Origin of the sequence: Microbulbifer guangxiensis, assembly GCF_021729075.1 — a bacterium.
In the GTDB taxonomy this organism is placed as follows: Bacteria; Pseudomonadota; Gammaproteobacteria; order Pseudomonadales; family Cellvibrionaceae; genus Microbulbifer; species Microbulbifer guangxiensis.
The window spans coordinates 401,710-458,478 of record NZ_JAJSAQ010000004.1 but is presented as its reverse complement, the minus strand read 5'-3'; the positions used below and the strand labels follow the sequence as shown (position 1 = coordinate 458,478).

Sequence of the window (56,769 nt, the reverse complement as noted above, 5' to 3'; positions counted from 1 at the left end):
AGGGTCTGTCGACACAACTTTATTGCGGCTAACTTTCTGAAGTGCAGCATCATCTTGTTGAGATACTCCTTGGAAATTGGATCTTACTGAATGCAGCCCTTCAACAATGGACTTTATACCACCCATGAAATTACCGCTGGCATCAGAGAATGGGTTGCACTCTGCGAAATCCCAAGTCATTGAGTAAGCTTGACGCCCAAAGGTATTTCTCGCGTGTTCTCTGGTGTTAGCCCAAGAAGTTAACGAGGAGTTTCTGTCCGCTAGCTTGTCAACTGCTAGCGCCATATATGCGCAAACTGCATCCGCATAAGAGCATGCGTCTGACCCGCCAGATTCTAGAGTTTCTTCATTATTTTGAATTCCAGCTTTTAAGCAATCATCAACAACTATTTTCCAAATGTTTTTTATTTCATTGCTGAAGGTGTCTAATACCAGTAGCTGACGATTCGAAAATAGTTGGTCAAAGCGGGTGATTCCGTAACCGAGAGTTCCTACATATTGAGGATGTCTAGGGAGGTCGAATGTCGGCTTCCAAGTTGGCTCTGCAGACTTCAAGTGATCTTCCAAGGATTCTGTCGGTGTAACATAGATTCTGCCTCTTTTTCCTTGGCAGACTATGGCTAGCAGCTTTACGCCCATCCTCCCTTCTGAGGCCTCAGTTTTTACGTATTCAGCACTTATTGGAGAGCCGGAGACCAAGCACTCAAAATTCGCTCCTCGGCCTCTTTTGGTCCCTTTTTTCAAGTTTTCGTAGTCACCACTTTTTCCGAAAGTAACTTTAAAAGTATAAGAATGTCCTGATACTACAGGCCTAATGGACACTTCTTTTCCGGATTTGGTGGCTAGAACAAAGCTGGAGCAAAGAGGCACTTCGGAATTATTAAATGCTGGGTTTGGGCTCTTCACTGTTCTTGCCCAAATCCATGAAATGACCGTTAATTTTTCGCCAATATGCTCTTTTAAATGTGGGTTGATTTCCGTCAGAGAGTCAGTAATCTCTAAATCTTGAAATAAATGTCCGATCTTATCTTGCGCCATCTTTTTTAAGATGTAACCGTATCTTCTAACGTCTTCTGCAAGCCCTTTCGCCTCAGTCCAATCCTCGTAAATTTTCTGCTGTGATTCTTCGGGTGGGGTAGGGCCGACTGGGGCTGACCCAGAAAATTTTGAAGGAATTTCTATAAGGCATTTATTCAAAAATACGGGAACTGGGTTGAGGTCTGTCGCAAAGGAAGTCATGCCGAGCCGTTGTGCTTCAACTGGAATCGCACCACCTCCCGCGAATGGGTCATGGGCAGCCGGAAGAACGTCTGGGTTAAACAGCTCATTTGCCTGAGGATGATTGCGATTCAAGTGGCAAGTTTCTCGCCAGCTCTCCCAAATTGCCTCGCGGGCACGATTTAGCACTTCTTCGTTGTTGGTATTTTCCCACTTTACTAATTCACGGATGATCTGAAATAGCTTCTCCCGTTTAATTTCCGCCTCTTTTTTGTTAACCCCAAATCCGAGCTCCCGCTGGTAGCTAGGGTCGTTAACCATTTGGGCGAACAACACTGCTCTTGCCGCAGCCAACGGACGTCGCGCCCACCACAAGTGTAGGGTGGAGGGGTGCCCATGGCGGATGGATTTTTCTCGTGCGGCCGCTGTGTTGATATCGTCCAAAGGCAGAGCGACTTCAATCAGTTTTTTTGGTGTTTTAATGCTGGCCATAGATAATCCTTAAATTGTGTGTTCTGGCGGTACTGCCTTAGAAAACAGATCGCTCAGGTCGTAATTGATGCTGGCCACGCCAAAATCTGGCTCAGTGCTAAAGGGGTTGCGGATGTAATAAGGCCCTTCATGACTGTCACCATCGACAATCACGATGGCCAATAAAAACTTCTCCGCTTGGTTCAGCGCATAGATGATCTCGTTGCGACTGACGGTAATGGTGCTCTGACCCTTGGCGCGGCCCTTGACTTCGATATGGCGGTCAGGAGCTATGGAGCCATCAGGATTCGATGGCGGCCTCGCCGTAACGTCCCAGCCGCATTTTTCTGCGGAGACGTCCTTCACCTCATGACCAAACCCGCGTTCTGTTGCTATTACCGCGTTCATTGCCACCATTTCGATACGTGATCGTGCTTCGGCATCCGCGCAGAAGGTGGTTTCGCCCTTGCGTTGGGCAAGTAGGCCTTGGGGGATCACCAAGGCACCGCCGATCACTATGGGCGTACTTGAGACAACATTCTTCAAGGCCTCTAGTTCCCGCTTACGCTGGGCCAAACGTTCGGTGAGTTCATCCACCCTGCGTCTGGCCATTTCCGGCTGCATGCGTGGCTGTTTGCCGGCTGCGACATCGTCACTGAGCTTTATGTAGCGATCGGACCAGTAGTTGATTTCCTTTACCAGGCGCTCGTTGACTGCCGCCAGTACCTTGTCGGCCTGACGTTCGCGTCGGGCTTTGACCTCTTGGTAGTGCTCCGGCACAAGATGCCGCGAAGCATGATTCAGTGCCTGACCTTCCAGGTTGGCGTTGATCCAGGGGGCGTCGAGGATGTCCTGAATGAGCTTCCGGTCAAGGTCGTCGATGGGTTGCAGGTCCAGGTGGGGCGCCCAACCTGCGTGGTAGGTGTGCCCTTGGCTATCGATCTCTACAAACTGCAGCCGGCGCGAGGCGATGTGAGGCTTGCGCCCCTCTTTTTCTGAAAGCCCCTCACGGACGGAGTGGTCGACCATAAATAGGATCTTTGGCTGCTGCCCGTCATCATTCGGGTCAACCAGCACGGCACCTTGCTTCAGTTTGCTCCGGTGGTCGGATAGGACCAGATCCGTGGTGGCATGCATTAGCGGGTGGCCGGGGTGGATCAGGTCAGCCATGGGTTTACCATGCACCCGCACCAACTGCTTTTCAAAGCAGATGCGTTCGTACTTTTTCAGCACCGGGGTGCGGGATTCACCTATTACGCGGTCGCGTTCACGGATGGCGGCTGGCACGTGGCGCACTTCGTAACGACCGACTTCACGAGGCCGTAATTCGCCATTGAGTCTCTGGAATGCCTCTGTGAAGAAGGCGCGGATGAAGTAGGGTTGCAACTTGCGCGCCTCTGCCTTTTCCATCTCCTCCTTGACGGCATAGAGGTCCTCTAGGCTCATGTGCTGCTCAACCAGGGCGTTGCGGCGCAGAATTTCTTTCAGGTGGTTGGTATCCAGTGCCCCGTCGATCACCTGGTTGAGTTTGGCTTTGACCTCTGGTGATTCACCGTAGCGAATGGCTTCGACCAGCAGTTCTTTTAATGAGCGGTTTTCGAAGGCTTCACCGAGGATGTCGAATACCTTGCCACCCAGAGCCTGCTTCTCAACCTCGAGCTTCTCGAACAGCTTCTGAAAGACTTCGCCCTCCCGGGTCTCCATGGCAATTAGATTCCACAGGTGGCAGACCTCGGTCTGGCCGATACGGTGGATGCGGCCAAAGCGCTGTTCCAGGCGGTTGGGGTTCCAGGGCAGGTCGTAATTGACCATCAGATTAGCGTTTTGCAGGTTCACACCTTCACCCGCGGCGTCGGTGGCCACCAGCACCTGTACATCCCGGTTGTTGCGAAATTCTTCCTGCACCTTGCGTCGATCGTCGCGATTGGTACCACCGTGGATAGTAATTACTGCCTCCGGCCTGCCCAACAGGCCACCGATGCGGCCCACTAGGTAATTCAGAGTGTCCTTGTGCTCGGTGAAGATGATCAGCTTGCGGCGACCGCCGGATTCGTTATACATCTCAGGCCGGTCTTGAAGCAGGTGGGAGAGCTCTTCCCACTTTTTGTCATTACCGGATTGCACCACGCTCAACGCTTGGTACTCCAAGTCTTTGAGGATCAGGATTTCCGCTTCCAGTTCGGGGATGGTTTCTGCCGCAGTGGCCTGATCAACAACCTGATCGGCGTAGAGTTCGTACTCCTCGGCGCTAAGTTCTTCGTCCAATTCATCGAAGTTGTCTGGTAGATCGAGTTGGCGCTTGACCGTGTATTCGCCAAGTGTTGCAGCCACACCGTTCTGGACACTGTGGCCGCGCGCAACCAGTTTCATCTCTTCCAGTCGTGATTCGAGGCGCTTGCGGCGGCGCTGGAGGGACTGAAAAATTGCCTCAGGGCTGGAAGCAAGGCGGCGTTGGAGCATGGTTAATGCAAATCCGACATTCCCTTTCCTCTTGCCGTCGAGGTTGTCGGCCCGATTCATTTCGTTACGAACGTAATCCGTTACGGCCGCATAAAGCGCGGCTTCTGCATCGGACAGCTCATAGTTGGCGCTGTAAGCGCAACGTTCGGGGAACAAGGGCGTGCCATCAAACTTGAGCAGCTCCTCCTTGACCATCCGGCGCATCATGTCGGAGACATCTACCTTGTGAGCGCCTTCGCGGAATTTGCCGTAGAAGCGGTCTGCATCTAGCAGGGAGAGCCAAATCTGGAAGTCTTCTTCCTTGCCGTTGTGGGGGGTAGCGGTCATCAACAGGAAGTGACGAGTGATAGAACCTAGGAGTTCACCCAAAAGAAAGCGTTTGGTTTTGTTGACCTTGTTGCCAAAGTAGTTTGCGGAAAGCTTGTGGGCCTCGTCGACGATGATCAGATCCCACTCAGTGTTCTTGAGCTTGTCTTGATACTCCTCGTTGCGTGACAGCTGATCGAGGCGACAGATCAGTTGGTCCTGCTCGTCGAAGTAGTTTCCGGAGGCGCATTGCTCCTGTTTTTCACGACTAAAGATCTCAAACACAACGCCGAATTTTTCCAGTAATTCATCCTGCCACTGCTCGGTAAGGCCACCGGGCGAGACGATCAAGATACGTTTGGCGTCCGCGCGCATCAGAAGTTCGCGAATCAGAAGACCGGCCATGATGGTCTTGCCGGCGCCGGGATCATCGGCTAGCACGTAACGCAAAGGCTGGCGAGGGAGCATGGACTCGTAGACGGCAGAAATCTGGTGCGGTAGCGGCTCCACATTGGAGGTGTGGACAGCCATCATAGGATCGAAAAGGGCAGCCTGAGAAATCCGGTAGGCCTCCAATCCCAGTTTGAAGTCTGCACCCGGCGCATCGAAGGCCCAGGATCGGCCTGCCTCAGCTAGCTCGAGCCTGGATTCGTCCACTCGAAAGAGCATTTGCTCCGCCACCCGGCCTTGGCTGTCCTTGTAGTACACGGTGAGAGCATCGTCGTCAGCGGGTTCCACCTGGACAATGCGCACAACCTCGTCGCCTTGTATGCCCCGGACCTGAGCACCTATTTTGATGTCTTCGAGCTTTAACATTTTGCTCCCTCTTAATCTTCGCCCTGACCTTGAGGTTTCTGTGAATCCAAGGCGTCCTCGCTATAGCCTGGCGCCAACACCAAATTCTCAACGCCGTAGAGCGTTTGCCGGTTTTTCAGCCACAGGTGGTACTCGGCACCTTTCAGCGCATGATTCTCAGAACAGTCGACGTTCCATCGCCGCAATACGTAACCCGCTACTGCGGCGCGTATGTTTACCTTCAACATGCCATTCTGCATGCCATATTCGTATTCAATGGTCTCTGGGTATTGCAGGCGCGGGTGCGGTACTAGGTGCATCTCGACGATGCGATTCCATTGAATATCCGCCTCTTTGGTCTCGTTGGCCGCTATTGCGTAACTTTTGCAAAGTTCGGGTTTGCTGATGCGACTGATAACAAAGTCAGAGAAGCGCTCGCGCTTGCGGTCATAGGCGCGGACATGCCACCGCAAGCCATTATCCACCAAGGCAAAGGGAACGATCTCGCGGGTGCTTAGCCCGCTGGACAAGGAGCGGTACCGAATTCGCAGGGCTCGCTTTTGGTAGATGGATTGGCTGACCTTGGCAAGAATGTCCATCTGGGGGGCATTAAGCTGTGTCGGTGTTTCGGCGCTAATCAACGCTTGATGGGAGCCTACGTAGTCATCGCCCAGCCCGTAGCAAAGTGCGGTTAGTGCCTGATTTTGCGAATAGTCGAATATTGGTTTGAAGAAATCGGACTGGATATAAGTTTTGGCCTTGGTGTCGTACACGAGATTCTTGGAGGCCAGTTCCTTGTAGAGAGACAGGTCGCGGGTGGCTGCTGCCGCTTTGATGCCGAAGCGGGTGACCAGATCGGCACGGTTTACCGCGCCGAAAAACCGTAGTTTGAAATCAATGTGGAAGAGGCGCTCTTGCTGCGCTTGGTTGACGTCATCTAGAGGCGCTGACCCCATCTTTCCACCTGTCAAACCTGCGGCCTTGAATTGTGCTGAAATTAATCGTGATCATAGTGTTCGTGCCATGTTAGTGTCAATAATATGTGGTGACATCATCAAAATGATGATGATTAAGGTGCCAGGCTATCGGTAGCTCGTGAATCTCCATCCGTACGAATGGAGGGGTTATCGGCTGGCACCAGCAATGGATGGCTCGCCGGCTGTGAGTTTTGCCTAGTATTCATGGGGTTCGTATTCGGCTGCTGCTGTTTCTCGCTGAATGTGCTCGCCCTGCTGTGGATCTGGGGCCTGCGCAAACGCCCCTATGAAATTTGAAGCTTAAGCTCGCGATATGCTGCTCACCCGCCTGATGAGCAGAGATATGGCCGTATGATGCGGCGCTTTTACACACCCGGCCCGGCAAAGGCGACGGCGGAGCCGGCGCACGAGCTATCGTTGATAGCTCTTTAACAGCTTTTGTATTGACAGGGAAAGTTAGATGGCAAGTGACGATTTTGCCGACGTGGCGGAGCCTTGGCTTAGGGAGCTCAAAGAGAATCCGGATTTTCCCCCTTTGCCGGATGACTTAGAGCCTACGACCTTTCCGCTTGAAGGGGCGGAAATTGACGGTCAGCCAACTGAGATCGATCCGGAGGCAGACTATTCCCCCTTACCCGATGAAGCATTGGCTGAGGAAGATATCGAGGCTGGCCGTGAAGCACATCGGAATAGTGGTATTGATGTGTTGGCGTTCTATAAGTCATTTCGGTTTCGGAACAGGCCGCCGTGTCGAGGAAAATGGGGAATCTTCCTATTTGATGTCGGTATTAGTGCGATTAGAGCGGAATATGCGGCAGTTACAGTAGGTCTTTCACCAAATGAACTGCATAAATTAGCGATCGATACCCTGGTTGCACACGAGCGCTATCACTTCTGGGTAGATGTATGGGCGCTTGGGCAGGAAGTATTACCTGCCCGCAACCGCATAAAGCGCTACGAGCATTATCTGGCAAGTTGCCGCAACCTTATTTTCTGCGAGTACGATTACGAAGAGAGCCTCGCGAATCACTATGCTTATTCCAGATTACGATCTCGAAAGTTAAGTGATGGCAGCAGGGCTGGCCGCCTGATTAAAAATTTATTTAAAAAGAGCCCTGAACCTTACAGTGATTTTCTTTTCGAAGCACCAGAACGGGCTAATCGGGAGGCCCTGCTAGCAGGAGCTATCGTAAACGGCGTGGATCCTTACATAGCGGTGCTGCTCACGGCAAGAGGAAGCAGAGCGGTGATTGGACCAAGTATCCGGCCAGCGGATGCGCGCCATCCAGCAGTTGGGCACCAGAAATGTCCCGTCTACGTATTGAAGGTGACGGGTTATGCGAAGCGAGTGAGGCCTTTTCTTGGGGTTAAACTCAAAGAATTCCGGTTATTCATCGAGCAGTACCTAGCAGGAAAGAAGCTATCGCATACGGATCATGACTACTACCGGATCGACAACGGAGAGAAAGTGAAATTTCCGAATGAGCATGACAAGAACGTGCAAGGCAACGAGTTGATAAATATCTTGCGCAAGGCTGGCATGACTCCGTCAGACTACCGGAAAGCCCGGACTGCTACGCAAAAGTGGAAAGTCGATTGTCCGCGCAGCGAGCCGAAGGAAGCATTCGGGAGTTAATGATGTGGGCTTTCCCGACATCAATAATGAAGAGCGGATAATGCGGCAGGACTTCGCTAATCTCTACTAGCGAAACATGCTGGCCGCGTGGGAGAGCAATTATTCGACAAGCTTGATCCAGATAATTTCTAGACCAATAAAAACCAACACTTCATGGGGTTCGCTTTGGCGACCAACCATTTTGCGCACTTTTACGCTTGCCCTCTGCTGATTTCGGACCTGTACTTAGCCCTCCATGTAATTTACACCGGCCGTTTGCAAAGAGAGTACCGTCGTTACGGCAGGGGCGCCCGGAGCGTGTCTTTGCGCCGCAAAGCATCCCTTTGCACTCCTCTGGGAAGGCAGGTAGCAGGGGCCCGCCAGAGAGTGGCTGAATGCTTCCCACATATAGCCCGGCACTTTCACCGTAATTCAGTAGTGCAGCATGGATCTTCCAGATCTGGCGGAGTTGGCGATAGTAGGCTTTTAGCTTCTTCCTGAGCTCAGGCGTCCCAAAAAAAGCATTCCTCGGCATATGAACTCCTTGGCTCTTTTGGCTCTCTGGCTCTTTTTAGCTGTCATGCGGGCTCGCGGAATTCTGGAGTGGCTCCCGCTTGGCTATTTTGGAGCGGCTTGGGCAATACAAGCTTGTCTCGAGCCAGATATGAGCCATATCCGGAGCCGCGAGGGGCTCCGAAAACTCTGACTTTGAGCCATTGAGCCACAGGAGCCACTCTTCAATCAGCGAATGTTCATGGCGAAAACACTCTTTGCCCTGATCGACGGGAGGCAGTTCAAGCATTAACCACCTCCCAGCTATTTGGATTGCCGCGGCTGTCTGTAGATACCTGGCGCAGAAGGCCGAGCTCACAATACAGTTCCATCTTCGCACGCAGGTGTTTCCTGTTCTTACGAAGCCGGAGCCCGCGTGGCGATAATTTGTCTATCTGCTCTATTGTGACGGTGCCGTTATACGCATCGGTGGCCCACTCAAGGAATTTTTGAGCTTCCACCTCAGTTGATTGCGCCTCCCGCTCCTGAGCTAATCGTAACGTCGAGTTAAGATAAAAATTGGTCAATAGTATCGCGCGCGACATGGCCTCGACGGTTATTTGCTCTTGCCCGTCGAAGATCGCAAAAATCGCGGAGATCCGTAGCGCGTGCTCAGCGGCTTTGGCTGTGAACGGCTTTATAAGTTCTAGCTCGCCTCCAGGTGCTAGGCGGATTTCAGTATCGTTGTAGAACTTCACCCAGGCCTGATCAGCTTCGCGAGAAAGCTCAATATTGGGGAGAATAACCCCTCCAGTAAAATCTCTCTCCCAGCTCCGGCGCAGCAGCTCTCTCACCTTGTGGTGAAAAGCCTTTCGCGAGTTATCTGTCACCCGCGGCTGATTGCGATCGATAAGCCGGCTGCCGGCGATAGAATCGACAGTACACACAAGAAATCTCGCCAAGATCCCCTGTTGCTGCAATAGAGGATCCCGCAGAATGGCCTCAGCTATTGCAGTCTGAATAAGCAGATGCACGGTCAAGCGGCGATTCGTCAGCATAATGCGCTCGCTGACTCGCGTTCGCTTGATATCATCTCCGTCCCAGAATTTTGACAGGCCCGTTATGGTTTTGGCGGCATTCTCTGGCTTCATTGCATGACCACCAAAAAAGCCCCCGGCTTCGTCGTTGAGTAGAGCCTGCGAGGGTTGGCCATTCACGAATGCCTTTTGAAGCCCCTCTAGTGTCGGTTCCTGAATGATAAGGCTGGCTTCAACTGGCGGTGCCAGTGATGTTTCTCCATCCTTTATCCGTTCAAGATGTTGGGAGTATTCCTGTTGATAGACCTTGTAAAGTTCATGTTCGTATTCCTTTATGCCGACTGATGCCATGCGGTCACAGGCCGTTTTTCGATCACCACTGTCAGCCAATGAAAGGAGAAACAGTGACAATGGGATTGTGGCCCTGGTTTCAGGGTGGATAACATTCCCGATACGCTGTGATGCCAGTGAGGCAACACCTAGTATTGACTGAGCAGCAAGTTCTACCGGTGCCTGAACAGCCTCAGCGATTTCAATAGCAGCGGCACCGAGTACCCCTCCTAAAGCTTCTGCAGGAAATTTCTCCTTTGGTTTAAAGCTCAGCCCAGCGCGTGATTCAGGTGAATCAGTGGGCTGGGCGACCGATAGCGGAAGGTTTTGCACTTCCGTCTCGATCATTAGCTGAAAAGGTCTCGCTCCGGAGCTGTCTCCGTCAGGGCACTGGAAATATTCGATACCGGTTTCTGCAAGTAGTGCCGCGTATTGCCCGCAGCGGCTGAAAGCATAGGCAGGGCCCGAGCGTGTTAGCTGTGCTCCGTTAGGGCTGCGCAATCGATCGTCACAAACTGGGTGTATAGCGATATCCGCAAACTTCGACTGTAGCCATTCCTGGGTCTGTCTACATGCGCGTTTATCGGCGCTCCATGCGGTTGTCAGGTTGCGCGCGGTGCTGGATTCGCACTCAACCTGTTGTCTGTTAGGGGTGCAGCGGAAGGTGGTTTCGGGAGCGTCCTGTACTGCGGCGCTTTCGAGGTTCCTCATTTTCAGGTCTCCCCCCGTGACTCTTCGATCAATCGCGCCTTGAAATCTAGGATATCGCCGAGTAACCAGCGACTGGTTCTTGGCCCCAGTTTTATTGGTTTTGGGAGGCGTCCATTTTGGACGTGAGCAAGGAATGTGCTGTGCCCTATGGTTAGCTCTTCAGCTCCCGCTCTTGAAGTAATCAATCTGTTCCGATCGACATTTGTCTGATCAGCCTGATCCGTGACAGGTTCTATAAAAGGGGTCTGTTCTGTAGTCATGTAAGCACTCCTAGAAAGAGACTATTGGTGTCAAGGAGTGTTTATGGTTATTTATTGGAGGATGAAGAGGCAGTTGTGGATTCGGATCATACGGCTCAAAAAGTGTAACTAGCTTTCTGAGGTTCTATGATCTAGGTGCTTAATACTTGAGCAGTATTCGCGAAACCTCCGCATTTTGTAGGTTCACTTTCAAAAAAACTTTAACGATCAGCGAGATTACCTCCAGGAGTTGCTCTTGGTATCGTCTTTCGAAGAACTCCCCTAAATGTCTGATTAGGCGTACCCGGTCAGTGTGTGTTGGGTTTTTTTTGATCAGTGTTCTCGCATGTAGAGGCCTAGAGTCGAGCTCTAGTATGATTCGAGTTAATAGGTCTACTAATGTCGGAGAGGATATGTCCTGTACGGACCAGTGACGCTCTAGGGGGTCCAGTTCGGGGAACAGGGAATCCAGTTCATCGTCCGTAAACATCGACAATACGGCGCGGTCGATGCCATATTTTTTTAGCCCGTCAGCCAGATCAGCGGCTAACTTATGAATGCGCTTATTCTCAGAGAGTTGCTTTTTGGGAGCAAGTTCTTCGAGTTCTTCATTGTAGCCATACAGTCCCTGATATACCGCCGTAGGTAGGCCGCGCGATGACGGACATCCCATTTCTTTATCCCTTTTATGTAGGCGCCGCCACACTGTTTCCATGTCCGGATTGGTGCATAGCTCATGAAGTGTGAGCATGAACATGTCGTCTGAAGGAATTCCTCGGCTGAGCTTCCTTAGTGCAAACATTGGTACCCATGCAGGATACTTTTTCAGTGCCTCCCGCTGGCTGCTTGGAAAAACGGCTTTTCTCGCAGATTCGGTGGAAGGCCATTCTTTGCTAAGATCTACGGGCATACTTCGCCAACCCTGTTAGCTGAACATTGGTGTCAAACATTGTATTTACTGCCCTGTTCCAGGGCGGTAAGTAGGCTAGCCCAGCGATTTAGTGCGTCTTTCCGCTCCTCGAAATAGGTGTATTGGTTGTAGACGCCTTCAACGCCTTTAATCGCGTGGTTTAAGCACATTTCGGCAACATCACGCTTGACTCCGAGTTCTGCGAGATGAGTGCGTGCGGTGCGACGCAAGTCGTGAATGGTGAAGTGCTCTACCCCATCGATGTTCTCGCGCAGCCTGTCGAGTGCACGATTCAAGGTGTCTGGTGAGATGTGAGGAGTAGCTTTATCCTGCATCTTTCTGGCAGGGAAAACCCAGTTACTGCGACCGGCATAGTGTTTGAGTTCATGTAGCCATTCGATCGCGACTGTAGGAAGCGGGATGGCCAGCTCCCTGCCAGATTTATTGTCTTGCCGCATCAACCAGATTCCCTCTTCAAGGTCGATATCCTCCCAGCGAGCTTTTTGGAGCTCCATTTTTCGTCCGCCGAGCAACAGCAGCAACTTGAGTGCCAGCTCATTTTGGCGACCTAGGCTTTTCGTGGATCGCATAGCTCTGAACAGCTCAGCCAGCTCCGGTCGCGTCAACCAGCGATTCCTGGCCTTGCGCGTGCCGCCGGCATCCTCAATACCAAAGGCTGCGGCTGGGTTGTACTCCAGCACGTGGCGCTTAACTGCAAAGTTAAATATGGCCTTCAGCATACCTGAGAGCCTGTTTGCCACAGTGGGTGCGCCAGAGGCAGCCTTTGTCAGGATGGTGTCGATATGGTGGGGTTTGACATCTTCCGCCCGTAGAGTGCCGATGAGCGGCAGAACATACTTGTCTAGATTGCGCCGGGGGATGTGGGGATGTTTGTAGTTGCCTTGCAGGTGGCGCTGCCAAACAGTTTTTTCAAACCATTCATCAGCCAATTCTGAAAATGTTAGCGCAAGCCGGTCAGCTTCGTCCTTTGCCTTGCTGTCGCGGATGCGTTCCTGTTTTTCTTGGGCGACATCATGACCGAGTGTGATGCGGGCATGAAGCCGCTTCGCTTCCCGGCGGGCCTCGGCCAGCGTCATGGCAGGGTAGGTACCCAGCCACATGACGCGTGGCTTACCGCGAAACTTGTACCTTAACCGCCATTTAGGGTCTTTGAATGATTTCCGGAATACCCAATATAGGCCGTTCAGCTTATCGGATTTCCCTTCGGAAAATTCCCGGCTGGCAAGCCAGCGTCGTAAATCCAGGTCGTTGAGAGCGCCCACCATTTCTCCCCATATGGGTGTACCAAGCGTAAGTATGGAAAGCTTGGTACACCCTTTGGTACACCTTTTCCTCGAGAATGTACCAGATTATGAGGGGGCTTATTGGACGAGTCTAGAGCTAAATACCGTGGTATCCCTTGTCAGGCTTCGCTTTGTGGGGTGCTCTGAGATTGGCCAAAATGACCATAGAGGTTATTCAATGTTTTGCACCTGTTCGCGCATCTGCTCGATCAACACCTTCAGTTCTACCGCCGCCTGGGTGGTGTCGGTGACCACGGATTTGGATGAGAGGGTGTTGGCCTCGCGGTTGAATTCCTGCATCAGGAAATCCAGGCGTCGGCCGATGGGGCCGCCACCGGCGAGGACGCGTCGGGCCTCGGTGACATGGGCATCGAGCCGGTCCAGTTCCTCGTCCACGTCCGCTTTCTGTGCCAGCAATACAATTTCCTGCTCGATGCGCTCCGGATCCAGTTCCGCCAGCAGTTCCTCGAGGCGCGTGCGCAGTTTTTCGCGCTGGGCCTCCAGGATCTGTGGCAGCATTTCCCGCACACCCGCTACCTGCGCGCTGATGGCGTCGAGGCGCTGTTCGATAAAGCGCCGCAGTTCGGCACCCTCGCGGGCTCGGTTGTCGCTGAGCTGTGACAGCGCCGCATCGAACGCCTCGAGGATGGCGCGGGACTGGGCCTCGGCATCGGTTTCGGGCTCGGCGATAACGCCGGGCCACTGCAGGACCTGCAAGGGGTTGAGGGGCAGGCTCTCACTGCCGGGGGTTACACGCATGGCGGCATCGACGACGGCGCGGGCGAGATCTTCGTCCACCTGCAGTGTCGTTTCCTGGCCCGGGTTGGCCTTGAGGGAGAGCGTCAGTTCCAGTTTGCCGCGAGCAAGCTGTTTGCGCAGGCGCTCGCGCAGCTGGCTTTCCAGCGGGCGTGCCGCTTCCGGCAGGCGGAAATGCGGCTCCAGGTAGCGGTGGTTGACCGAGCGCAGTTCCCAGGTGGCGATACCGGAATCGTAGGAGGATTCGGCGCGACCGAAAGCGGTCATGCTGCGCACGGTTTTACTGGCCATAATATTCTTCCCTGCGGGCTTGTTGGAGCTGGCCGGGCATCATAGCACAGGGCCCGGCGGGCTCGGGCGCCCCCGGCCCAGGGGGTATACTGTCGGTTTTCAAGACAATTTTTCGAGGTGAATTCATGCAGCGACCCAGTGGCCGCAAGCCAGAGCAACTGCGCCCGGTGCGCCTCTCGCGCAATTACACCCGCCATGCGGAGGGATCTGTGCTGGTGGAATTCGGGGACACCAAGGTGCTGTGCACCGCGTCTGTGGCGGACGAGGTGCCGCGTTTCCTGCGTGGCCAGGGCAGTGGCTGGATTACGGCGGAATACGGCATGCTGCCCCGCTCCACCGGATCGCGCATGGCGCGGGAGGCGGCCCGTGGCAAGCAGGGCGGGCGCACGGTGGAGATCCAGCGCCTCATTGGCCGCTCTCTGCGCGCGGCGGTGGACCTGAAGCTCTTGGGGGAAAACCAGATCACACTCGACTGCGATGTGATCCAGGCGGATGGCGGCACCCGTACGGCGGCGATTACCGGAGCCTGCGTGGCGCTGGTAGACGCGCTGCGCTTCATGCAGCGGGAGAAGATGATTGCCACCGATCCGTTGCTGAACCTGGTGGCTGCGGTTTCCGTGGGCATCTATGAGGGCGAGCCGGTTCTGGACTTGGACTATCCGGAGGACAGCCGCGCCGATACCGATATGAACCTGGTCATGGCAGCGGACGGCGGCATGATCGAAGTGCAGGGTACGGCGGAGGGTGCGCCCTTTACCGAGAAGCAGTTTGCCCAGATGCTGGCACTGGGCAAGTCAGGGATCGACGAGCTGATCGAGATTCAGCGCAAGGCGCTGGCGGAATAGCAGAAGGGAAGATCAAGAATGGGCGGCAGGTGCCGCCCTTTTGGTCAATCAGACTTCCAGGTCGTAATCCATGATCACCGGCAGGTGACTGGAAAAACTCACGTTCTTGTTGATGGCGCCGTACTCGATGCGGTTCTTCAGCGTTGCCGATACCACCTGCATATCGGTGCGCCAGCCGTCACCCTCACCCACCGTGCCACTTGGCCACCAGCTGAACTCGTCCGCATCCTTCACCACCTTGCGGAAGGCGTCCACGTAACCGATCTCGTTGAACAGCTGGTCGAGCCAGCGCTGCTCGTGGCGCATGAAGCCTGGGGTGTCCTGGTGATCCTGCCAGTTCTCCACGTCAGCGCGGCGGTGGGCCATGCCCCAGTTTCCACAGAAGATGAAATCCCGGCGCTTACGGCTGATCTTGATCAGGTGCGCCTGCATGTCATCGAAGAACTGGACCTTCTTCTCCAGGGAGGCCTCGTCGGTGGCTACCGGGGCCAGCAGGGAGCCGACGCTCAGGCGCTCGAAGTCCGCCTGCAGGTAGCGGCCATACATATCCTCACCGTTGGCAAAGCCCATGCCGAAGATGATGGCCTTGGGCTGGTTGCGGGTGTAGATGGCCACGCCGTTCTCGTGGGGTGTACCGGAATCAAAGAAGTAACTGTAATAGCCGTCGGGATGAAAGACGGGGTGGTCCAGTTCGGGCTCGAGGGAACGCAAATCCTGCAGGCAGATGATGTCCGCGTCCTGTTCCGCCAGCCAGTCGTAGAGGCCGCGCTGCGCCGCCTGGTGAATGCCGTCAACAGACAAGCTCACGATTCGCATTATTAGCCCCTTACCAGCGGACTGTGTATCATTAGTAACATTATGTGCATACCCCTCCCGCAGCTTCCCGTGCGGAGGTCTTCCTTCACCTTAGCCAATAGTTTCCAAATTTCCATGCAGCAGTATCAGCGCGATTTTATCCAACTGGCCCTGGATCATCAGGTGCTGTGTTTTGGTGAGTTCACCCTGAAATCGGGTCGCCGTAGCCCCTATTTTTTCAATGCCGGCCGGTTTCATTCCGGTGCAGCTCTGGCGGCACTGGGGCAGGCCTACGCTGAAGCGATTCTCGCCTCTGGCGTGGAGTTCGATGTCATTTTCGGGCCGGCCTACAAGGGTATTCCGCTCGGAGCGGTGACCGCCGTGGCGCTCGCGCAGAAAGGCGTCGACAAGCCCTTCTGTTACAACCGCAAGGAGGCCAAGGATCACGGCGAAGGCGGAACCTTAGTGGGTGCGTCGCTGGAAGGCAAGATTTTGATCATCGATGACGTTATTACTGCAGGAACGGCGGTGCGCGAGGTCATGGATATTATCCGGGCGCAGGGCGCGGAACCGGCGGGGGTCGTGATCGGCCTCAACCGTCAGGAGCGGGCCGGCGAAGAGACGGAGCAGTCTGCGATCCAGCAGGTGGAGAGTGAATACGGCGTCCCCGTAATCAGCATTGTGGAGCTCGATGACATCATCAGCTACCTTGAGGAAGCCCCGGAGGAAGGGGATACTCTGGAAAGAATTGTCGAATACCGGCAGCGCTATGGCGTTGCCAGGCGGGCCTGAGGGGCGGATACCCCGGCGCGCCCAGATTAGTGAGAAGCACGATGAGGCTTGCCCGTTACATTGTTGTCGCCGGCTGGCTGGGGTTGATGACCTCTGGCCCGGCCAGCAGTGCCGAGGGGGACAGTGCCCTGCCCGGTAAAGGGGAGGTGCTGTTCCGCTACACCAATGAGCACGGCATACAGGTGCTCGACGATGTGGTGCCGCCGCGCTATGCCCCGGGGGGCTATGAGGTCCTGACGCCCTCGGGCAGGGTGCTGGAGGTGGTACCGCCGCAGCTGAGTGGTGAGGAGCTGGCGCGGAAGAGAAAGCAGGAGGCTCAGCGTCAGGCGGATGCCGAGTTGCTGCGCCGCTACAGCAGCCTGGCGGATATCGAGAGCGCCAAGAGTCGAAAAATGGCCATTGCGAAGCAGGATATGGCGTTGATGCGCTCTAACCTCTCCAGCCTCGAGCAGCAGATCGACCAGGAAGAGGCAAAGGCAGCCCGCATTCAGCGCAACGGTGACGAAGTGTCCCCCGAGCTGGTGAAGCGGATCGCCGATCTGCGCGAGGAAGTCAAAGTACTCAACGAGCGCATGCGCCACCGTGAAAAAGAGGCCTCCCGTATTGCGCGGGAATTCGATCGCGCTGCAGAGCGCTTTACCCAGCTCGCCGGCAAGTAGCCTCCTGCCGGCACCCTCCTTTCTTTCCTACCGTCTGTCCCCCACCGTTGCCTGTTCTCTCGATCGGGCTCTCAGCGGGCCGTCGCCAGGGCCGGTTCGCGGAAGAATCCAGCCACCAGTACCGGCCACTGCTCCGCCCAGTAATCGGTAGGCTTGCGTTTGAAGCCACTGCGCACGTACTGGACGATGCGGCCTTCAGCACAGGCGAGGAGCAGGTTGGCAGCACTGCCGAGGGGAATGGCGGGACGCAGCTGCTCCCGCAGTTCCGCTTCACGCAATATCTGCTTGAGCTGGGTTTCCAGACGATCGAAGAACTGCAGGATGCGCCCGTGCAACCGCTCGGTCTCACCGGTCAGGGCGTCGCCAGTGAGCAGGCGCGTGATGCCGGGGTTGCGTTCGCAGAATGCCAGCAGCAGGTGCAGGATTTTCTGACACCGTGCCAGGGCCGAGGGTTCGTCCTGCAGGATCAGGGACACCCGGCTGAAAATGGTTTCCTCGATGAACTCGATCAGCCCCTCGAACATCTTCGATTTGCTGGGGAAATGGCGGTATAGGGCCGCCTCGGAGAAGCCGACCTCTTTTGCCAGTGCGGCGGTGGTGATGCGGGCTCCGGGGCTGGCCTCCAGCATATGGGCCAGTGCCTGCAGGATCTGTTGGCGCCGGTTGATTTTTTCGCTGCTCATTGACTGCCTTTTACCCGGGCGTGACCGGGAACATCGATTTTTGTTATCGCCCCCGCGATTTGCGGGGCGGGCGCGGGAATCCTAACGATTCACCGGCGTCGCTTCAATTACTGGCGCGGGTAGCGCGCGGATCACTTGCCGTTGTCGGTGATCAGGGTGCCGACACCGCTATCGGTGAAGATCTCCAGCAACACGGCGTGAGGCACCCGCCCATCGATGATATGGGCGGAGTTAACCCCTGCTTTCACCGCATCGAGTGCGCAGGCGATCTTCGGCAACATGCCACCGTAGATTGTGCCATCGGCGATCAGTCCGTCCACCTGCAGGGTGGTGAGCCCGGTCAGGACCTCGCCATTCCTGTCCTGCAGGCCGGCCACATTGGTGAGCAGCATCAGCTTTTCTGCATGCAGGTACTCGGCGATCTTGCCTGCCACCAGGTCGGCGTTGATATTGTACGACGCGCCGTCCTCACCGACGCCGATCGGGGCGATCACCGGGATAAAGTCCCCATGGATCAGCATATCGATCACCGCAGTATCCACGTGCTCCACCTCGCCCACATGACCGATATCGATGATCTCGGAGGCGTGCAGGCCGGCGGACTCGCTCTGCATCTGCAGTTTTCTCGCGCGCAGCAGCAGGCCGTCCTTGCCGGTAACACCGACAGCGCGGCCACCGTTGTTGTTGATCAGGTTGACGATCTGCTTGTTGACGGTTCCGCCGAGCACCATCTCCACCACATCCATGGTTTCGCTATCGGTCACCCGCATGCCGTCGACGAATCGGGACTCGATGTTGAGTTTCTGCAGCAGATCGCCGATTTGTGGGCCGCCGCCATGCACCACCACCGGATTCATACCTACCAGTTTCATCAGGATGATGTCGCGGGCAAAGCTGTTCTGCAGCGCTTCGTCCACCATGGCATTGCCGCCAAACTTGACCACCACGGTCTTGCCGGTGAAGCGCTGGATATAGGGCAGCGCTTCATTGAGCACCTGGGCGACGCGGAGGGCGGACTTGTGATCCAGTGACATACTCGGACTTTCCTATCCATTCAGTGAACAGGGACGGGGCTGGCTCCCCGCCCGGGCCTTATCGTTTCGGCAGTGCCAGCTGCGGTGAAACCGCCAGCAGTTGTTTTTCAACCGTGGCATAGATGCGCTGCAGGTTTTCCTCGGTATCCGCCTCGAAGCGCAAGGTCAGGGCGGCGCCGGTATTGGAGGCGCGCACAAGGCCCCAGCCATCGGCGAATTCGATCCGCAGGCCGTCGGTGGTATTGATATCGGCCTCGCCGAAATTGCCCCGCTCCCTGATCTCCTGCACCAGCCGGAACTTGTCCTCCTCCGGGACCGGCAGCAGGATTTCCGGGGTGCTGACCATCTGCGGCAGCGAGTCCAGCAGCTCATCGAGGCTCTGCTCGCGCAGGGCCATGATCTCCAGCACGCGCGCGGCGGCATACATGCCGTCATCGAAACCGAACCACCGGTCCTTGATAAAGATATGACCGGACAGCTCGCCGCCAAGGATCGCCCCGGTTTCCAGCATCTTGGTCTTCATCGGTGCATGGCCGGTCTTCCACATCACCGGGCGGCCGCCGTACTGGTTGACCAGCTCCCGCAGGGCGCGGCTGCACTTCACATCGAAGACAATGTCTTCGCCGGGATTGCGGGCCAGTACGTCGCGGGCCAGCAGCATCACCAGCTGGTCTGCCCAGGCGATGCGACCGGAACTGGAAATCAGCGTGACCCGGTCACCATCGCCATCGAGGGCCACACCCAGGTCAGCGCCGGTTTCGCGCACGATGGCGATAAGGTCCTGCAGGTTTTCGGGGCGCGAGGGATCCGGCGCATGATGGGGGAAGCTGCCGTCCACCTCGCAGTAGAGCGGAGTCACCTGACAGCCAAGCTGTTCGAACAGCTGGGGCGCGAGGTTGGCGGTGGCGCCATTACCGGCGTCGATGACCAGGTGCGGCTGCCCCGCCAGCGCCACGTCATTGAAGATTTCCTCGATATAGTGCTCGCGGATATCCTGCTCGCGATAGCTGCCTTCACCGCTATCGAAAGGCCCCTGTTCCATCAGCGTCTTCAGCTTCTGCAGCTTGTCTTCCGCCATCGGCCGGCCCTTCATCACAATCTTGAAGCCGTTGTATTCGGCCGGGTTGTGACTGGCGGTGACGATCACACCGCTGCTGGTGTTGGTACCGCGGGCGCAGGCGAAATACAGCAGCGGTGAGGGCACCAGTCCCAGGTCCACGCAGCTGCAACCGGTTTCCAGAATGCCCTCCACCAGGCAGCGCGAAAGCAGTTCACTGCTGTTGCGGCCATCCCGACCAACCATCAGCAGTTCTTCTCCCGCATGCCGTGCCAGGGTGCCCAGGGCACGGCCCAGCTGGTAGGCAAAGGGCTCGTTGATCTCGGGACCGGCGATGCCGCGAATGTCGTAAGCGCGGAATACACCCTGAGGGAATTCGATGTTGTCTCCCAATTGCTCCCGCAGCGGGACGGACTCTCCGGCACCGGGTACAGACCTGGTCGGGATGGCCGGTGTTGCCGGGCCCGGAGTTTTGCTGCCCCGGGGTTGGTCGGAGGCACTGGCCTGGCGCGGGCGCTGACCCTGTCGCTCCCAGGGGGCTGCGGTGTACTGGGGCAGGAAGCGCCACAGGGCGAAGAGGGAGCCCAGCCAGCCGAGCAGCGCGATGCTGTACAGCCAGGCGGCACTGATGCTGTGGCGGCTGGCAAAGTCAGCGTCGGGCCGGAATGCCAGGGCCAGGTGAGAGCCGGCCACCGGGGTCTCGGCCCGGGACCCGGAGCCCTCGCCTGCGCGCCAGAGGGTCTGTGCCGGACCGCCGGGAAACTGCTGCAACAGCAACCATTCTCCGTCGCTGCCGGCCGCTGCCTCGAGAACCGTTTGTACAGCGGTAAACGGATGTGACTGCAGCAGTGCTCCATCGCCACTCAAGGTCGCGCGGTGCACCTGCCAGCTGTCGCCTTTACCGGTGCGCAGAATCTCCAGTGGCTGTGGACCGTCTTCCAGTGTGCGCTTGACCAGGTCCAGCAGGGCGAAGTTCAGGGCCGGGGCAGAGCCGGCGCCGACGCGCAGGTCGCCCGGCGCAAAGTACTGCAACCGCTCCCCCGAGCCCGCGCCGTGGGCCGGCTCGACCGTGGTCTGGCGGAATCCGCCCGCGGCGAGCGCCTGCAGCTGCCGCGACTCGCGCTGCAGTGCTGTCTCCAGTTCGGCTGCCTCGCGCTGTGTCAATGCTGCTGCGGCCTCAGCTACCCGGCCAGTGTTGTATGGGCTGACCACCGAACGGTCCAGCAGTGCGGCACCGCCGAACCATACGGCCGTGCACAGCATCGCCGGCAACAACAGTTGCCGATGCAGGGGAAAGGCTTTTTTAAAATTTGAAACCACGGTAAATCCAGAAATCTTGTTGTTATGGTGCAAAGGCCCGTGCGGCGATCATTTGAATCAACTGTTCCGCCAGTTCGGTCTTCAACGAAGACGGCAGCTCGGTGCTGCCTGCCGGGTCGATCACCGTTACCCGGTTGCGCTCACTGTTGAAGCCGCTATCCACTTCACTGACATCATTGGCGATGATCATGTCCAGATTCTTGCGCGCCAGCTTGCCGGTGGCGTGCTCGAGGACCTTTTCTGTCTCTGCGGCAAAGCCGACGGTGAAGGGCCTTCGTTTATTGCGTGCGGCGATGCCGGCCACGATATCCGGGTTCTTGACCAGCGCCAGCGTGTCGCGCTCGTTGTCATCGGTCTTCTTGATTTTCTCCTGCGCCACCCGCTCGGGCCGGAAGTCGGCCACCGCGGCGGCGGCGATGAACACATCGCACAGGTCCGCGGCGCGCTCGGCGGCCTCCTGCATCTGCCGTGCATCCACCACATCGACCCGCTTGACGCCCTCGGGCGTGGGCAGGTTGACCGGGCCGGCGATCAGCGTGACTTCGGCGCCCGCCCGCTGTGCCGCGGCGGCCAGGGCAAAGCCCATTTTGCCCGAGCTGTGGTTGGTGAGATAGCGTACCGGGTCGAGGGACTCCCGCGTCGGTCCGGCGGTGATGGCAAAGTGCCTGCCTTTCAGATCGCTACCCGGTTGCAGCAGGGACTCTGTCTCCGCCACCAGTGCTTCCGGCTCCAGCATGCGCCCGGGGCCGACGTCGCCACAGGCCTGGCTGCCGGCGGCCGGGCCCCAGATGCGCACGTTGCGGGAGCGCAGGGTGTCCACATTGGCTGCCGTGGCCGGGTGGCGCCACATGGCCTGGTTCATGGCCGGCGCCACTGCCAGGGGCGCCTCGCTCGCCAGGCACAGGGTGCTGAGCAGGTCGTCGGCCATGCCGGCGGCCAGCTTGGCCAGTACCTGGGCACTGGCCGGCGCGATCAGGATCAGTTGCGCCCACTTGGCCAGCTCGATGTGGCCCATGGCGGCCTCGGCGGCGGGATCCAGCAGGTCGCTGTGTACCGGGTTGCCGGACAGGGCCTGGAAGGTCAGCGGCCGGATGAACTCCTGGGCGCCAGCGGTCATGACCACGCGCACATCGGCACCGCGCTCTTTCAGGCGCCGTACCAGGTCCGCACTTTTATAGGCGGCAATGCCACCGCTGATACCCAGCAGGATGCGTTTTTTGGCCAGAGACGACATGGGTGCTGTTTCCGGAGTTGGGGGAACGGGTAAGATTAGCATTGATGCGCCATATCTTATCAGGCATGCGGGGCTCAGGGAGGAGACCATGGCAATTACGGACTGGCCGGCGGCGGAGCGGCCGCGGGAAAAACTGCTGCAAAAGGGGGCGGGGGCGCTGTCCGACGCGGAACTGCTGGCTATCTTCCTGCGCACCGGGCTGCCGGGACTCTCGGCGGTGGACCTTGCCCGTCAGCTGCTGGCGGACTTCGGCGGCCTGCGGCCCCTGCTGGAGGCGGAGCGCACCGACTTCTGTCGGGCCAAGGGGCTCGGTGACGCCAAATTCGTGCAGCTGCAGGCAGTGCTGGAAATGGCGCGCCGCCACCTGGCAGAGACTTTGCGGCGCAGCGATGCGCTCTGCAGCCCCGGTGCGGTGCGGGATTTCCTCGCCGTGCAATTGCGCCACCGGCGCCGGGAGGTGTTCTGCTGCCTGTACCTGGACAGTCAGCACCGGGTGATCGCCTTCGAAGAACTGTTCGAGGGCACCCTCAACGCTGCCAGCGTCTACCCCCGGGAAGTGGTCCAGGCGGCGCTCCAGCGCGGCGCAGCGGCGGTGATCCTGGCCCACAACCACCCCTCCGGTGTCAGCGAGCCCAGCCAGGCCGACCTGTGGATAACCGAGCGGCTGACCCAGGCGCTCGAGCTTGTGGATATCAAGGTGCTCGACCATATGATCGTGGGCGAAGGGGCGGCGCTGTCTTTTGCCGAGCAGGGCTTGCTGTAGGAGGCGCATACGCCCTCAGGGCCTGCCGCCGGGGGCCTGTCTCCCGCAGGGAAGGATTTGCTGTACAAAACTTGCTCCCCGGGGTCTGTTCTGGTATAAAACGCCGCTCTTTGCGGCCGGGCCAGATTCTGAACAGTTTCCGCCGCCGCCCAGGAACCGGATTAGAATCCCGAATAGATGTCCCCGCACTCCCTGTCATGCGGGCACGAGAGTTTTGAAGAGGCCAACAGATGTCCAAGGTATGTCAGGTAACCGGTAAGCGCCCGGTCACCGGTAATAATGTTTCCCACGCCAAAAACCGCACCAAGCGTCGCTTCGTGCCGAACCTGCACAGCCACCGTTTCTGGGTTGAGTCCGAGAAGCGTTTTGTGAAGCTGCGCGTCTCCGCCAAAGGTATGCGCGTGATCGACAAGAAAGGCATCGATACCGTACTGAGCGAGCTGCGCGCCCGCGGCGAAAAAGTGTAACTGGCAGCTAGCTGCTGAGAGATCGGAGACAGAACAATGCGTGATAAGATTCGTCTGAATTCCAGTGCCGGCACTGGACACTTCTACACCACCACCAAGAACAAGCGCAACATGCCTGAGAAGATGGAGATCAAAAAGTACGATCCCGTCGTTCGCAAGCATGTGATGTACAAGGAAGGCAAGATCAAGTAATTGCCCTCCCTGTTCAGGAAAAAGCCCGGTTTTTACCGGGCTTTTTTATGCCTTGCGATCGGGCGGTGGCGATAAAACTGCCAATAGCATCCTCCCTGATCGAACGCCTGCAGTGATACAGCGAGAACTGAGATGCCGGAACTCCCCGAAGTAGAGACCACCCGCCGCGGCCTGGCCCCACATCTGGAGGGGCGCACCGTGCGCTCTGCCCTCGTGCGCCAGCACAGCCTGCGCTGGCCGGTCGATCCGGATTTCGGGCGGCACATTGCCGGGGCCAAAATTCTGCGCCTGGAACGCCGCGCCAAGTACCTGCTGGTGCACACCGACCGCGGATGTGCCATCTGGCACCTGGGCATGTCCGGCAGCCTGCGACTGGTGGAGCCCGGCGCGGAGATTCGCAAGCACGACCATATCGACTGGGTACTCGACAGCGGGCTGCATCTCCGCTATCACGATCCGCGGCGCTTCGGTGCCCTGCTGTGGACCACTGAGGATCCAGGGGCCCACGAGCTGCTCGCCCACCTCGGCCCGGAACCCCTCTCTGACGCTTTCAGCGGCGATTACCTGTTTGGCGCCTCCCGCGGCCGGCGACAGTCGGTGAAGACGTTCGTCATGGATGGTCGCATCGTCGTCGGCGTGGGTAATATCTACGCCAGCGAGGCCCTGTTCCTGGCCGGCATCCGCCCTGACCGCCCCGCCGGCGGCATCTCCCGCGCCCGCTACCTGCGCCTGGCCGATGCCATCAAACAGGTGCTGGCCAGTGCCATCGAACAGGGCGGCACCACCCTGCGGGACTTTGTCGGCGGTGACGGCCAGCCCGGTTACTTTGCCCAGCGCCTCAACGTTTATGGCCGCACCGGCGAACCCTGTCGCAAGTGTGGGCGGCCGGTACGCGATCAGGTGCTGGGCCAGCGCAGCACCTTTTTCTGCAGCACTTGCCAGCGCTGACCCTTCCTATACTCAGTCGATGGTTCGCTCGTGAACAGCCGATCCGGCGGTCAGCGGCGGACCTGGAAGCATTGAGAGGGAGGCTCTGGTCGACATGTGGGCAAAGGGGGCGGAAGTCATGCGCTGGGCCTGGGTTCTGTGCATTCTGTTACTCGCAGCTGGTTGCGGTAAGGATGCCGGCCAGGGGGAGGCGGGTGCGCGAATTGACCGGGCGGGATCTCAGTCGCCGGGTGTTGCCGGGCCTGAGCTCGCAGACCTCGTTCTCACCAATGCCTCCATTTACTCCGCCCAGGGCCAGTTGCTCAGGGGGCAAACGATCGCGGTTCGCGATGGGCGCATCATCTACCTGGGAGATGCTGACAGCGGTTCACGGTTGATCGGTGGCCCCACCCGGGTCGAAAACCTTGAGGGGAAGCTGGTGTTGCCTGGTGCGACCGATCCCCGCATGCATCGCTACGCGGTCGATGCATTGGTCAATCTGTATGGCGCAAGCGGTATTGCCGACTACCAGCGCACCATTGCTGAATTCATCGAAGCGCATCCCGGGCAGCAGCTGGTCGTGGGGGCAGGCTGGAGAGAATCCGACTTTGCTGGTCAGCCGCCCCACAAAGGCCAGCTGGACCAGGTGAGCGATCTGATTCCGATCTTGATGTTCTCGGCCGATCACCAAACCCTCTGGACCAATTCCGAAGCGGTCGCCGCCGCCGGGATCAATATCGACACATCGCAGCCGACTAACGGGGTGATTGAGCGCGACGACAATGGCCTGGTCATCGGGGTGTTTCGTGAGCCAGCGGCGATGGCACTGGTAGAGGTCATCATTCCCCGGGTGGAGTCTTCGCAGGATCAGCATGGACCTGGGGTTGCAGAGCTGCTTGAGGATGAGCTCAAGGTGGGCAAGACCGCGGACTTCACGATTGTCGCTGACAACCCGGATGGGGTTGGCTCAGAAACACTGTACGAGCTGGAAGTATTGCGCAGTTACCACCATGGTCAGGTGATCTACGATGCGTCCGCCAGTGGCAGCCTGCCGGATTGACACTGATATCCAATCACGCCTGGGGGTCAGGAGGAGGTCAATTTGAGGCCGACAATGCCGGCCACAATCAGACCGATGCACAGCAGCCGCGGCAGTGCCGTCGATTCGGCGAACAGCACGATGCCAAGGATAGCGGTGCCGACGGCGCCGATACCGGTCCATACCGCGTAACCGGTGCCCACCGGGATCACTTTCAGGGCCTGGGCGAGAAAGTAGAAGCTGGCGATCATGGTGAGGACGGTCAGCACGCTGGGCAACAGGCGGCTGAAACCGTCTGTGTATTTGAGGCCGACCGCCCAACCCACTTCAAGCAGGCCAGCGATGACCAGTAGCAGCCAGGGGTTTGTCATGGGTCAAGCCGCCCTATCGGCGCCGGTCCAGCGACAGGCGGTCGTCGGCCTGAAAGGCCCACAGCACCAGACAGGCGGCGAAAATAATCAGCGAAGGGTAGAACAGCACGTTGCTGCCTTTCAGCACCCATCCCCAGGGGTCCACCACCGACTGCCAGACGCCCAGCAGGGTGGCGCCATTGACCAGCGCCTGTACCGGGTAGGTCAGTTTGCGCCAGAGACCGAGGATCACCGCCACACCGAGCAGCACCTGCAGGCCGCCGAGGATGTTCCATGCCAGGGGCGCACTGATGATGCCGAGATAAAAACGCTCGGATACGGCGATGGCATGGTCCACGTTGACCAGCTTATCCACGCCCCAGATCACCAGCAGTAGCCCGAGGCTGACCCGCAACAACAGCAGTGTGTAAGCACGCATTTTTATTCCCATCCCTGAAGTTGCGATTTATTGGCCGGCGGCGTTGCCCTCGCGGCGGGGGTCGGCTCCGCCGTGCAGCCTGCCGTCGAGCAGCGCAATGGCGTGAATGCCGCTGTTGAGATTGCGTTGCACCACCTTGTGTCCCAGCGCCTCGAGATTTTTTACCGTGTCCGCACTGAAAAAGTCCGGCTCCAGTTCCACGCGGCCGCCGATCGCACCGATATTACCGGCCGCCACCGCCTCCTCGATTGGCATATTGAGCGCCAGGTGGTAGAGGATGGTGCGTGCAGTGTAGTTGATGATTCTTGAGCCGCCGGGGGACCCCACCAGCAGGCGCATTTCCCCGTTGCGATCGAGCACGATGGTGGGCGACATGGAGGAGCGGGGACGCTTGCCGGGCTCGATACGATTGGCCACCAGCTTGCCATCGGCCCCGGTGGGTATGAAGGAAAAATCCGTAAGCTGGTTATTGAGCAGGAAACCCCTGACCAGCAGCCGCGAGCCGAAGCCGGTCTCGATACTGGTGGTCATGCTGACACCGTTGCCGTAGCGGTCGACGATCACCAGGTGGCTGGTGTTGGGAAGTTCCGGCGAAGCGGCTGGCTGCCGCCTGGGCGTCGCCGGTGTCGGTACCCCGGGCACGGCGGGGCTGGCCCGCTCGGGCGAGATCAGCTTGGCCCGGCGCATCAGGTACTCCGGCGCGACCAGAGCATGGCTGGGCACCTGGACGAAATCCGGGTCGGCGAGATAGGTGTTGCGATCGGCAAAGGCCAGTTCCGATGCCTCGATAAACAGGTGCGTGAGTGGTGCGCTACCCGCTTCCATTTCGTGTAACGGAAACTGTTCCAGCATCCCCAGGGTCGCGCCCACGGTGGTACCGCCAGAGGAAGGGGCGTCGGCACCACAGACGCGGTACTGCAGGAATACACTGCAGACCGGCTCGCGCGCCACAGCCCGGTAACCGGCGAGATCCTGCAGGGTCATCGCCCCCGGGTTTTGCGGATCGTTGCGCACTGCCTCGACAATTGCAGCGGCGATTTCGCCCCGGTAGAACGCATCAGCGCCCTCTTTCGCCAGTATGCGCAGCGTGTCGGCGTAATCCGGATTCTTGAGCCGGTGCCCTACTGGCAGCGGCTGGCCGTCTTTATCGAAAAAGTAGTTGCGGATCGCCGGACGCACGGCGACGCGCGGCATTTTCTCCAGCAGCAGATGCAGGCGCGGTGAAATTTCGAAGCCGCTTTCTGCCAGCTCAATGGTCGGCTGGAACAGGGTGGCCCAGGGGAGCTTGCCCTGTTTTTGATGCGCCAGCTCCAGCATGCGCATGACACCGGGCACGCCGACGGAGTGACCGCCGATCACCGCCTCGAGAAAACCCTGCGGCTGGCCATCGTGGATGAAGTGCTCGCTGGTCACTCCCGCTGGCGCGGTCTCGCGGCCGTCGAAATAGTGAAGGGAGTTGTCTTCGGCCTGAAAGCTCAGCAGAAAGGCGCCGCCGCCGATCCCGGATGACTGTGGTTCCACCAGCGTCAGCATCAGCTGGGCGGCGATGGCGGCATCGACGGCCGTACCGCCCTGCGCGAGCATGTTCATTGCCGCGCGGGTGGCGTGGGGGTTGGCGGTCACCGCCATGAATTCATCCGCAGCAGCAGCTTTGACGGCGCTGCGGCCGGTGGCTGCCTCGGGCTGGACTTCTTCCTGCGCGCCGGCGGTGGCCGACAGCAGGGCAAGGGTGAGAATCAGATAGCGCACGTGTTACTCCGGTAGCTCGCTGAGCTGCCGGAGTTTAACAGGTACTGCCGCGGGAGGAATGTCGGGTGTTGGCTACCCGCCAGGTCAGCGGAATTTCTGCTGCAGCGCCTGTTCCACCGCCGGCGGTACGAATTTGGTGACATCGCCGCCGAGGGAGGCGATCTCGCGCACCAGCGAGGAGGAGATATAAGACAGGTGTTCCGCCGGGGTCAGGAACAGGCTCTCCATGTTCGGCGCCAGCTGCCGGTTCATATTGGCCAGCTGGAACTCGTATTCGAAGTCGGACACGGCGCGCAGGCCGCGCAGTACGCCGTAGGCGTCGACCTGTCGTACCAGGTCCGCCAGCAGGATATCGAACCCGATCACTTCCACATTGGGCAGGTGGCTCAGCACCTGCTGGGACAGCTCGACCCGCTCATCGAGGGTAAACAGCGGATTCTTGCGGGTGCTGGCGGCGACTGCGACGATCACGTGATCGAACAGCCGGCAGGCCCGCTCCACCAGGTCCATGTGACCATTGGTGATGGGGTCGAAGGTTCCGGGGTAGACGACTTTCTTCATAAGCCAAAACTGTGTTGCCGGCGAAACGGGACGCGCATGGTAAACAATTTGCCGTTGCGGCTCAAAAGGCGGCGGCAGCGTTGGTGTCAGTCGCTACCGCCGGGTTCGCCGACCTGCAGCAACCGCATGCAGACCTGGCCTGCCCGCTTCTCCTTCAGCAGCTGCCAGGATGGCGGCACCTCCAGGGCTGTGGTCTTGGGTGCCTCTACATAGACCAGGGCTCGGGGTGATAGCTGTGGTACCAGCCCGGCCAGGGTTTCGGTCCACAGGTCGCCGGCAAATGGCGGGTCGACAAAGGCGATATCGTAGTTGCCGCCGGCGCCCTGCAGGAACTGGGCGGCGCTGCAATTATGCACCCTGCCCCGCTCGCACTGGAGCAACTGTAACTGCTCCCGCAGGGTCTGGGCTGCCAGGCGGTTCAGCTCCACGAAATCCACCGCCGCGGCACCGCGGGAGAGCGCCTCCAGGCCGAGTGCGCCGGAGCCGGCGAACAGGTCCAGGCAGCGGGCGCCGGGCACGCGGAATTGAAGCCAGTTGAACAGCGTTTCCCGCAACCGGTCACCGGTGGGGCGCAGCCCCTCCACCGGAGCGAACTGCAGTTTGCGCCCGCGCCACTCGCCGCCGATGATCCGCAGTTGGGAAAGACCGGGGGTCGATGGGCGGTGGGCAGGTTTGCGCGCGCGGCTACGGGACAAAACGGATTCCTGGCTGTGTGGCTTGGTGAGCGGTGCTAAGATTAGCGCCTTTCCGCCAGCGGTACATCCGGACACAGACATGATCTTTGACTTCCTGCGCAAAAAGAAGCCCAAGCCCGAAGACACCGGGGCCAAACCCGAGGAAGCCCAGCCCGAAGAGGCTGGTTTCGAGCAGGTCGCCTCCGAAGAGTCGGCGGCCGAGGCCAGTGAGTCGGCTCCCGGGGTCGAGGAGCCGGCAGCGGATTCCGCCGGGGAGGAAGCCGTCGAGGCCGGCGCTGACGAGAGCACAGCGCAGCCGCAGGCAACTGCCGAACTGCCCGAGACCGAGCCTGCCCAGCCCGCACCGGAGCCCCCGCCGCAAAAGAAAGAGGGCTTTTTCGCCCGCATCCGCCGTGGCCTGACCCGCACCAGCAGCCAGTTTGCCGAGGGGATGGGTAACCTGTTCCTGGGGGCGAAGGAGATCGATGACGAATTGCTGGAGGAGCTGGAGACCCAGCTGCTGATGGCGGACGTGGGTATGGATGCCACCACCGAGATCGTCGATCGCCTGACCGCGCGGGTATCCCGCCGCGAGCTCAACGATGGTGAGGCGCTATACCGGGCGCTGCAGGAAGAGCTGGAAGACCTGTTGAAAGGCGTCGAGGCGCCACTGGAGGTCGATACCACCAAGAAGCCCTATGTGATTCTCGTGGTCGGCGTAAACGGTGTCGGCAAGACCACCACCATCGGCAAACTGGCCCACCGTTTCCTCGGCGAGGGCAAGTCGGTCATGCTGGCTGCCGGTGATACATTCCGCGCCGCGGCGGTGGAACAGCTGCAGGTCTGGGGCGAGCGCCACAAAGTGCCGGTGGTGGCGCAGCACACTGGCGCAGACAGTGCCTCGGTGATTTACGATGCGGTGCAGTCCGCCCAGGCGCGGGGAACCGATGTGGTGATCGCCGATACCGCCGGGCGCCTGCACACCAAGTCCAACCTGATGGAAGAGCTGTCGAAAGTGCGCCGGGTGATGGCCAAGCTGGACGAGAGCGCGCCCCACGAGGTGCTGCTGGTGCTGGATGCGGGTACCGGACAGAACGCCATCAGCCAGGCTTCCCAGTTCCGCGATGCCGCCGGTGTCAGCGGCCTTGTGCTGACCAAGCTGGACGGCACTGCCAAGGGCGGCATCATCTTTGCGCTGGCGCAGCGCTTCGGTATTCCGGTACGCTTTATCGGTGTGGGAGAGCAGGCCGAAGACCTGCAGCCATTCCGCGCGCGGGAGTTCGTCTCCGCCCTGTTCGATCGCAGTGGGGGCGCGGGCCGCTCCTGACACGATGACGATGAACCGCCGACGAAAACAATAACAGCGGCCGACCATGATTACTTTCGACAACGTCAACAAGCGCTACGAATCCGGCCAGGATGCGCTGGTGCGCGTGAGTCTCGAGATCGGTCGCGGTGAGCTGGTGTTCCTCACCGGCCATTCAGGCGCCGGCAAGAGCACCCTGCTGAAGCTGCTGACCGCCATCGAGCGCCCGACCAGGGGCAGCATCCTCGTGGCCGGGCAGAATATCGGTCGCCTGCGCAATGGCCAGATCCCCTATTACCGCCGCAATCTCGGCATCGTATTCCAGAATCACCAGCTGCTGTTCGACCGCAGCGTCTTCGACAACGTGGCTCTGCCGCTGGCGGTAGCCGGCTGCAACCGCCGCGAGGTCGGCCGCCGGGTGCGGGCGGCACTGGACAAGGTGGGGCTGCTGCACAAGGAGCGGCACAATCCGATCGTGCTGTCCGGCGGTGAGCAGCAGCGGGTCGGCATTGCCCGGGCAGTGGTCAACAAGCCGGCGGTGCTGGTGGCGGACGAGCCGACCGGCAACCTGGACCCGCAACTGTCAGCCGAGATCATGCGGCTCTTCGCCGACTTCAATGCCGTGGGCGTCACCGTACTGGTGGCGAGTCACGATCTCGAACTCATCGCCCGCATGCGCCAGCGCGTGCTGACGCTGCAGGCGGGCCAACTGATTTACGACGGAATACCGGCCCGTGAAGCAGCCTACCCGTAACCCCGCCCGGGGCGCCGTTGCCCGCAGCCCCTCCGCCGACGCCCGCGTCCAGCGTGCCGCCGGTGCGGTGACAGCGCGTACACGCCTGTCCGATCGCTGGCACAGCTGGCTCGGACATCACCGGGAAATGGCAGCGGAGGCCCTGCGCCGTTTCCTCGCCACCCCGATGGCCAGCGCCATGACCGCGCTGGTGATTGCCATCGCCCTGGCCCTGCCGGCCTCTCTGCAGCTGGGCATGGGCAACTTCCAGCGGGCAGTCGCCGGCTGGGATGGCCAGCCGCAGCTGTCGGTCTTCCTCAACCGCAGTGCCCGGGAGTCGGCGGTGGAACGATTCACCGAAGAGCTACGCGGCGATAGCGCCGTGGCCGAAGTGAGCTATATCTCCCCGGAGCAGGCGCTGGCGGAATTCCAGCAGAGTTCCGGCCTGGGTGATGCGCTGGCCGGGTTGGGCGCCAACCCGTTGCCGGGGGTGCTGCTGGTGCGCCCGGCCAGGGTGGCCGAGGCGGAGCTGGAGCAGCTGACATCGCGACTGCGGGAGAGCGCCCTCACTGACTCGGTAGTACTGGACATGGCCTGGGTGCAACGGCTGGCGCGCCTCACCGAGCTGGGCCAGCGCATCTCCCTTGGCCTCGGCCTGCTGCTGGCGCTGGGAGTGATCCTGGTGGTGGTGAATACCATCCGCCTGCATATCGAGAACCGCCGCGATGAGATTCTGGTGGTGAAGCTCGTCGGCGGCACCGATGCCTTCGTCCGCCGCCCCTTCCTTTACAGCGGCCTCTGGTACGGCCTGTTTGGTGGCCTGCTGGCCTGGCTGCTGGTGGCAGTGGGCGTCGGCCTGCTGTCCGGGCCCGTCGCCGGTCTCGCCTCGTCCTACGGCAGCGGCTACGCTCTGCAGGGCCCCGGCCCGGCCTACCTGCTGGGTCTGGGCGGCGGCGCCGCCCTGCTGGGTCTCTGTGGCGCCTGGGTCGCCGTAGCCCGTCACCTGCGGGCGATCGAGCCCCGCTGAGGCGGGTTGATCTGCCGGCCAGCAGTCGCCGCCGGGCGGGAACCTTTCCTGTGGATAACCACTCCAAAGCCCCGGAATTCAAAGGTTTGCGGAGATTTTGGGCGGGCTTCCTTCGCCGCCCCTGCTAGTGCTACACTGAGTCGCTATCACAGCCGCAGCGCCCTGTCCGGGCGGTCATGCGGTTGCCGGTTCGCCGGCAAAAAGAACAGGTAGGAGGAAAGACCTGAATGGGAACCAGCTTACAGCCAATCCATACCCTGTCTCCGGGCGCCAACCTGGGCGCCTATATCCAGACGGTCAGCAGCTTCGAGGTGCTCTCCGCTGAAGAGGAGAAGCGGCTGGCGGAGGACCTCTACTATCGCGAGGACCTGGATGCCGCACGGCAGCTGGTCATGTCGCACCTGCGCTTCGTGGTGCATATTGCCAAGTCCTACTCCGGTTACGGCCTCAATCAGGGCGACCTGATCCAGGAGGGCAACGTCGGCCTGATGAAGGCAGTGAAGCGCTTCAACCCGGAAAAGGGCGTACGCCTGGTCTCCTTCGCCGTGCACTGGATCAAGGCGGAAATCCACGAGTTCATCCTGCGCAACTGGCGTATCGTGAAGATCGCCACCACCAAGGCGCAGCGCAAACTGTTCTTCAACCTGCGCGGTCAGAAGAAGAAGCTGGCGTGGCTGACCCACGACGAGGCCAAGGCGGTGGCCGAGGAACTCAACGTGGACGTGTCCCATGTGTATGAGATGGAGGGTCGCCTCTCCGCACACGATGCCGCCTTCGACGCGGGCGTGGACGATGATGACGACAGCGCCTGGCAGGCGCCGGCCCACTATCTCGAGGACCGTCGCTATGACCCGGCCGCCCAGCTGGAGCGCGACAACTGGCAGGAGACCAGTTTCAACAGCCTGTCGCTGGCGCTGGAAGGCCTCGATGACCGCAGCCGTGACATCATCGAAGCGCGCTGGCTGAGCGAGAGCAAGGCCACACTGCATGAACTGGCGGAAAAATACGGCGTGTCCGCCGAGCGTATTCGCCAGCTCGAGAAGAACGCCATGAAGAAAGTTCGCGCGGCCATGGAGGCCTGATCGCAGCCACTGACTTCTGGCAGAAAACCGCGCAACCGCGCGGTTTTTTTATGTCGGCCCCCGCACTTTTCCGGTAACCTCCCGCGCCGCAGAGAATGGTGACCGAACAACAATACGGGTTGGAAATGACCAAGCTCTATCTGTTCCTCGCCGCCCTGCTGGGCGGCAGTGGTGTGATCCTCGGTGCTTTTGGTGCCCACGGCCTCCGTGGCCGGGTAGCGGAAAACCTGCTCGAGGCCTATAAGACCGGCGTGCTCTACCAGATGTTGCATGCCCTGGCGCTTCTTGGCGTGGTGCTGTTGATGCAGCACTGGGGTGAGCGGACCGCGCTGGTGGTTACCGGCGCGCTGTTCACGATCGGTGTGCTGCTGTTTTCCGGCAGCCTGTACGGTCTCACTTTCGGCGGCCCGCGATGGCTAGGGCCGGTGACGCCACTGGGTGGGCTCGCCATGATCGGCGGCTGGGCTGCACTCTGTGTCGCCGCACTCAAACTGGGCGAGTGAGACCCACCAGCCGGGCCTAGACTGAATCCTGAACCGCTTGCACAACAGGGGTTGTGAACCATGCAAGACGAGTCGGCGGAAGACTTTCCCTACCGCACCGAGTACAAGAAAAAATCCATCCGCAGCTACGTGATCCGCGCCGGCCGCATGACCGAGGGCCAGCGCCGGGCCTTTGATACTTACTGGGGCACCTACGGCCTGTCCCTGTTCGACGGGCCGCTGGATCCTGTTGCCACTTTCGGCCGCGAGGCGCCGCTGGTGCTGGAAATCGGCTTCGGCATGGGTGACTCGCTGCTGGCCATGGCCGAAGCGGAGCCTGACAAGGATTTTATCGGTATCGAGGTGCATCCCCCGGGTGTCGGCCGGCTCATCAACAACGCCGGCAAAATGGGTGTGAGGAACCTGCGGGTCTATATGGCCGATGCCGTCGACGTGCTCAATGACTGCATCAGCGACGACCTGCTCGACCGCTTCCAGCTCTATTTCCCCGATCCCTGGCACAAGAAGAAGCATCACAAGCGCCGCATCGTGCAACCGGAGTTTATCCGCCTGCTCTGCAGCAAGCTGAAAAGCGGCGGCCTGATGCACCTGGCCACGGACTGGGAAAATTACGCCGAGCACATGCTGGAAGTGCTGGAGGCTGAACCGGCGCTGGAGAACACCGCCGGCGTCGGCCAGTATGCCCCGCGGCCGGAATTCCGCCCGGAGACCAAGTTCGAGCGCCGCGGCCAGCGTCTCGGTCATGGTGTATGGGATCTGCTGTATCGGGTGAAGTAGGGGCTTTGGCGCGCGTTGCGCGGTCGGGAATGTCTGCTATCTTCAAACAGACCCGAGCCGGTCAAGGAACTTCCGGAGCCCACAATGACAAGAAGTCGCCCGTCTGTTCTCCTCCTGTCATCACTGCTTGCCCTGGCGGCGGATGTCGCGGTCGCCGACCCGGAGACCACCTTCAACCTCTACCTGAATGGCGGGCGTTACTGGATCGACAGTTCTCGCCTGGACGGCACGCCCTTTGAGCAATTCGACCTGGAGCTCAGTGATACCACGGGTGGTGGCGGTGGCTTCGGCTACAGCATCACCGATCGCTGGGCCATGGAGGGGGCGATCGACTATTTCAGTGCCGACATCAAGGACATCGACGAGAAAGTGGATGTCTACAACTACCATGTGGACCTCTTCTACCACTTTCTGGGCAGCTTCTGCGGTGCGCCCTGTGTCTGGCAACCCTATGTCGCTGTTGGTGTCGGTGAAGTCCGCATCGAGTACAACGGTTCCTTCGGTCCGGACGACCCGGAAGAGTTCGAGAGCGACTGGCACCGGCGCCAGACCATGGTGAATGCCGGCTTCGGCCTGAAATACCAGTTGGGGCCCCGCTGGCAGACACGAGCCGATATCCGCGCCTTTCAGGGCGTCGAAGAGGGAGGTATCGACGGATTCCTGTCGGTGGCCATCGGCTATCAATGGGCCGAGTATCCGCTGGTGGTGCGGGATACCGACGCCGATGGCTACGTGGACGGCGTCGATCGCTGCCCGCAGACGCCGCCGGGGTTGGCTGTAGGGCCCGACGGCTGCCCGCTGGATGGCGATTATGACGGTGTGCCGGACTACCTCGATCGCTGCCCGCGCACACAGGGTGGCGTGGCGGTGACCGAGGAAGGTTGCCCTGAGTAGCCCGTTTTTGGGTGATTAGGGGCGTTACTGGCTGCGGGCCTGCTCGAGCGTCTCGCTGATTTCCAGCCACTCCATTTCCAGGGTGTCGAGGGCCTCCCGCTGCTCCGCCTGCGCCCGGTTCAGGCGGGCGATCTCCTCCTGCTGGCCACCGCTGTACAGGTCTTCATTGGCGAGTTGCTGTTCCAGCCCGGCAAGTGTCTCCTCCGCCCTGGCCATGGCCTTTTCCACCTGCTTGAGGCGATTGGTGAGCGGTTTGAGCTTTTCCCTCAGTGCAGCCGCCGCCCGGCGTTGTTCCTTGCGATCCTCTACCGGGCGGCTCTCGTCTGCTGCCGATTCCTCGCGCCGGCGCCGCTCGCGGTTGAAGTTCAGCAGCCACTGTTTGTAGTCCTCCAGATCGCCATCGAAAACCTCTGCGCGGCCTTCCGCCACCAGCAGGAACTCGTCAACGGTATTGGCCAGCAGGTGGCGGTCGTGGGAAACCAGCACCACCGCACCGGAGAATTCCGCCAGTGCCAGCGTCAGTGCGTGGCGCATTTCCAGGTCCAGGTGGTTGGTCGGTTCGTCCAGCAGCAACAGGTTGGGTCGCTGCCAGGCGAGGATGGCCAGGGCCAGTCGTGCCTTTTCGCCGCCGGAGAAACCCGCCACCGGTTCGAAAGCCCGGTCGCCGGCAAAGCCATAGCCGCCGAGGAAATCCCGCAGGGACTGCTCGCTGGCCTCGGGTGTCAGCCGCTGCAGGTGCAGCACTGGAGACGCCTTGATATCGAGGGCTTCCAGCTGGTGCTGGGCAAAATAGCCGATGGCCAGGTGCTCGCCGCAGAGGCGCTCGCCTGACAGCGGTGCCAGCTCGCCGGCGAGAGTTTTGATCAGCGACGATTTGCCGGCGCCGTTGGGACCCAGCAGGCCGATGCGTCGGCCCGGCTGGATGCCGAGCTGGACGTGGCGCAACACGGGGGGCTCACCGTAGCCGATGTCGGAATCCCGCAGGTCGATGAGCGGATCAGAGTTCTTTTCCGCCGCCGGCAGTGAGAAGCGGAATGGAGAATCCACATGGGCCGGCGCGATCTGGGCCATCCGGTCCAGTGCCTTCAGGCGGCTCTGGGCCTGCCGTGCCTTGGTGGCCTTGGCGCGAAAGCGGCGCACGAAGTCTTCCATGTGCGCCCGCTGTGCCTGCTGCTTCTCGAACTGGACCTGCTGCTGGGCGAGCCGTTCCGCGCGGGCGCGCTCGAAAGCGGTGTAATTGCCGCTGTATTGCACCAGCTGGCCTTGCTCGAAACTCACGATGCCGTCCACCACCGCATCGAGGAAATCGCGGTCATGGGAGATGATCAGCAAGGTGCCGGGAAAACGCTGCAGCCACTGCTCCAGCCACAGGGTCGCGTCCAGGTCCAGGTGGTTGGTGGGTTCGTCCAGCAGCAGGAGGTCTGCGGGGCACATGAGTGCGCGGCCGAGGTTGAGGCGGATGCGCCAGCCACCGGAGAAGCTGCTCACGGGTCGTTGCTGGTCCTGGTGGGAGAAGCCCAGCCCGTCCAGCAGCTGTGCGGCCCGGGCCGGGCCGCTGTAACCATCGATGGCCGCCATGCGTTCATGCAGCTCCGCCAGCGCGTGGCCATCGGGACTGCCGGCAGCCTCCGCGGCCTCGATGGCGCTCTGTAACTGCCGCAGCTCGCCATCGCCGTCGAGAACATAGTCCAGTGCGGAGCGATCTGTGGCCTCCACCTCCTGGGCCATGTGCGAGAGGCGCCAGCCCGCGGGAACCTCGACGCGGCCTGCATCGCTTTCCAGCTTACCCAGCAGGAGGCGGAACAGGGTGGACTTGCCGCAGCCATTGGCACCGATGATGCCGACCTTGTGGCCGGGGAAGATCCGGCAGTCTGCGTTTCGCAACAGCTCGCGTCCGCCCTGCTGCAGGGTGACGCCTTGCAAATTAATCAAAGAAAAAACCTCTCGCGGCGGTGATCCAGAGTGCTAGTCTAAGTGGCGTGTGGGCTCTCCGGGGTACCGCACCCTGTCGACGCGGGCCGGCACCAGTCGCAACCATTTCAGCGGACCGGATTTTAGGCCCTGTGACCATGAATTGCGATGGCCCCCAATGACCCGACCGGAACCTGTATCAAGCTCCCTCGAAAACCCGCTTTGGGCATTCAGCCTGGACTTTTATGGACACGCTGAAGTGGCCCCATTCCTGTTGCAGTGCCAGGATCGCTACGGCGCAGATGTATGCCTTCTGTTGTGGGCGAGCTACCGGGAACTGGATGGCCGGCCGCTGAGCGAAGAGGGCTGGCGGGTTGCCGAACGGGGGCTGGCGCCACGCCGGCACATGATCGGCAGTGTCAGGCAACTGCGCCGCTGGGTGGGCAGCATGCGGCCGCACACTGAGCGCCTCTATGCCTGGTGCAAGAGGGGCGAATTGCGGCTGGAACAGCGTCAGCTGGCGGCGCTGTGGAGGATTGAGCAGGAGCACTGGCCCGGCGAGCGCTCACCGCTGGTGCTGGCGGGGCAACAATACGGTATCCCACAAAAAGATCAGGCCCGCTGGGCGGGCCTGATATCGGATTACCGTGCAGTGACAAAGTAGTTACTTGTCACTGGGATCCTCGCTGGAGAACAGGCTGTTGGCCGGAGTCGCCGGAGTAATGCTCGGCGTCGGCTTGTGTTCCACCGGCTTGGGGGTTCCGAAAGGGCGAACCTCCGGGGTCTTACCCAGGATGGGGGCACCGCTCGCTGGTGCGGCCTCAGGCTTCTGCGGCTCCGCTGCCGGCTTGGGCTCGGCGGGCTTCTGCGTAGCTGCCTTGCTCTCCTCGGTTTTCGCAGTGCTCGGCTTTTCAGCCGCTGCCTTGGTCGGCGCTTTCTTTACGGCTCTTTTTGCCGCCGGCTTGGCTGCGGTTTTTGCTTCGGTCGACTTGCCTGCAGAGGCCTTCTTGGTCGCAGATTTTTTGGCCGCTTTGGGGGCCGCGCTCTTGGTGGCGACCTTCTTGGCAGCGGCTTTTTTGGCCTTTGCCTTCTTCGCCGCCGGCTGCTTGGTAGTCGCAGTTTTGGCCGTCGCTTTCTTGCTGCCAGCCTTGCGGGTTGTCTTCTTCTTGGCAGTACCTTTCATTGCCGCTTTCTCGGCCTTGGCTGCAGCCTTGGCAATGGTTTCGGCCGCCTTCAGCTCATGTTTGGCTGCGGCTTCGGCCTGCTTGGCCTGATCGGCCGCGTCCTTGGCCTGGTCGGCGGTGGCCTGGAGCTGCTCGACTTTTTTACCGGCGGCATCGACCCGCTTCTGCGCAGCGGCGGTCTTGCTCTTGCGAAGTGCAGTGCGTGCCTTCGCCAGTTGTTCCTTGGCCTTGCTCAGCTTGCTCTTTGCCGTGGTGAGGGCCTTGGCAGTTTTCTGGGTTTCTTTGGCGGCATCGGCAGCCTGCTTGGTGCGCGCCTTGTCCAGTTGAGCGGTGAGTTTTGCAATCTGTGCTTCCAGGTCTGCGACCGGGTTGACAGCTTTTTTGACAGCTTTTCGTTTGGCAGCCATGAGTGAATATCCTGAGGTTTATTATCGATTCGGTGCGGCCGGAACGGACCTCCGGCGAACTTGCGGCGATTGCCGCGATCCCTGGTTCGTGCACTGAACCGTTGTCCCGAACTCGTTCGTCCACCTCTGCGATTCAGAACAACAGCAGCTCGAGCAGGGATAATAGCGTTGTTGTTTGTGAAGTGCATCCCTGTCGGGCACGGAAAAAACACGAAAAATAGTGAATCCATTCACTTCCTGCGGTCGGGGCCCGGCACCCTTACCCGATCCCAGCCCTGCCAGCCAGAAGTGTAGCCGGACAGGCGGAAACGGACCGGTGTGCAGTGCCGCGGGCCATAGGTTAGACTTGCCGGGAACCTGCCGCCCACTGGACTTACTAAGGATGCGGGCGGTAACGGATCGGGCAGGGTCTCCCGGCACGACCGTTTAACGCAAAAATAAATACACCACGGACTAAGAGACAATCTTCATGAATAAATATCGATTGGCTGCTGCGGTTGCCATTGGCCTTTCTCTGGCTGGCTGTAGCAAGCAGGATTCCGGCGCAACCTCTGAGGTGGCACTGGAGAGCCAGGAGCAGAAGGTTAGCTATATTATCGCCGAAGACATGGCCAAGCGGCTCAAGTCCCAGGATGTCACCCTGGATCCGCAGGTAGTATTGATGGCGCTCGACGACGTGGCCAATGACCGGGATTCCCGCCTGAGCGATGAAGACAAGCAGCAGGTAATCGCTGTTTTCCAGGAGGAAATGCAGAGCAAGCAGCAGGAGATGCTGCAAAAGCAGGAAGAGGAGTTCAAGGCGGCCTCGGAAGATAACGCGGCAAAAGGCAAGGCGTTCCTCGACGAGAATGCCAAGAAAGACGGCGTGGTCGTGACTGACTCCGGCCTGCAGTACAAAGTGGTGCGCGAGGGCAGCGGCGATTCCCCCACTGCGGACAGCACCGTCGAGGTGGATTACCGCGGTACGCTGATCGACGGCACCGAGTTTGATAGCTCCTATGCCCGTGGCGAGCCGGTGCAGTTCCCCGTCGGTGGCGTGATCAAAGGGTGGACCGAGGCGTTGCAGCTGATGAAGGAAGGCGCCAAGTGGGAGCTCTACATCCCCTCGGAACTGGCCTACGGCCCGGGCGGCGCCGGTGGCCTGATCGGCCCCAACGAGACCCTGATCTTTGAGGTTGAGCTGCACAAGGCCAATGTCGGTGGTGAGAGCAGTGAGCCGCAAGCCTCTGGCGAAGAAGAGGGTGGCGAGGAAGCGCAGTCTGATGAGGCGGATTCCGAGCAGTGAGTCGCTGATGTCAGGCTGAACCAGAAAGGGCGAACTTCGGTTCGCCCTTTTTTATTGCCTTGTCCCGTCCTGCGGACAGGACCTTCGAGGAGCAGGCGGATGCTTGCTGCCCTTTTCAGGCAATCTGGTTTTTGTGCGCGGTATGCAGCACGTCGATCATGCGGTCTTCCGAGGCAAAGCGGGTCTCCAGTGCCTCGCCCAGCTGGGACAGGTCGGAGGGCAGGCTGGACAGGTCGTCGGTTTCCAGGTACTTGTCATTGAAGTCGACGGCAACGTCGGTGGTGGCATCGATTTCACGGTAGAGTTCACGGGACTTTTCCAGGCCGTTCTGGTCGCCAAACGCCTGGCCCTCGAGCACCAGCTGTTCATAGACTTCAAAGTGCCCGGCGGAAACGTAGTCCACGAGGTTCTGGCAAAGCTCGCGCAGTTGCTCTTCGGATTCAGTGTCACCATCGGCAAAGGTCTTTTTGCCGGACAGATTACAAAAGCTGACGATCAGAGCCTGGCGCGACTGCAACCAGCGGTCGATGATCTCGCTTACCCCACCCCAGCGCTCGCGCGCAGACTTACAATTTTCCAGCATCTCCGGGCTTCCTGTTATTCCTTTTACTACTGTCCATGCGCCGGCCGACAGTCCCTTCAACGGCGATCGGAAGACGTCATTGGAAGATAGGTGATTGACCCGCCGCCGGCAAGAAACTGGCGGCATTGGCCGCCAGAATGCGCTCCCGTCTCCAGCATCATGGCGTGATCAAAAGGGGCAGAACCACGGCCGTGAGTGCGCCGCACAGTCCCATGGCCAGTGCGGCAAAAGCACCGCAAAGTGCACTGATTTCAAGCGCCCGCGCTGTGCCGATGGCGTGGGCATTGATGCCCAGGGCGAAACCCAGCACCCGCTGGTCGCGGATGTCGAGCCGGGCCAGCAGCGGCGGACCCAGCACGGCGCCGACCACTCCGCTGAAAACGACAATGCCCACGGTCAGGCTGGCCGCTGCTCCGACTTTTTCCGCCAGGCCCAGGGCGATGGGTGTGGTGACCGCTTTGCCGGCCAGAGCCAGCGCGACGGGTTCGGCAGCGCCGAGCAGCAGTGCGATCAGCACTCCCGCAGCCGGTGCCAGTGCCGCGCCCACGGCAAGGGTCACCAGCAGCGGCCAGGCAGCACGGCGCACGATCGGCAGGTTCTGGCGCAGCGGTACCGCCAGTGCCACGACGGCCGGTCCCAGCAATGCATACAGCAGTCCACTGGCGTCCTGGTAATGGTCGTAGGGAATCTGCAACAGCCACAGGCAGGCTGCGGTGAACGCACTGGCGCCGACGATCGGGTGCAACAGGGGCGTTCCGGTGCGCCGGTAGAGCGCCAGGCCGAGCAGGAAGGCCACCAGGTTGAGCGCGAGGACAAAGGGCGTCGAGGCGAGGGACTCAATCACCGGTCTCTCTCCCCGGCTTCTTGTCGAGCAAATTGCGCAGCAGCAGGGCTGTGAGGAGGAAGCTCAGTAGGGTGCCGACGATGGTGGCCCCCAGCAGTGCCAGCCAGTCGGCGGCAGAGAGGTCGCGCAGGAAATAAACCCCGACCGCAGCGGGCAGGAACAGCAATGCCAGCGAGCGCAACAGCAGTCCGCTCACCTCTGCCAGACCCCGTGGCACACTGCCGTAAGCCATCAGTCCGAACAACAGCAGCAGCATGCCCAGCACGGCGCCGGGGATTGGCAGCGAGAGCCACTGGCTCAGGGCACCGCCCAGGCGCTCACACAGGAGCAGAATCAGGGCACCCGCCAGCCACTGGCAGACGCGCTCGACGGGTGCGGGTGGCCGGTACAACGGAGGACGGGCGTTATGGCTTGCGGAAAGCCTGCCAGACCCCGAAGGCAATCAGGCCGGTGAAGCCGACCGCGGACCAGCCGGGAATGCTCAGGCCCAGCCAGGTCCACTGCACTTCAGCGCAGTTGCCATCGCCGGTCAGGAGCGTTTTGATCACTTCCCCGACCGGGAAAGCGTCGATCATGTAGCTGATGCCGGGGCCGCAGGCGGGGACCTGGTCCGCAGGCAGGCTCTGCAGCCACAACTGGCGACCGGCGAAATACAGCCCTCCCAGCGACCACAGGGAGACCAGAAGGCCGTAGAAGCGCCGGCCGATAACGGCCGGGTTGTGCAGGAAGGCGATCAGGGAGACGAGGCCCACGCCCAGCAGCATGACCCGCTGGGTAATGCACAGGGGACAGGGCTCCAGGCCCTGCACGTACTCGAGATAAAAAGCGGCGCCGAGCAGGAAGACAACCGACAGGAATACCAGCAGGAAAGTGGTGCGCGGATTGGGAAGACTCATGCGGAATTGGGCCCTGAATAATTCTGGCGAAAGCGCTCGGCTTCGCGATTCAAGTCTTGGAACAATGTTTCGAATTGCGGTTCCATCGCTGCGCGCGCGGCCACCAGCTCCGGCAGCGTGCGCTCGAGGGGCACTGGCCGGCGGAGACGTTGGCCGACGCGTACCAGTGTGCGCTCGATCACCTGCTCGTCGCCGTAACTCTGCAGCAGCCTGAATTGCTCGGCGCGGTCCATGAACGCCTGCGCGCGCGGCGGAATATACCGGCTGCGGGCACGAAAGTCTCGCCAGCATTGTTCGCAGTAGCGATCGAGGGATTGTGGGTGCCAGCGGGACCACTGCCGGCAGAGCAGGTGATCGAACCAGATATCCAGGGCGATACCGGCGTAGCGTCGCCAGTGTGGATCCAGTTCAGCCACTGCGGCGCGGTAGGTGGGGTGGACATCGGAGAGGGCGTCGATGCGCCGGTGCAGCCGAATTCCGGCCTCGATGGCCTGCGGGCGCTCGCCGGTGAGCGGACCCTTGACGAAATCCCCCAGCAAGCCTCCCAGGCGCCAGTCGGGATCGGGGCCGGAGAGCAGCAGGTGCGCCAGGTAATTCACGCTGTCGCCCTGCCCGGCCGGCACTCAGCGCTGGCAGAAGATGTACTGGGCATAGTACTTGCCCAGGTAATCCTCGAAAGTGCCGGTATCCGCTGCCTCGACTTCTGCCTGGCGCTGCAGCGAATCGCTGGCCTGCTGGTGGAAACGCTCCTCGGTCGCATCGTCCAGCGGGCGCTCGAGAAAATAGGCGCGGTGTTGTTCCGCCTTGTCGGCTGCCCACTGGAAGAAACTCTGCCCCCGTTCCGCCATCTCCTCGAGGATTTGTGCCGCCGGCGTCTTGGTCTCGCCGCGCACCTTGGCCCGCTGGGCATCCACGGCCTTGCGGTAACGGTCGCTCTCCCAGGCCTTGTCGAGCAGGTCTGCCACTGGCTCGATTTCCGCCAGTAGTTGTTCAGCCCACTCGGTCAGGGCAATCTCGCCGCCGTTACGGATCAGCCGCAGCTGCGGGTCGCGGCCGCGATAGACGATACGGTCCTGGTTCTCCTGCACCGCCCGATAGTCGTCCTCGTCCGTCTTGGGACTGTCCTGCAGCAGGCAGTGCAGCAGGAAGCCGTCGATAAAGCGCATCTGCTGCGCATCGATGCCCAGCGGCGCGAACGGGTTCAGGTCGAGGCAGCGTACCTCGATGTATTCCACTCCCCGGTTATCCAGCGCGGACAGAGCTGTTTCCCCCATGCGTGCGGGGTTCTTGGGTCGGATGGGCGAATAGAATTCGTTCTCGATCTGCAGCAGCCCGGTGGAGAGCTGCTGGTAATGGCCCTCGGCATCCTTCACCCCGAGCTGGTGGTACGGGGGGTAGGGCCGGCTGATGGCGGCACACAGGGTCGACAGGTAACTGGCCAGGTCGTTGTAGCAGACAACCAGAAACTTCTGCGCATCGCTGTTATAGCCGAGATCGCCCATGCGCAATGAGGTGGCGTGGGGTGCATACAGGCTGTGGCCGTCGCCGTGAAACGGTTGCAGGCTGTGCTCGCGGCCCTCGACGAATGTGCCGCAGACTGCCGGCGCGGCACCAAATAGGTAGATCAGCAGCCAGTAGTGGCGGCGAAAATTGCGGATCAGGTCGAAATAGCGACGGGTCTTGAAGTCCCCCAGCGATTCGTCGCTGCGTTCCTGGCCGTGCAGCCAGCGCCAGAATTCGTCCGGCAGCGAGAAGTTGTAATGGATGCCGGCAATGGTCTGCATGCTGCGCCCGTAGCGCAGGCCCAGCCCCAGCCGGTAGACGGTTTTCATAGTGCCGCTGTGGGACCTGCCGTAGCGGGCAACCGGGATATCGCCATCGGCACCGAGGCGGCAGGGCATACTGTTGACCCACAGCCGCTCCTCACCCATCTGCCGGTAGGTATAGCGGTGCACCTGGTCCAGATCCTCGAGCGCAGCCTCCGGCGTGCTCACCGGAGGCGTGATGAACTCGAGCAGGGCCTCGGAAAAATCGGTGGTGATGGAGGCGTGAGTGAGCGCCGAGCCGAGTGCCTCGGGGTGCGGGGTCCTGGCCAGTTCGCCCTCGGGGGTCACCCGCAGGCTCTCTTTTTCGATTCCGCGGCGAATGCCCTTCAATAACGGCAGGTGATTGGGCTGGGCCAGGGCGGCCAGGTGATTGGGCACTCGAAACTCCTTACTGAGGCTTCTGCCGTATGGCTCCTGTAGCCAGACGCCACGCGCTGGGCGGACGGTGTCGGCAATCGCACCGATATGGGGGCGGCGCGGGGCTTCTCAAGTCGCTCAGGCGGCGGACCCGGATTGTGCCAGATCCTCTTCGGTCTGCCCGGGGGTAATTTCCGGCGGCTCCTCCGGTGCGATCTCCGGCGGTTCGTCCGGGGTGATCTCCGGCACGCTGTCCGGTTCCACTTCGGGTGCGGGTACCGGATTTACTTCGGGGTTGGTCCCCGGTGGCATCTCCTCCGGAGCGCCGGGCTGGATTTCCGGATCGCCGAGGGCTTCGCTGGGAACCTGGGGCTGCCCCTTGGTGTTCAGCGGGCACTCCAGCAGCTCGATACGCAGATTGACGTTGCGCGTATTGGCCTCGAACATCTGGTTGATCGCAACATCCTTGTGCTCGCTGCGGAACAGGCGGCCCGCCTCGCGGCCGTCGATCCACTCGTTGCTCTTGCTCAGGAACTGCTTGTGCTGGTTGGTCAGCACGTAGACGTGACTCATGCGGTGGGAAAACTCTCATTCCTTATCAGGAAAGAGCAGTGTAGCGAGGGGGGTGCCCCGGCTCAAGCCGGGGCGCAGGGGAAATCAGAGCGGGTCCAGCGGGTAGTGTGCCGGATAGGGCAGGCGGGCGGCGCCGCTGTCGACTGCTGCCCGGGCCACTGCTGCCGCCACGTCCGGTAACAGCCGCGGGTCGGTGGGCTTCGGCAGGATATATTCCGGACCGAACGACAGCTCGATGCCGCCGTAGCCCGCGCGTACCGACTCCGGTACCGGCAGGTGGGCGATCTTGCGGATGGCCTCGACCGCGGCCAGTTTCATCGCCTCGTTGATGCGCACGGCGCGCACATCCAGTGCCCCGCGGAAGATGAACGGGAAGCACAGCACGTTGTTGACCTGGTTCGGGTAGTCTGAGCGGCCGGTGGCCATGATCAGGTCATCGCGGGTGCGGTGGGCCAGTTCCGGGGCGATCTCCGGATTGGGGTTGGAGCACGCGAACACGATCGGGCGCGGGGCCATCTTTGCCAGCTGCCCGGCGGACAGCAGGTCCGGCCCGGACACGCCTAGGAATACATCGGCGCCATCGATGGCATCGTCCAGCGTGCGCATGTCGGTATCCCGCGCCCACTCGCCCTTGTACGCATTGATGTCGGTACGCCCCGAGTGAATCACGCCGCGGCTGTCCAGCATGGTAATCTGCTCCTTGCGCGCACCCGCGGCAAGCAGCAGTTTGCAACAGGCAGTTGCCGCGGCCCCGGCGCCCAGGCAGACGATGCGGGCGCTCTCGATACGCTTGCCCTGGATTTCCAGTGCATTCAGCATGCCCGCCACCGTGACGATGGCGGTGCCGTGCTGGTCATCGTGGAATACCGGTACCTGGCAGCGGTCGATCAGCGCCTCTTCGATATGGAAGCACTCGGGAGCCTTGATGTCCTCGAGGTTGATGCCGCCGAAGGTATTGGCAATGTTGGCCACCGTCTGGATGAACTGTTCCGGGCTCGGTGCGTCCACCTCGATATCCACCGAATTGATGCCGGCAAAGCGCTTGAACAGCAGCGACTTGCCTTCCATCACCGGTTTGGAGGCCAGCGGGCCCAGATTGCCGAGACCGAGGATCGCGCTGCCGTCGGAAACGACCGCCACCAGGTTGCCCTTGCCGGTATACAGGTAAGCGGTCTCCGGGTCCCGGGCGATTTCACGCACCGGTTCCGCCACGCCGGGACTGTAGGCCAGGGAGAGGTCTTCCTGGGTCTGGGCCGGGGTGGTGAGTTCAACCGAGAGTTTGCCCGGTGTGGGCAGGGCGTGGTAATCCAGCGCTGCCTGGCGCTTTGCTTCCGTCATCGTGGAAATGGTCTCTGTGTATTCTCTGCCGACAAATCGTGCCGACGGGTTACTGCGGGGGCGCAGAGAATAACCGAGAGCCAAATGGCACGACAAGGCGCCGAGGGGCTCCCGGTAGTTAATTCCTACTAATTTCAATGGTAAATTCGGAATCTACTGCAATAAACCAGCGTTTATTTTGCGGAAACCGGGATATGTATTGCGCTCCACGGTCGACCAGCCAGCCTTTCACCTCTATTTGCCGGCCTTGCCATTCGCGCCTGATCAGTTGGCCATTTTCGCTGCTGCGGCGGATCCGCACGGCGACCGGCCCGTCGAGCTCGAGCCACAGGAAGCGGTTCAAATCCACCTCGCTCACCCGTCCGCGTAGAAGGACAAAGCCGCCGTCGCCGGGGTGCACCTCACGCGCGCGAAGGACCGGCCAAACGCCCGGTGCCCAGATGCCGCGGCCGGCGCGGCGGGCCTCAGCCTGACGCTCCGACAGGCACTCGGCCAGGGACAGGTTCGGGGCAATCGCAACGTGGAAGGCGAGGCCGGCGGCCAGCAGCGCCGCTTCCAGGCTTTCACCGCGATGGTTGTAGACATGAGCGAGCACCCGGCCGTAACGGTCGCGGCGGTCCCGGTCATAAACCAGTTCCACGCCGCCGTCGCCGAGAAACCGTTCGGCAAACTCCTGCGCCTGCCTGGCCAGCGGCTCCGCGGGATGGCTGTTGCGACCCAGCTCTGGCGCATTCACGCCGATCAGCCGCACACTGCGGCCGTCCCCCAGCAGCAGGGTGTCTCCGTCCTGTACCCGTTCCAGCGCCGCGATCTCGTCCGCCGGCCCCAGCACGCAGTCGGCCCCGGCTGGTGTCGCCAGCAACAGGCAGGCACAAAAAAAGGCACCGAGGACCATGGTCCAGGGTGCCTTTCGAGGCTGTCGCGGCCGCGCATGAGCGGGCGACATCGCGATCGTCATGGCGTCGGGCGCCTTGACGGTCCGCTGCCTTACTTGGAGATGCGGCTGCCGAAACGCTTCTTGAAGCGGTCGACGCGGCCACCGGTGGTCGCCTGCTTCTGCTTGCCGGTGTAGAACGGGTGGCACTGGGAGCAAACGTCCAGCTGCATGTCTTTTGCGAGAGTAGAGCGGGTCTTGATCACGTTGCCGCAGGAGCAGGTTGCAGTGATTTCGGCGTAGTTCGGATGGATATCGGTCTTCATGATGGCCTCTTTTCGAGTCCGCCACCCGGTCAGTTGCCGAGCACGGAATCGTCGTTGGTACAGGAGCCCCCGGGGAATCCGGCGGTCCGGGCTGCTTAAAAAGTCGGCGCATACTATCAGAATAGCGTGGTTGATCAAGTACAAAGAGCGGCCGGGTCGTCCAGACAGAGGGCCGTGTACCCCGCGGTCGGCAGTTTCCTCCCCAGGCAGTACACTAGCGCCCCAGAGTTGGCGGCGCGGCAATGGCCCGCCAAGTTCTGGGGTCGCTAAAGTTTGGCTCGGGCAGCAGGGGGCAATCGTTGCAACAGGTAGATCAACAGGGCGGGATTCTGCGGCTGGCCGTGCCGGTGCCGTTGCGCCGCCTGTTCGACTACCTGCCCCCGGAGGGTGTCGAGGCCTCCAGATTAGTGCCGGGCCAGCGGTTGTGGGTGCCTTTTGGTGGCCGCAAGCTGGTGGCAGTGCTGGTGGCGCGGGTCGGTGAGTCCTCACTCGACAGCCTCAAGCCCGCTCTGGAGCTGGTCGACCAGCAGCCGCTGTTCGACGAGCGCAGCCGGGCCTTCCTGCAGTGGGCTGCTTCCTATTACCAGGCGCCGCCGGGGGAGCTGTACAGCGCCGCACTGCCGGCGGCACTGCGCAAGGGCAAGCCCGCCGACCACTGGGCAGAACAATGGCTGGCGCTGACCACTGAGGGCAAGGGCCTGCCGGACACCGCGCTGGCGCGGGCCCCGAAACAGCAGGCGCTGCTGCAGAAGCTGCTCGCCGGCGGACCGCAGAGCCGCACGGCGCTGCGCGCGGATGGGGTGACAGCCGCGGTGATCCGAGCACTGGAAGAGCGTGGCCTGGCGGCCTGGGAATCCGGTCCCACCGTGCCGCCCCCCCTGCCCTCCGCCGAACCCACTCCACCGCCCGGGTTGAACGAGGAGCAGCGCCAGGTGTTGGCGGCAATTCCCACGCAGGGGTTTTCGGTATCCCTGCTGGAGGGCACCACCGGCAGCGGCAAGACCGAGGTGTACCTGCGCCTGATGGAGCGGGTGCTGGAAGCGGGGCGCCAGGCACTGTTACTGGTGCCGGAGATCGGTCTCACGCCGCAGACCCTGCGCCGCATCGCCGCCCGCTTCCCCCAACACAGTATCGCTGCCCTGCACTCGGGTCTCGCCGAGGGCGAGCGGGCCCAGGCTTGGCTGGCCGCGGCCGGCGGGCAGGCGGATATCGTCATCGGCACCCGCTCGGCAATCCTCACACCGTTGCCGCGCCTCGGTGCGGTGATCGTCGACGAGGAGCATGACGGTTCTTTCAAGCAGCAGGACGGCGTGCGCTACTCCGCCCGCGACCTGGCGGTGGTGCTCGGCCGGATGGCCGAAGTGCCGGTCCTGCTGGGCTCGGCGACCCCTTCCCTGGAGAGCCTGCACAACGCCCTCAACGGCCGCTACCAGCATCTGCGCCTGCGCCATCGCGCCGGCGATGCACGGCCACCGCAGATTCACGTGGTGCCGACTCTGGGCCAGCAGCTGGAGGAGGGTTTTGCCCCGCAGGTACTGCGCCATATCGGCGAGACCCTGGCCCGGGGAGAGCAGGCACTGGTATTCATCAACCGCCGCGGTTTCGCCCCCGCCCTGGCCTGCGATGACTGCGGCTGGCTGGCGGACTGCCCCCACTGTTCGAGCAAGCTGACACTGCACCGCCGCGAGCGCAGCCTGCGCTGCCACCACTGCGACTACCGCCGGCCGCTCGTGGACAGCTGCCCGTCCTGTCACAGTCGTGCCCTCAGCGCGCTTGGGGGTGGCACCGAGCGCAGCGAGGCATTGCTCGCGAACCGTTTCGCCGACTACCCGGTGATCCGCGTCGACCGCGATACGACGTCCAGCAAGGAAGCGCTGGATCGCCTGCTGGCGCCGGCGCGGGACGGCGAACCCTGCCTGCTGCTGGGTACCCAGATGCTGGCCAAGGGCCACCACCTGCCCAAGGTGACCCTGGTGGTGATTCAGGATGCCGACAGCGGCCTGTTCAGTGCCGACTTCCGTGCCTCCGAGCGCATGGGGCAGTTGCTGGAACAGGTGGCCGGCCGCGCCGGTCGCGGCGACCTGGCCGGGCGGGTACTGGTACAGAGCCGCTATCCGGAGCACCCGTTGCTGCAATTGCTGCTCGAGAAGGGCTACGGTCCCTATGCACGCCAGCTGCTGCGGGAGCGGGCCGCCGCCGGCCTGCCGCCGATGCGCGCCATGGCGCTGTTCCGGGCGGAGTGTGAGGAGCCGCGCTGGGCGCAGGAATTCCTCGAGCAGGCCCGCGGGATGCTCGAGTCGCTGGCACCATCGTCGCCGCAACTGCAGTATCTGGGCCCGGTACCGGCGCTGCTGGAGCGTAAGTCCGGGCGTTTCCGCTTTTACCTGCAGATCACCGCAGAGCAGCGTGCCGCCCTGCCACCCCTCCTGTCGCGCCTGTGCGCCTGGGCCGAGGGCAACCGCAACCGGCGCCTGCGCTGGGCAGTGGATATGGATGCACAGGAGCTGGCCTGATTTCCTGCCCGGGGCAGTCCCACCCGGTCGGCGGCGCGCCGGAGTGCGAATAGCGTTACAATTTGCCGCCAGAGCAAACCGATACCGATAACAATTCTGCAGACAGAGAAGTCACGTCTATGAGTCGCCGCAATGCCAGCCGCCAAAACAACAATGGAAGCAAGCCCGCCTGGGTCTGGTTCGTGCTGGGGAACTTCACCGGTGGCTTTGCAGTGTTCATCCTGTTCCTGAACGGCCTGCAGAACGAGGGTCAGGCACCGGGCGCTGACAAGCCGCGCGCTGCGCAGACCCAGCCGGCAGAGCAGGAATCAAAACCGCGGTTCGACTTCTATACCCTGCTGCAGGAGAACGAGGTGTCGGTGCCGCCCCCCAAAACCGCCCAACCGGTGCGGCGCCGCAGCGCGCCCGGTGATTCCGGGCCGGCGGAATCCCCGGCGCCGACACCAGTGCCGGTGGAGCCTGCCCTGGTGTATATCCTGCAGGCGGCGTCGTTCCGCGATGCGGCCGAGGCGGAGCGGCTGCGCGCCCAGCTGACGCTGGCCAACCTGGACGTCAATGTCGAGACCGCCACTGACTCCCGCGGCACCTGGCACCGGGTGCTGGTCGGCCCCTACGAGAGCCGCTCCCGCGTGGCCAAAGCGCGGGAGATCCTCGCCGAGCACCAGCTGATGCCGCTGGTACTCAAGCGCCCCAACAGCCGCTGATCGAGCACCTGACCTTGCACTTCAGAGCGCCCCGCCCCGCGGGGCGTTTTGCTTTGTGCCCGTTCACGAGGGGGTATCTGTCTCCACCAGGCGACGGGTCAGGCGGTGGGCCAGCGGTGCGATAAACGACACCAGCGGGAATGCCACCAGCCAGGCTACTGCCCAGGCGCGCAACCAGCGCAGCAGGAAACCGGCATCAAAGCCGGTATTGATGGCGGTGATCACCCCCGACATCAGCAGTGACATCAGGCAGGACATGATCAGGGCAAACACCGCCGTATAGAAGTGGCGGGACAACTTGGCCATGGAGGGCTCCGGCATAACTCGGTCGGTTTCGGGCGCGCATTATACGGGCTGGGACGGCCTGAGTTGAAAAGCAGACAGGTTGACCACACTTAGATGGTTCTGAACCGATCCCCTGCAGCCGCAGGAACAACCGACAAGGGGTCCACAGTGGAACAGTTTCGCGGAACCACCATTCTTTCCTGCCGGCGCAACGGCAAGGTCGTCATCGGCGGTGACGGCCAGGTCTCCATGGGCAATACCGTCATGAAAGGCAACGCCCGCAAAGTGCGCCGCCTGTACAAGGATCGGGTCATCGCCGGTTTTGCCGGCGGCACCGCCGACGCCTTCACCCTGTTCGAGCGCTTCGAGGCCAAGCTGGAGGCCCATGGCGGGCAGCTGACCCGCGCTGCGGTGGAGCTGGCCAAGGACTGGCGTACCGACCGCGCCCTGCGGCGCCTCGAGGCATTACTGGCGGTGGCCGATGAGACGGCCAGCCTGATCGTCACCGGTAACGGTGATGTGATTCAGCCGGAGAACGACCTGATTGCCATCGGTTCCGGTGGTCCCTTTGCCCAGTCCGCCGCCCGCGCGCTGCTGGAAAACACCGACCTGGATGCGCGCACCATTGTTGAGCAGGGCCTGAAGATTGCTGGTGATATCTGCGTCTACACCAACCAGAACCACACCATCGAAGAGCTGAGCTTTTAAGAAGAGCGGTTAAATGGCGCAAGCCAACTGCGCAGGTCGGGTGCCGGGGCAAAGGCTTCAGAGCCGTCGGTGACAGGATGTCGCCGCCGGAGCGTACAGGGATGTATTTACAGCGATTCTGAAGCCTTTGCCCTGGTGCCCGGCCGCCACAGCACCTGAATCGAGATTTTTTATGTCCGAATCCCAAATGACTCCCCGCGAAATCGTCCACGAACTGGACCGCCACATCGTCGGCCAGAAAGAGGCCAAGCGTGCAGTGGCCATTGCCCTGCGTAACCGCTGGCGGCGTATGCAGGTGGAGGAGGAACTGCGGGGGGAAATCACCCCGAAAAACATCCTCATGATCGGTCCCACCGGCGTCGGCAAGACCGAGATTGCCCGCCGCCTTGCCAAACTGGCCGGCGCACCGTTCGTGAAAGTGGAGGCGACCAAGTTCACCGAGGTGGGCTATGTGGGCCGCGATGTGGAGTCCATCGTCCGCGACCTGGTGGAGACTGCCATCAAGCTGGAGCGCGAGCGCGCCATGGCGGGAGTGCAGCAGCGCGCCATGGATGCGGCCGAGGAGCGGGTGCTCGACGCCCTGCTGCCGCCGGCGCGCAGCACCGACCCCTCCGAGCGCGATTCCGGTACCCGCCAGCTGTTCCGCAAGAAGCTGCGTGAAGGTGAGCTGGACGAAAAGGAGATCGAGGTCGAGATGTCCGTCTCTCCCATGGGGGTGGAGATCATGGCCCCTCCCGGCATGGAGGAAATGACCAACCAGCTGCAGGGCATGTTCTCCAACATCACCCAGGGCAAGACCCGCAAGCGCAAGCTCACCGTCAAGCAGGCGATGAAGCAGCTGACCGACGAAGAGGCGGGCCGCCTGGTCAACGACGAGGAGATCAAGACCCGCGCCATCCGGGCGGCGGAGCAGAACGGCATCGTCTTCATTGACGAGATCGACAAGGTGGCCAAGCGCCAGGAAACCGGCGGTGCCGATGTCTCCCGCGAGGGAGTGCAGCGTGACCTGCTGCCGCTGATCGAGGGCTCCACGGTGACCACCAAGCACGGCATGATCAAGACGGACCATATCCTCTTCATCGCCTCCGGAGCCTTCCACCTGTCCAAGCCATCGGACCTGATCCCGGAACTGCAGGGCCGCCTGCCAATCCGTGTGGAACTGGATTCGCTCACATCTGCGGATTTCCAGCGCATCCTCACCGAGCCCTCCGCTTCCCTGACCGAGCAGCAGAAAGCCCTGCTGGCCACCGAGGGCCTGCAGCTGGAGTTTGCCGACGATGGTATCCGCCGCATCGCCGAGGTGGCATTCGAGGTCAACGAGCGCACGGAAAACATCGGTGCACGCCGCCTGCATACCGTGCTGGAGCGACTGCTGGAGGAGATTTCCTTCTCCGCCGGCGATGGAGAGCACAAGTCGGTCACCATCGATGCCGCCTACGTGGACAGCCACCTGGGTGAATTGAGCCAGAACGAAGACCTGTCGAGGTTCATCCTGTAAATGCAGCCGAAAAAGATCCGCCTCAACCGGGCGGACAAGAGCCTGCAGCTGGTCTATGCCGACGGGGACTACACCCTGCCGGCGGAACTGCTGCGGGTTTGTTCTCCCAGCGCTGAGGTCCGCGGCCACGGTGCCGGCGAGGGCGAGCTGGTGTACGGCAAGCTCAATGTCGGCATCGACAGGGTCGAGGCCGCCGGCCGCTACGCACTGAAGATTGTGTTCGACGACGGTCACGATACCGGTATCTATACCTGGGCTTACCTGCGCGAACTGGCTGAGCAGCAGCAACGCTACTGGGCTGACTACCTGCGCCGCCTCGAGCAGGCCGGCAAGGGGCGCGACCCGGATGAAAGTGCGGTGAAATTTATCGGCTGAATTGGCGAAATCAACCTGGGAACCGCGCGCTGTCTGTCGCTCCCCCCTTCCTTCCGTTACGATGCTTCCCCTGCCATTACCCTGGATCCACTGGCACTTGTAAGCCGTTTGAACGGGAGAGTCACCCATGCCATCGAAAGTATTCCTCGCCATCACCGCAGCGGCCGTGTTGACGGCCGCCTGCAGTGAGTCCGGTGATGCCGGCGGGGCGCAGGTCGAGACAGAAAAGCCTGCTCTCGAATTGCCCGCGCACCAGCGACAGAGCGCCTGGTTTACCGGTGGTCGGGATGCGACTGAGGCAGCCGGAAGAGTCATGATCAACAACACGCCCGGCGCCGCCAAAAACATCATCCTGTTCGTCGGCGATGGTATGGGTATTTCCACCGTGACCGCTGCACGCATCTTCGCCGGGCAGCAGCGGGGCATGAGCGGCGAGGAATACCAGCTCAGTTTCGAGAAGATGCCGTTCGCAGGCCTGATCAAGACCTACAACACCAACCAGCAGACACCGGACTCCGCCGGTACCGCCACTGCGATGATGGCCGGCCTCAAGACGAAAGCCGGCGTGTTGAATGTGGCCGAGGATGTGCCCCGCGGGGACTGCCGCGCGAGCCGGCAGCGGCCGCTGGTCACGGCGCTGGAGCTGGCGGAATCGCTGGGCAAGAGCACCGGTGTGGTCAGCACCGCGCGCATCACCCACGCGACGCCGGCTTCTACCTATGCCAAGGTGCCGGAGCGCAGCTGGGAATCCGACGACGGCCTCTCCAATGATGCGCAGGAAAACGGCTGTTTGGACATCGCTGCGCAGATGGTGGCGCTGGACGCGGGTGATGGTATCGACGTGGCCATGGGCGGTGGCCGCCGCCACTTCCTGCCGCAGTCGGTCACCGACCGGGAAGGCAAGGCCGGGCGCCGCCAGGACGGCCGCAACCTGGTGCAGGAGTGGCAGCAGCGCTATGACGACGGCGCGACCCGTGCCGTCTATATCGAAGACCAGGCCGGCTTCGACAGCGTCGATGTGGCGGCCACCGACAAACTGCTGGGCCTGTTCGAATCCTCCCATATGCGCTACGAGGCAGACCGGGACAATGATGTCGCCGGCGAGCCCTCTCTGGCGCAGATGACCGGCAAGACGCTGGCGCTGCTGGAGAAAAACCCCAAAGGCTACTTCCTGATGGTGGAGTCCGGTCGTATCGACCACGGTCACCACGCCGGAAACGCCTATAACGCTCTCAATGATGCGGTGGAGTTTGCCGAGGCGATTCAGGTGGCCATGGACAGGACCAGCGCCGAGGACACCCTGATCATCGTCACCGCCGACCACAGCCACGTACTGACAATCGCCGGCTACCCGACCCGCGGCAACCCGATTCTGGGCAAGGTGGTGCTCAACGACAGCCGCGGCGAACCGCAATCCGCGCCGGCCACTGCGGAGGACGGCCTGCCGTTCACTACCCTGAGCTATGCCAACGGCCGCGGCTTTGCCGATCGCGGCGGAGAGACCGATGCCGATGTCCGCTATGGCCTGCCCGCTGCCGCCGGTCGCCACGACCTCGGCAACGTGGACACCACCGCGCCCGGATTCCATCAGGAAGCCCTCGTGCCCCTGGGCGGGGAGACCCACGCCGGCGAGGATGTGGGCATCTGGGCCCGCGGCCCGGGCGCACACCTCCTGAGTGGCACCCATGAACAGAGCTATATCTTCCATGTGATGGCGCATTCAGGCGGTCTGCTGGCCGACTGAAGCTGCCATAACCTCTACATACCGCACCTGGCGTGGAGACGCGTCGGGGGCATTTTGTTTTCCGGCAGATGAACGATCTGCACCCGTGACGCGAACAGACAAACTCTGTTATGCTCGCGACCGCAAAACCTAAGGGGTGGCTTCGGCCTGAGATGCAACTGGATCGGAACGGATTCAGCCGCGAACCCTTGAACCTGATCCGGTTAATACCGGCGTAGGAATAGGTCAGTAGTAAAAAATCCTGCCCACGTCGCATTCCGGGTCTCTTTCACTTTTATGTATTTGAGAGAGAACCATGCATATCCCATCTGAATTGAAACCGATCGCCTGGTCGATCGTCATTGGCGGCTGCCTGTCCGCGAGCCATGTGTCTGCTCGAGCTGAAAACCGGGAAGAAGGGCTGGAAGAGGTGATCGTCACCGGCCAGTTGCGTGAGACCCGGCAGCTGGAACTGCCCACCAGTGTCACAGTGCTGGACAGTACCGCCATCGCCGCCCGCGGTGCGACCAACCTGGAGCAGCTGCTGAATCTGGCTCCCAACGTCAACTTTTCCAGCGGTGCCTCACGGGGCCGCTTTGTGCAGATCCGCGGTATCGGCGAGCGCAGTCAGTTCATAGACCCGGTCAACCCCTCCGTCGGGCTGATCATCGACGGCATCGACTTTACCGGCCTGGGACTGGCCGCAAGCACCCTCGATATCGGCCAGGTGGAAATTCTGCGGGGC

The 56,769-nt window shown here is 61.1% G+C and carries 56 protein-coding genes and 1 riboswitch (2 of these 57 cut by a window edge); of the genes, 25 read left to right on the top strand and 31 right to left on the bottom strand.

From position 1 onward, the window contains the following. The 3 genes in view from LVD12_RS11670 to LVD12_RS11660 are tightly spaced (at most 11 nt apart) and all read right to left on the bottom strand, a layout consistent with a single transcriptional unit that may run on beyond the window. Positions 1-1,710: the 5' portion of a DUF1156 domain-containing protein gene (locus tag LVD12_RS11670; RefSeq protein WP_237067885.1), read on the bottom strand. The gene continues 1,194 nt to the left of window position 1, outside the view; 1,710 of the gene's 2,904 nt are visible here — the first part of the coding sequence; the start codon lies at positions 1,708-1,710; its stop codon lies off the left edge, out of view. Between the two features lie 9 nt (positions 1,711-1,719). Further along, positions 1,720-5,271, bottom strand: coding sequence for a helicase-related protein (locus tag LVD12_RS11665; protein ID WP_237067884.1), 3,552 nt, complete (start codon positions 5,269-5,271; stop codon positions 1,720-1,722). A gap of 11 nt (positions 5,272-5,282) precedes the next feature. Next, complete coding sequence (locus LVD12_RS11660) at positions 5,283-6,206, bottom strand: helix-turn-helix transcriptional regulator (protein ID WP_237067883.1); 924 nt, start codon at positions 6,204-6,206, stop codon at positions 5,283-5,285. Positions 6,207-6,687: 481 nt separating this feature from the next. Between LVD12_RS11660 and LVD12_RS11655 the strand changes: the two genes are divergently transcribed. After that, a complete protein-coding gene (locus tag LVD12_RS11655) occupies positions 6,688-7,863 on the top strand; it encodes a hypothetical protein (protein ID WP_237067882.1) in 1,176 nt (391 codons plus the stop codon). 151 nt (positions 7,864-8,014) lie between these two features. Here LVD12_RS11655 and LVD12_RS16265 read toward each other — a convergent pair whose 3' ends face one another. The 5 genes from LVD12_RS16265 to LVD12_RS11635 all read right to left on the bottom strand — a co-directional run bounded on the left by LVD12_RS16265 (position 8,015) and on the right by LVD12_RS11635 (position 13,912). Then, on the bottom strand, positions 8,015-8,182 hold the full coding sequence (locus tag LVD12_RS16265) for an HGGxSTG domain-containing protein (protein ID WP_369413386.1): 168 nt from the start codon (positions 8,180-8,182) through the stop codon (positions 8,015-8,017). Positions 8,183-8,636: 454 nt separating this feature from the next. Then, positions 8,637-10,412, bottom strand: coding sequence for a YfjI family protein (locus LVD12_RS11650; protein WP_237067881.1), 1,776 nt, complete (start codon positions 10,410-10,412; stop codon positions 8,637-8,639). Between the two features lie 399 nt (positions 10,413-10,811). Then, positions 10,812-11,561: a hypothetical protein gene (locus LVD12_RS11645; RefSeq protein WP_237067880.1), complete on the bottom strand. Its 750-nt coding sequence runs from the start codon at positions 11,559-11,561 to the stop codon at positions 10,812-10,814. 32 nt (positions 11,562-11,593) lie between these two features. Then, positions 11,594-12,844: a tyrosine-type recombinase/integrase gene (locus LVD12_RS11640; RefSeq protein ID WP_237067879.1), complete on the bottom strand. Its 1,251-nt coding sequence runs from the start codon at positions 12,842-12,844 to the stop codon at positions 11,594-11,596. A 192-nt stretch (positions 12,845-13,036) separates the two neighbouring features. Then, positions 13,037-13,912: a YicC/YloC family endoribonuclease gene (locus LVD12_RS11635; RefSeq protein ID WP_237067878.1), complete on the bottom strand. Its 876-nt coding sequence runs from the start codon at positions 13,910-13,912 to the stop codon at positions 13,037-13,039. A gap of 125 nt (positions 13,913-14,037) precedes the next feature. Between LVD12_RS11635 and rph the strand changes: the two genes are divergently transcribed. Beyond that, positions 14,038-14,757, top strand: coding sequence for a ribonuclease PH (gene rph, locus LVD12_RS11630; protein ID WP_237067877.1), 720 nt, complete (start codon positions 14,038-14,040; stop codon positions 14,755-14,757). A gap of 48 nt (positions 14,758-14,805) precedes the next feature. Here rph and LVD12_RS11625 read toward each other — a convergent pair whose 3' ends face one another. Next, positions 14,806-15,573 carry an exodeoxyribonuclease III gene (locus LVD12_RS11625; protein ID WP_237067876.1) on the bottom strand — a complete coding sequence of 256 codons (768 nt, stop codon included), beginning with the start codon at positions 15,571-15,573 and terminating at the stop codon, positions 14,806-14,808. A gap of 114 nt (positions 15,574-15,687) precedes the next feature. Between LVD12_RS11625 and pyrE the strand changes: the two genes are divergently transcribed. Both pyrE and LVD12_RS11615 read left to right on the top strand, forming a co-directional pair. Beyond that, a complete protein-coding gene (gene pyrE, locus LVD12_RS11620; RefSeq protein WP_237067875.1) occupies positions 15,688-16,344 on the top strand; it encodes an orotate phosphoribosyltransferase in 657 nt (218 codons plus the stop codon). 41 nt (positions 16,345-16,385) lie between these two features. Next, positions 16,386-17,003, top strand: a complete 618-nt coding sequence (locus LVD12_RS11615) for a hypothetical protein (RefSeq protein ID WP_237067874.1) — start codon at positions 16,386-16,388, stop codon at positions 17,001-17,003. 71 nt (positions 17,004-17,074) lie between these two features. Here the strand turns inward: LVD12_RS11615 and slmA are convergent, their stop codons facing one another. The 4 genes from slmA to coaBC form a co-directional block, all read right to left on the bottom strand. Then, positions 17,075-17,686, bottom strand: coding sequence for a nucleoid occlusion factor SlmA (slmA, locus tag LVD12_RS11610; RefSeq protein WP_237067873.1), 612 nt, complete (start codon positions 17,684-17,686; stop codon positions 17,075-17,077). Positions 17,687-17,817: 131 nt separating this feature from the next. Continuing rightward, entirely contained in the window at positions 17,818-18,720 is a 903-nt protein-coding gene (argB, locus tag LVD12_RS11605; RefSeq protein ID WP_237067872.1) for an acetylglutamate kinase, read from the bottom strand. A 58-nt stretch (positions 18,721-18,778) separates the two neighbouring features. Beyond that, positions 18,779-21,097, bottom strand: coding sequence for a phosphomannomutase/phosphoglucomutase (locus LVD12_RS11600; protein WP_237067871.1), 2,319 nt, complete (start codon positions 21,095-21,097; stop codon positions 18,779-18,781). A 22-nt stretch (positions 21,098-21,119) separates the two neighbouring features. Then, positions 21,120-22,331, bottom strand: coding sequence for a bifunctional phosphopantothenoylcysteine decarboxylase/phosphopantothenate--cysteine ligase CoaBC (coaBC, locus tag LVD12_RS11595; protein WP_237067870.1), 1,212 nt, complete (start codon positions 22,329-22,331; stop codon positions 21,120-21,122). A gap of 88 nt (positions 22,332-22,419) precedes the next feature. On the opposite strand from coaBC, the gene radC reads away from it, so the two are divergent. The 5 genes from radC to LVD12_RS11570 all read left to right on the top strand — a co-directional run bounded on the left by radC (position 22,420) and on the right by LVD12_RS11570 (position 25,740). After that, positions 22,420-23,094 (top strand): RadC family protein, encoded by a 675-nt coding sequence (gene radC, locus LVD12_RS11590; protein WP_237067869.1) that lies wholly within the window; start codon positions 22,420-22,422, stop codon positions 23,092-23,094. 230 nt (positions 23,095-23,324) lie between these two features. Continuing rightward, positions 23,325-23,561, top strand: a complete 237-nt coding sequence (gene rpmB / locus LVD12_RS11585) for a 50S ribosomal protein L28 (protein ID WP_067083837.1) — start codon at positions 23,325-23,327, stop codon at positions 23,559-23,561. A gap of 36 nt (positions 23,562-23,597) precedes the next feature. Beyond that, entirely contained in the window at positions 23,598-23,753 is a 156-nt protein-coding gene (gene rpmG, locus LVD12_RS11580) for a 50S ribosomal protein L33 (RefSeq protein WP_069946430.1), read from the top strand. A 132-nt stretch (positions 23,754-23,885) separates the two neighbouring features. After that, positions 23,886-24,701: a bifunctional DNA-formamidopyrimidine glycosylase/DNA-(apurinic or apyrimidinic site) lyase gene (gene mutM, locus LVD12_RS11575; RefSeq protein WP_237067868.1), complete on the top strand. Its 816-nt coding sequence runs from the start codon at positions 23,886-23,888 to the stop codon at positions 24,699-24,701. A gap of 94 nt (positions 24,702-24,795) precedes the next feature. Beyond that, the gene (locus tag LVD12_RS11570; protein ID WP_237067867.1) at positions 24,796-25,740 is read left to right on the top strand and encodes an amidohydrolase family protein; all 945 of its coding nucleotides are present in this window, start codon (positions 24,796-24,798) and stop codon (positions 25,738-25,740) included. A gap of 26 nt (positions 25,741-25,766) precedes the next feature. Here the strand turns inward: LVD12_RS11570 and sugE are convergent, their stop codons facing one another. The 5 genes from sugE to rsmD all read right to left on the bottom strand — a co-directional run bounded on the left by sugE (position 25,767) and on the right by rsmD (position 29,513). Further along, entirely contained in the window at positions 25,767-26,090 is a 324-nt protein-coding gene (gene sugE, locus LVD12_RS11565) for a quaternary ammonium compound efflux SMR transporter SugE (protein WP_237067866.1), read from the bottom strand. Positions 26,091-26,103: 13 nt separating this feature from the next. Continuing rightward, positions 26,104-26,508, bottom strand: a complete 405-nt coding sequence (locus tag LVD12_RS11560) for a DoxX family membrane protein (protein ID WP_237067865.1) — start codon at positions 26,506-26,508, stop codon at positions 26,104-26,106. A gap of 27 nt (positions 26,509-26,535) precedes the next feature. After that, positions 26,536-28,257 (bottom strand): gamma-glutamyltransferase, encoded by a 1,722-nt coding sequence (ggt, locus tag LVD12_RS11555; RefSeq protein WP_237067864.1) that lies wholly within the window; start codon positions 28,255-28,257, stop codon positions 26,536-26,538. 84 nt (positions 28,258-28,341) lie between these two features. After that, positions 28,342-28,818: a pantetheine-phosphate adenylyltransferase gene (gene coaD / locus LVD12_RS11550; RefSeq protein ID WP_237067863.1), complete on the bottom strand. Its 477-nt coding sequence runs from the start codon at positions 28,816-28,818 to the stop codon at positions 28,342-28,344. Between the two features lie 86 nt (positions 28,819-28,904). Then, entirely contained in the window at positions 28,905-29,513 is a 609-nt protein-coding gene (gene rsmD, locus LVD12_RS11545) for a 16S rRNA (guanine(966)-N(2))-methyltransferase RsmD (protein WP_237067862.1), read from the bottom strand. 79 nt (positions 29,514-29,592) lie between these two features. On the opposite strand from rsmD, the gene ftsY reads away from it, so the two are divergent. From ftsY to LVD12_RS11510, 7 genes are all read left to right on the top strand, one after another. Continuing rightward, the gene (gene ftsY, locus LVD12_RS11540; RefSeq protein ID WP_237067861.1) at positions 29,593-30,819 is read left to right on the top strand and encodes a signal recognition particle-docking protein FtsY; all 1,227 of its coding nucleotides are present in this window, start codon (positions 29,593-29,595) and stop codon (positions 30,817-30,819) included. A gap of 46 nt (positions 30,820-30,865) precedes the next feature. Then, positions 30,866-31,552, top strand: a complete 687-nt coding sequence (gene ftsE / locus LVD12_RS11535) for a cell division ATP-binding protein FtsE (protein WP_237067860.1) — start codon at positions 30,866-30,868, stop codon at positions 31,550-31,552. After that, positions 31,533-32,558 (top strand): permease-like cell division protein FtsX, encoded by a 1,026-nt coding sequence (gene ftsX, locus LVD12_RS11530; RefSeq protein WP_237067859.1) that lies wholly within the window; start codon positions 31,533-31,535, stop codon positions 32,556-32,558. The genes ftsE and ftsX overlap by 20 nt, the downstream gene beginning before the upstream one ends. A gap of 227 nt (positions 32,559-32,785) precedes the next feature. Next, positions 32,786-33,640, top strand: coding sequence for an RNA polymerase sigma factor RpoH (gene rpoH / locus LVD12_RS11525; protein ID WP_237067858.1), 855 nt, complete (start codon positions 32,786-32,788; stop codon positions 33,638-33,640). Between the two features lie 98 nt (positions 33,641-33,738). Further along, positions 33,739-34,143, top strand: coding sequence for a DUF423 domain-containing protein (locus LVD12_RS11520; RefSeq protein WP_369413384.1), 405 nt, complete (start codon positions 33,739-33,741; stop codon positions 34,141-34,143). Between the two features lie 60 nt (positions 34,144-34,203). Continuing rightward, on the top strand, positions 34,204-34,920 hold the full coding sequence (trmB, locus tag LVD12_RS11515; RefSeq protein WP_237067857.1) for a tRNA (guanosine(46)-N7)-methyltransferase TrmB: 717 nt from the start codon (positions 34,204-34,206) through the stop codon (positions 34,918-34,920). Positions 34,921-35,004: 84 nt separating this feature from the next. Continuing rightward, positions 35,005-35,814 carry an outer membrane beta-barrel protein gene (locus LVD12_RS11510; RefSeq protein WP_237067856.1) on the top strand — a complete coding sequence of 270 codons (810 nt, stop codon included), beginning with the start codon at positions 35,005-35,007 and terminating at the stop codon, positions 35,812-35,814. Positions 35,815-35,838: 24 nt separating this feature from the next. On the opposite strand, the gene LVD12_RS11505 is transcribed toward LVD12_RS11510, so the two are convergent. After that, positions 35,839-37,746: an ATP-binding cassette domain-containing protein gene (locus LVD12_RS11505; RefSeq protein WP_237067855.1), complete on the bottom strand. Its 1,908-nt coding sequence runs from the start codon at positions 37,744-37,746 to the stop codon at positions 35,839-35,841. A gap of 157 nt (positions 37,747-37,903) precedes the next feature. Between LVD12_RS11505 and LVD12_RS11500 the strand changes: the two genes are divergently transcribed. Further along, positions 37,904-38,389 (top strand): TIGR02444 family protein, encoded by a 486-nt coding sequence (locus LVD12_RS11500; RefSeq protein WP_255771859.1) that lies wholly within the window; start codon positions 37,904-37,906, stop codon positions 38,387-38,389. On the opposite strand, the gene LVD12_RS11495 is transcribed toward LVD12_RS11500, so the two are convergent. Further along, positions 38,390-39,316 carry a histidine kinase gene (locus LVD12_RS11495; RefSeq protein ID WP_237067853.1) on the bottom strand — a complete coding sequence of 309 codons (927 nt, stop codon included), beginning with the start codon at positions 39,314-39,316 and terminating at the stop codon, positions 38,390-38,392. Between the two features lie 469 nt (positions 39,317-39,785). Between LVD12_RS11495 and bamJ the strand changes: the two genes are divergently transcribed. Next, complete coding sequence (bamJ, locus tag LVD12_RS11490; RefSeq protein ID WP_237067852.1) at positions 39,786-40,601, top strand: BamJ family beta-barrel-assembly machinery protein; 816 nt, start codon at positions 39,786-39,788, stop codon at positions 40,599-40,601. 115 nt (positions 40,602-40,716) lie between these two features. Here bamJ and rsd read toward each other — a convergent pair whose 3' ends face one another. The 10 genes from rsd to rpmE form a co-directional block, all read right to left on the bottom strand. After that, on the bottom strand, positions 40,717-41,184 hold the full coding sequence (gene rsd, locus LVD12_RS11485; protein WP_237067851.1) for a sigma D regulator: 468 nt from the start codon (positions 41,182-41,184) through the stop codon (positions 40,717-40,719). Positions 41,185-41,341: 157 nt separating this feature from the next. Then, positions 41,342-42,028 carry an LrgB family protein gene (locus LVD12_RS11480; RefSeq protein WP_237067850.1) on the bottom strand — a complete coding sequence of 229 codons (687 nt, stop codon included), beginning with the start codon at positions 42,026-42,028 and terminating at the stop codon, positions 41,342-41,344. Then, positions 42,021-42,419: a CidA/LrgA family protein gene (locus LVD12_RS11475; protein ID WP_237067849.1), complete on the bottom strand. Its 399-nt coding sequence runs from the start codon at positions 42,417-42,419 to the stop codon at positions 42,021-42,023. Before LVD12_RS11475 ends, LVD12_RS11480 begins: the two co-directional genes overlap by 8 nt. A gap of 13 nt (positions 42,420-42,432) precedes the next feature. Next, entirely contained in the window at positions 42,433-42,924 is a 492-nt protein-coding gene (locus LVD12_RS11470; RefSeq protein WP_237067848.1) for a disulfide bond formation protein B, read from the bottom strand. Then, positions 42,921-43,523, bottom strand: coding sequence for an acyl carrier protein phosphodiesterase (locus tag LVD12_RS11465; protein ID WP_237067847.1), 603 nt, complete (start codon positions 43,521-43,523; stop codon positions 42,921-42,923). Before LVD12_RS11465 ends, LVD12_RS11470 begins: the two co-directional genes overlap by 4 nt. 24 nt (positions 43,524-43,547) lie before the next feature. Continuing rightward, on the bottom strand, positions 43,548-45,128 hold the full coding sequence (gshA, locus tag LVD12_RS11460; protein ID WP_237067846.1) for a glutamate--cysteine ligase: 1,581 nt from the start codon (positions 45,126-45,128) through the stop codon (positions 43,548-43,550). Positions 45,129-45,245: 117 nt separating this feature from the next. After that, the gene (locus LVD12_RS11455) at positions 45,246-45,680 is read right to left on the bottom strand and encodes a hypothetical protein (RefSeq protein ID WP_237067845.1); all 435 of its coding nucleotides are present in this window, start codon (positions 45,678-45,680) and stop codon (positions 45,246-45,248) included. Between the two features lie 84 nt (positions 45,681-45,764). Then, on the bottom strand, positions 45,765-47,018 hold the full coding sequence (locus LVD12_RS11450) for a malic enzyme-like NAD(P)-binding protein (RefSeq protein ID WP_237067844.1): 1,254 nt from the start codon (positions 47,016-47,018) through the stop codon (positions 45,765-45,767). 118 nt (positions 47,019-47,136) lie between these two features. Further along, positions 47,137-47,976 (bottom strand): thermonuclease family protein, encoded by an 840-nt coding sequence (locus tag LVD12_RS11445; RefSeq protein WP_237067843.1) that lies wholly within the window; start codon positions 47,974-47,976, stop codon positions 47,137-47,139. Positions 47,977-48,005: 29 nt separating this feature from the next. Then, the gene (rpmE, locus tag LVD12_RS11440) at positions 48,006-48,218 is read right to left on the bottom strand and encodes a 50S ribosomal protein L31 (RefSeq protein ID WP_237067842.1); all 213 of its coding nucleotides are present in this window, start codon (positions 48,216-48,218) and stop codon (positions 48,006-48,008) included. 299 nt (positions 48,219-48,517) lie between these two features. On the opposite strand from rpmE, the gene LVD12_RS11435 reads away from it, so the two are divergent. Continuing rightward, entirely contained in the window at positions 48,518-50,731 is a 2,214-nt protein-coding gene (locus tag LVD12_RS11435; RefSeq protein ID WP_237067841.1) for a primosomal protein N', read from the top strand. A gap of 119 nt (positions 50,732-50,850) precedes the next feature. Beyond that, complete coding sequence (locus tag LVD12_RS11430) at positions 50,851-51,435, top strand: SPOR domain-containing protein (RefSeq protein WP_237067840.1); 585 nt, start codon at positions 50,851-50,853, stop codon at positions 51,433-51,435. A gap of 63 nt (positions 51,436-51,498) precedes the next feature. On the opposite strand, the gene LVD12_RS11425 is transcribed toward LVD12_RS11430, so the two are convergent. Then, entirely contained in the window at positions 51,499-51,741 is a 243-nt protein-coding gene (locus tag LVD12_RS11425; protein ID WP_237067839.1) for a DUF2798 domain-containing protein, read from the bottom strand. A gap of 147 nt (positions 51,742-51,888) precedes the next feature. On the opposite strand from LVD12_RS11425, the gene hslV reads away from it, so the two are divergent. The 5 genes from hslV to LVD12_RS11400 form a co-directional block, all read left to right on the top strand. Beyond that, a complete protein-coding gene (gene hslV / locus LVD12_RS11420) occupies positions 51,889-52,428 on the top strand; it encodes an ATP-dependent protease subunit HslV (protein ID WP_067083778.1) in 540 nt (179 codons plus the stop codon). Positions 52,429-52,600: 172 nt separating this feature from the next. Continuing rightward, entirely contained in the window at positions 52,601-53,926 is a 1,326-nt protein-coding gene (hslU, locus tag LVD12_RS11415; RefSeq protein ID WP_237067838.1) for an ATP-dependent protease ATPase subunit HslU, read from the top strand. After that, positions 53,927-54,301 (top strand): gamma-butyrobetaine hydroxylase family protein, encoded by a 375-nt coding sequence (locus LVD12_RS11410; RefSeq protein WP_237067837.1) that lies wholly within the window; start codon positions 53,927-53,929, stop codon positions 54,299-54,301. A gap of 127 nt (positions 54,302-54,428) precedes the next feature. Further along, on the top strand, positions 54,429-56,045 hold the full coding sequence (locus tag LVD12_RS11405; protein WP_237067836.1) for an alkaline phosphatase: 1,617 nt from the start codon (positions 54,429-54,431) through the stop codon (positions 56,043-56,045). 122 nt (positions 56,046-56,167) lie between these two features. Continuing rightward, positions 56,168-56,283: riboswitch (TPP riboswitch) on the top strand. Positions 56,284-56,340: 57 nt separating this feature from the next. Further along, positions 56,341-56,769: the 5' end (the start) of a TonB-dependent receptor gene (locus LVD12_RS11400; protein WP_237067835.1), read on the top strand. Its footprint extends 1,719 nt past the window's final position; 429 of the gene's 2,148 nt are visible here — the first part of the coding sequence; the start codon lies at positions 56,341-56,343; its stop codon lies beyond the right edge, outside the window.

Bases quoted from the DNA above. Each gene is read 5' to 3' on its own strand.
- LVD12_RS11665 (WP_237067884.1), bottom strand. From the start codon at position 5,271: ATGTTAAAGCTCGAAGACATCAAAATAGGTGCTCAGGTCCGGGGCATA.
- LVD12_RS11660 (WP_237067883.1), bottom strand. From the start codon at position 6,206: ATGGGGTCAGCGCCTCTAGATGACGTCAACCAAGCGCAGCAAGAGCGC.
- LVD12_RS11655 (WP_237067882.1), top strand. From the start codon at position 6,688: ATGGCAAGTGACGATTTTGCCGACGTGGCGGAGCCTTGGCTTAGGGAG.
- LVD12_RS16265 (WP_369413386.1), bottom strand. From the start codon at position 8,182: ATGCTTTGCGGCGCAAAGACACGCTCCGGGCGCCCCTGCCGTAACGAC.
- LVD12_RS11650 (WP_237067881.1), bottom strand. From the start codon at position 10,412: ATGAGGAACCTCGAAAGCGCCGCAGTACAGGACGCTCCCGAAACCACC.
- LVD12_RS11645 (WP_237067880.1), bottom strand. From the start codon at position 11,561: ATGCCCGTAGATCTTAGCAAAGAATGGCCTTCCACCGAATCTGCGAGA.
- LVD12_RS11635 (WP_237067878.1), bottom strand. From the start codon at position 13,912: ATGGCCAGTAAAACCGTGCGCAGCATGACCGCTTTCGGTCGCGCCGAA.
- rph (WP_237067877.1), top strand. From the start codon at position 14,038: ATGCAGCGACCCAGTGGCCGCAAGCCAGAGCAACTGCGCCCGGTGCGC.
- LVD12_RS11625 (WP_237067876.1), bottom strand. From the start codon at position 15,573: ATGCGAATCGTGAGCTTGTCTGTTGACGGCATTCACCAGGCGGCGCAG.
- pyrE (WP_237067875.1), top strand. From the start codon at position 15,688: ATGCAGCAGTATCAGCGCGATTTTATCCAACTGGCCCTGGATCATCAG.
- LVD12_RS11615 (WP_237067874.1), top strand. From the start codon at position 16,386: ATGAGGCTTGCCCGTTACATTGTTGTCGCCGGCTGGCTGGGGTTGATG.
- slmA (WP_237067873.1), bottom strand. From the start codon at position 17,686: ATGAGCAGCGAAAAAATCAACCGGCGCCAACAGATCCTGCAGGCACTG.
- argB (WP_237067872.1), bottom strand. From the start codon at position 18,720: ATGTCACTGGATCACAAGTCCGCCCTCCGCGTCGCCCAGGTGCTCAAT.
- coaBC (WP_237067870.1), bottom strand. From the start codon at position 22,331: ATGTCGTCTCTGGCCAAAAAACGCATCCTGCTGGGTATCAGCGGTGGC.
- radC (WP_237067869.1), top strand. From the start codon at position 22,420: ATGGCAATTACGGACTGGCCGGCGGCGGAGCGGCCGCGGGAAAAACTG.
- rpmB (WP_067083837.1), top strand. From the start codon at position 23,325: ATGTCCAAGGTATGTCAGGTAACCGGTAAGCGCCCGGTCACCGGTAAT.
- rpmG (WP_069946430.1), top strand. From the start codon at position 23,598: ATGCGTGATAAGATTCGTCTGAATTCCAGTGCCGGCACTGGACACTTC.
- mutM (WP_237067868.1), top strand. From the start codon at position 23,886: ATGCCGGAACTCCCCGAAGTAGAGACCACCCGCCGCGGCCTGGCCCCA.
- LVD12_RS11570 (WP_237067867.1), top strand. From the start codon at position 24,796: ATGTGGGCAAAGGGGGCGGAAGTCATGCGCTGGGCCTGGGTTCTGTGC.
- sugE (WP_237067866.1), bottom strand. From the start codon at position 26,090: ATGACAAACCCCTGGCTGCTACTGGTCATCGCTGGCCTGCTTGAAGTG.
- LVD12_RS11560 (WP_237067865.1), bottom strand. From the start codon at position 26,508: ATGCGTGCTTACACACTGCTGTTGTTGCGGGTCAGCCTCGGGCTACTG.
- coaD (WP_237067863.1), bottom strand. From the start codon at position 28,818: ATGAAGAAAGTCGTCTACCCCGGAACCTTCGACCCCATCACCAATGGT.
- ftsY (WP_237067861.1), top strand. From the start codon at position 29,593: ATGATCTTTGACTTCCTGCGCAAAAAGAAGCCCAAGCCCGAAGACACC.
- ftsE (WP_237067860.1), top strand. From the start codon at position 30,866: ATGATTACTTTCGACAACGTCAACAAGCGCTACGAATCCGGCCAGGAT.
- rpoH (WP_237067858.1), top strand. From the start codon at position 32,786: ATGGGAACCAGCTTACAGCCAATCCATACCCTGTCTCCGGGCGCCAAC.
- trmB (WP_237067857.1), top strand. From the start codon at position 34,204: ATGCAAGACGAGTCGGCGGAAGACTTTCCCTACCGCACCGAGTACAAG.
- LVD12_RS11510 (WP_237067856.1), top strand. From the start codon at position 35,005: ATGACAAGAAGTCGCCCGTCTGTTCTCCTCCTGTCATCACTGCTTGCC.
- LVD12_RS11500 (WP_255771859.1), top strand. From the start codon at position 37,904: ATGACCCGACCGGAACCTGTATCAAGCTCCCTCGAAAACCCGCTTTGG.
- LVD12_RS11495 (WP_237067853.1), bottom strand. From the start codon at position 39,316: ATGGCTGCCAAACGAAAAGCTGTCAAAAAAGCTGTCAACCCGGTCGCA.
- bamJ (WP_237067852.1), top strand. From the start codon at position 39,786: ATGAATAAATATCGATTGGCTGCTGCGGTTGCCATTGGCCTTTCTCTG.
- rsd (WP_237067851.1), bottom strand. From the start codon at position 41,184: ATGCTGGAAAATTGTAAGTCTGCGCGCGAGCGCTGGGGTGGGGTAAGC.
- LVD12_RS11470 (WP_237067848.1), bottom strand. From the start codon at position 42,924: ATGAGTCTTCCCAATCCGCGCACCACTTTCCTGCTGGTATTCCTGTCG.
- LVD12_RS11455 (WP_237067845.1), bottom strand. From the start codon at position 45,680: ATGAGTCACGTCTACGTGCTGACCAACCAGCACAAGCAGTTCCTGAGC.
- LVD12_RS11450 (WP_237067844.1), bottom strand. From the start codon at position 47,018: ATGACGGAAGCAAAGCGCCAGGCAGCGCTGGATTACCACGCCCTGCCC.
- LVD12_RS11445 (WP_237067843.1), bottom strand. From the start codon at position 47,976: ATGACGATCGCGATGTCGCCCGCTCATGCGCGGCCGCGACAGCCTCGA.
- rpmE (WP_237067842.1), bottom strand. From the start codon at position 48,218: ATGAAGACCGATATCCATCCGAACTACGCCGAAATCACTGCAACCTGC.
- LVD12_RS11430 (WP_237067840.1), top strand. From the start codon at position 50,851: ATGAGTCGCCGCAATGCCAGCCGCCAAAACAACAATGGAAGCAAGCCC.
- LVD12_RS11425 (WP_237067839.1), bottom strand. From the start codon at position 51,741: ATGGCCAAGTTGTCCCGCCACTTCTATACGGCGGTGTTTGCCCTGATC.
- hslU (WP_237067838.1), top strand. From the start codon at position 52,601: ATGTCCGAATCCCAAATGACTCCCCGCGAAATCGTCCACGAACTGGAC.
- LVD12_RS11410 (WP_237067837.1), top strand. From the start codon at position 53,927: ATGCAGCCGAAAAAGATCCGCCTCAACCGGGCGGACAAGAGCCTGCAG.
- LVD12_RS11405 (WP_237067836.1), top strand. From the start codon at position 54,429: ATGCCATCGAAAGTATTCCTCGCCATCACCGCAGCGGCCGTGTTGACG.